Source organism: Gemmatimonadota bacterium (genome assembly GCA_026702745.1).
In the GTDB taxonomy this organism is placed as follows: Bacteria; JAAXHH01; JAAXHH01; order JAAXHH01; family JAAXHH01; genus JAAXHH01.
Window position 1 is genome coordinate 1 of the sequence record JAPPBT010000029.1, and the last position, 54,465, is coordinate 54,465.

Sequence of the window (54,465 nt, forward strand, 5' to 3'; positions counted from 1 at the left end):
GGGTGGTTTAAGGCTCTTTTTGTACTTTCGTGCCGCAAAAAGAAAAGTTTCTAGTCAAGATCTGTTGATCCCCCCGCCCCGGGGTTCCCCGCCCCCCCCCCCCCCCCGAACAGTCACTCCCTGACCGCCGCGAACCCGATGATGGGCGGTGCGGCCATGAATTCGTCCCAGTAATCGTTGTCCCGCTCGGACGGATGCAACTGCGGGTCGACCCAGTGAAAACCGGCAAAGCCGGCTTCATCGAAAGCCCGCCGATAGGTTCCCGGTGAGAGGTAGTAGTTGTTAAATTCGAACCGCGTGCCGTCGTCGTTCATGAACCGGTAGACAATGGGGTCGCCTTCGGACGGCGTCGCCCCGGCCGGCGTTCCTCTGTACTCCTTTTCAAATCCGTACCGGGCGTATGAGACCGTGCCACCGGGCACATTCAGGACGTTGTCGTTGAAACACACGAACCGCCCGCCCGGCTTCAGCGCGCCGTAGGCCGCCTGGACGAAGCGCAGAAGTTCGTTCGCGTCTCGGGCGTAGTTCAGTAGGTACATGGCCACGACGAGATCGACCGGCTCGTCCAGGACCAGGGCCGCCGCGTCCTGGTTCAGGTACCGGCAACCCGTGGGCCGCGCGCGTTCCTCGGCCTCGGCCAGCCGGATCATTTCGGCCGATACGTCGACGCCGAGAACCTCCCCGGCGCCGGCAAGTTTCAGCTTGCGTGTGTAGAACCCCTCGCCGCAGGCCAGGTCGAGCGCTTTCATCCCGCTAATGTCCCCAAGCATTTGGAAAAGCGTGTATTCCTCGATGTACTGACGAAAGGACAGTTGCTTGGAGTCTTTGTAGGCCTCGGCGATGGCGTCGTATTCGGATTCGGCTCGTCGCTTCATATGGGTTCCCCTTTGCTTTACCTCTCACATTATACCTGAACAGAACGGTGTTTCAAGTTCCATTGTCCCATTCGGTAGCGGTTTACACGGTCCGCAGGCCCATGGGCTTCGCCCTCAATTCCGTTGACGAAAAGGCCTCCTCCGCATAGTTTTCCCATTGTCTGCGTTTCCGGCATCTCATCGTAAAAGTATGTCTTGTTTCCCTGCGGAGACCCTTTGAACGTCATCTGCGTCTGCCTGGACACTTTTCGCGCCGACATCATCGGCCCGGGCAGGAAGTACAGCCACGCGCACACGCCCAATCTCGACGCCTTTCACCGCGGCAGCATCCGGTTCAACCGGGCCTTCGGCGAGGGACAGCCCACGCTCCAGGTGCGAAGGGCGCTGTTCACCGGGATGCGCAGTTTCCCGTGGCGGTACAACTTCGACCGGCGCGGCCACTGGCATCACGCCCCGGGCTGGCACAAGATCCCGCCGGAACAGGACACGATCGCGGAAGTGCTGCTGGAACGAGGGTACCTGACGGCCCTCATCGCCGACACGTACCACATGTTCAAGCCCACCATGAACTTCTCCCGGGGGTTCGCTCACCTGGATTTCGTGCGGGGACAGGAATCGGACAACTGGAAGAGCGGCGATCCGAAACTCGTCGAGGCGCAACTTGCCCGGCACGTGAGGCAGCCCGTGGACATGTCGAAGCATGTGGGCCTGGTGAACTACCTGCTGAACCAGCGCCACAGGAAGGACAAGGAAGACTACCAGTGTGCCCGGGTGTTCAACTCGGCCAGTGCGTGGCTTGCCGACAACCATACGGCGGGGCCCTTCTTCCTGTGGGTCGACAGCTTCGATCCCCATGAGCCCTGGGACCCGCCGCCGGAGTACGCCGACCGGTATTTCGAGCACGACGGCCTCGATTTCATCGTGCCCGGTCCCGCATACGCCCGTGACGGATCGGGCGGGGCAGGTGGACCAGGCGGGGCAGGTGGACCAGGTGGGCCATCGGAAGCTGAACTCCGGCGCATCGAGGCGCTGTACCTGGGGGAGGTCACCCTGGTGGACGAGTACGTGGGCCGGTTGCTGAATGCGGTGGCGGACCGGAACCTCCTCGATGAAACCCTGATCGTGATCCTGTCGGACCATGGGACCCAGTTGCTCGACCAGGGGAGCTTCGGCAAGGGGCCGAACGAACTGCATCCCTTCAATACCCAACTCAACCTCATGATGCGCGTACCTGGTGGTCCGACGGACGTGGACGTGGACGCCTTCGTGCAGAACCACGACCTCATGCCCACGCTGCTCGGTCGGCTCGGGGTACGGGCGGACTGGACGGACGGCGAGGACCTTTGGCCGCTGGTCGCGGGTGAGAAGGCTGCCATCCGTGATCGGATCGTGACCGGGTGGGCCTCCTTCATCACGGGTAACGCCGTGGGCCGGGCCAGTGTGCGGGACGACCGCTGGAACTTCTGCACGTCGGTGGGCTACGAGGACGAGAACGGCGATGAACTCTTCGACCTGGAGGACGATCCGGAAGAACGGCGGAATGTCGCAGGACAGCGTCCTGACGTTGTCTCGGAGCGTCGTGGTGACGTGGAAGCGGTCCTGGGTCAGCCCCTTCCCGGCCGGATGGTGGAGATATGCGATCCAGCCCCGGCGCCCATGACGCACTGGCTGGAGCAACGGTTGCGGAGGCGACAGGATTGAACCATGGGTGCGTGCGTCGGGTGTGAGCGTCGCTATCGACGTCGGAACTGATTGCGCCGGCCTTATGGGGATGCGACCTGTGGAGATGTAATTCCTGAGAATGCGATCCGTGGAGGTTCAGATACACATGTACAATTGTACAACTGAAATGCGCACGCCTGGGATCGTGCCTGCGGAGTGGCCATGCGGTTAGCGGACAAAACCGCAATCGTGACGGGTGCGGGAGACGGAATAGGACGGGGGATCGCGCTGGCGCTCGCCCGGGAAGGCGCCGCGGTGGCGGTGTGCGACATCAACGCCCAAACCGTCGCGGAGACCAGTCGCTTGATCGCGGACGCCGGCCGGCCCGTCCTGGCGGAGGCGCTGGATATCACCGATCACGGCCTGGTCCGGTCCTTCGTGGACGACGCGGCGTCCCGGTTCGGCAGGATCGACGTCCTGGTCAACAACGCCGCCATCATGCCCGTAAGCCCCATCGAGGACCAGGACGAGGAGACCATGGCCCGCATCCTCTCCGTCAACCTCCTGGCGCCGGCCGTCTTCAGCAAGTACTGCATTCCGCATATGCGTGCCGCGGGCGGCGGATCGATCATCCACATGGCCAGCGTGACGGGCCATAACGGCCATCCGGGCGTGGCCGTCTACGGGGCGACGAAGGGCGGGCTGATCGCCCTGGCCCGGGGCCAGGCCATGGAACTGGCCGAGGACCGGATCAGGGTCAACACGGTTTCGCCCGGCACGGTGGATTCGCCCATGCTGCACAACTTCGTGAAGGAGAACGCCGGAGACCCGGAGGCGGCGCTCAGGGCTTTCGACCGCCTGCACCCCATCGGCCGGGTCGCTACCATCGGGGAGGTCGCCAACGTCTTCGTTTTCCTGGCGAGCGACGAATCCAGCGACATCACGGCGACGGACATCCGGTGCGACGGCGGCTACGCGGTCCAGGGACGGCAGCCGACGGAATAGCGACAGGTAACAGCGGCAAAGAGAACCAGCGGCAAGGAGAACCTATGTCAGTAGGGGTTTGCGCGTACTCGTTCAACACGGGATATGACGCCTTTGAGCTCATGGACATGGCCGTCGAACACGGCCTCGGCGGCGTGGAGTTTCCTCCCGACGACTGCCTCCCCGATCTGTCCCCGGCCTCGCTGGAGCGGGCCCGTGCCCGGGCCGAGGAGAACGGGTTGTACGTCGTGACGGATGGCGGCCAGGTCGAGGGTGAGATGCTGCGGCGCCTGATTCCCGCGGCCGCGAGCCTCGGCGCCTCCTCGTTGCGCGTCGTCATGAGCGGCGTACTCGGCGGCGACCGCAGGCCGCTGTCGGGCCGGTGGAACGCCCACCTCGCCGGGTGCAGGGATATCCTGCGCGAGGCGCTGCCCCTGGCCGAGGAACACGGGGTGACCATCGCGGTGGAGAACCATTCGGACGCCACGTCCCACGACATGCGCTGGCTTTGCAAGGAACTGGACAGCCCGTACATCGGCATCACACTCGACGTGGGCAACGTGCTGGCGGTCTGCGAGGAGCCTTTTGGATACACGGAACGCATCCTCCCTTTCCTGAAGCATGTCCACCTCAAGGATTACACGATTCATCCCTCCGACGAGGGGTACCGCATCGCACGGTGCTCACTGGGCAGCGGCGTGGTCGACTACCCCGGCCTGCTTTCCCTGATCGACGGATACCGGGGACAGCCCGGCCGGGCTGACTCGGATGGCCGGCGCGGCCAGGCGGACCAGCCCGGCCAGCCAAGATCGGAAGGACAGCGCGGCGGAGTAACGAAAACCATCGAACTGGGCGCCATCTACGCCCGGCACGTGCGCATGCTCATGGATGACTACTGGGCGGAATACCCCGACCGCGACATCAGGGACATGTTGCCGTTTCTGCGGCTGTACTGGTCCCACGTCCGTCCCGTCGGGGAAGACTGGCGCACGCCCAGGGAGAAGGACGAATCCACCAAGGCCCTGAAGGCATACGAGACGCGCGAGTTCGAAGAAAGCGTCGCCTACCTGAAAGAAATCGGGGCCGTACAGGCGGACTCCGGCACATCCTGAACCAGGCGGGTCGATTCATGAGCTTCTCCTATCAAACCGGCGACCCAATTGAAAAGAAAGCGGCCCTGATGAAAATGACGCGTCTGGACCAATCCGACATGCACGGGTCCATCGGGTCAATACCCGACCAGATGGAGGCGGCCTGGGAGGCCATGGCGGGACGCACTTTCCCCGACGCCTTCCGGAACGTCAACCACGTCGTCGTGGCGGGCATGGGCGGATCGGCTCTGGGCGCCCACCTGATACAGGACGTCTTCCGCGACCGGCTGCGCGTGCCGGTCACCACCTTATCCGATTACGCGGCGCCTTCATGGATCGACGAGCGGACCCTCATCGTGCTATCCAGCTACTCCGGGGGCACGGAGGAAGTGATGGCCATGGCGGAACACGGCCTGTCCAGGGGGATACCGATGATCGCCCTGACTACGGGAGGCGACCTGGAAGCGTTCGCCGGGCGCCATGGACTGCCGGCCGTGGTGTTCGGCAGCGAGCTCAACACCTGCGGGCAGCCGCGTATCGGCCTGGGCTACGCGGTCACCTACCTCTTGGCGATGTTCCGTCAACTGGGGTTCGTGGCGCTTGCCGAATCCGAGGTAACGGGCGCGCTCATGCTGCTCCGGGAGACCAACCCGGTTTACGCTGCGCGCGGAGAGGAGAACCCCGCCTATGAGCTGGCCCGGGCTACGGGGGGGAAGTCAATCCTGATCATGGCTTCCGAGCATCTCACGGGCAACGCCCACATCCTGGCCAACCAGTGGAACGAGAACGCCAAGAACCTGGCCGTCTGGTTCGCCATACCGGAGTTGAATCACCATCTGCTCGAAGGGATGACCCACCCCGCGGAGCATCGGGACGGACTCGCCGCCGTGCTGATCCAGTCCGGCCTGTACGATCCGCGCAACCAGCGCCGCCACGAGATCACCCGTACGCTGCTCGAGAAGCAGGGGATTGCGTGTTCCGTCGTAACGCCCAGGGGAGAGACGGCGCTCGAGCAGGCCTGCGACCTGCTCCTGCTCGGTACCTACGCGAGTTTCTACCAGGCAATTATGAACGACGTCGATCCGTCGCCCATACCCTGGGTCGATCAGTTCAAGCGACTGATGGCCACGTGAACCCACCCGCCGGGATGACGGCCCAGTCCCCGGACTACACATCGAGAGACGGTAAGGTATGAGTGAAATTGTCACTTACCTGCGGGGAAAGACACTGCTGATCACCGGCGCCACCGGTTTCCTCGCCAAAGCGGTCGTGGAGAAGGTCCTGCGTTGCGCCCCGGACGTCGGCCGCATCTACCTGGTCGTCCGGGCCCGCCGGAGGAAGGACGGCACCACGCTGACGGCGCGGGAACGGGTGGAGGAGGAGATCTTCCAGTCCGCCGCCTTCGCCCGCCTGCGCGAGACCCACGGCGAACGTTTCGCCGATATCATGCGCGCCAAGGTCCACGCCGTCGAGGGCGATCTTACCCTGGACCACCTCGGACTGGAACCGGACCTGTACCGCCGGCTCGCGGCGGAAGTCGACGTCGTGCTCACCTGCGCGGCTTCCGTGACCTTCGACGAGGAAATCGACGCCGCACTTCAGCTCAACACCCTCGGCGCGCGGCGCATGATGGAATTCGCCAAGTCGTGCGGAGACGCCACGCTGGTCCACGTCTCGACGGCCTACGTCAACGGCCAGACCAAGGGTCGCATTCCCGAAGCCCCGCCCCGTCCGGACTGGTCCATGGTCCAGGAAATGGGGCGAAGCGACGCGCCTTTCGACCTGGAGCGGGAAACACGGGACATACTCGCCAGGGCGGATGAGATCCACGACGAATCCCGGTCGCCGGCTCAGCAGGACCGTTTCAGGAAGATGGCGCTACAGCAGAATCCGAGCCCGACGCAGCGCTGGCTGGACGCCCAGATGGAGACTTTCCGCAAGCGCTGGCTCAAGGAACGGCTCATCGAGGAGGGCATGCGCCGCGGACAGCAGTGGGGGTGGCACGACAGCTATACCCTGACGAAGGCCATGGGCGAGCAGTTGATCGTCAAGCACCGGGGCGACCTGCCCACGGCCATCATCCGGCCGTCCATCGTGGAAAGCGCGCTGGTCGAACCCGAACCGGGATGGATCGAGGGGCTCAAGGTGGCCGACCCGCTCATCGACGCGGTGAGCAAGGGGCGCCTGCCGGATTTCCCCGGCCAGAAAGACATGATCGTGGACATCATCCCGGTGGACATCGTGGCCAACACGACCCTGGCGGCCATGGCGCGCACAGCCCGGGAAGGCGGGATCGGCGTGTACCACGTATCGACGGGCGACCGGAATCCCGTTCTATTCCACCAGGCCTTCGAGCACTCATACGAGTACTTTCAAAAATACCCCCGCCTGAACCGGAACAACGAACCCATACCGATCCAGCGATGGACCTACCCGACCCTCGGCCAGTTCCGGCGCCGGTACAACCTGCGCTACGTCTATCCCCTGAACGCCGCGTTGTGGACGTTAAGCCGCTTCAACCGGATCACCCTGCTGAACAATTTGAAGCGCAGAATCACCGTGATGAAGTCGGCGATCTCGCGCATGCTGTACTACGCCGCGATCTACAGCCCCTACACCTCCCTGCAATGCACTTTCGAGACGGATCGCACAGTCGGGTTGCACGAGAGTCTGGATCCGGAAGACCGGCTGCTCTTCAACGGCGACGTCTCCAGGATCCACTGGAAGACGTATTTCCAGGAAATCCATATTCCCGGCCTGAAACGCCACGTGCTGAAGACCGATGAGCCGAAGCCCGCGGTCACGGAAGAAGAGGAAGTGGCGGAGCGTTCCGGGTTCACCCAGGCAGGAGAGGACGCCCTGCCCCATCTAGATACGCTGACGGACATACTGGCCAAGAGCGCGGATATGTACGGGGACAAGACCGCGCTGCAGATGCCGCGGGACGATGGCTGGACACGCTATTCCTTTAAGGACGTGTTCGCCCTGGCCGGACACATCGGCTGGCAGTGGCGGTCCAGCGGCCTGCATCCGGGCGACCGGGTCTTGCTTTTCTCTGAGAACCGGCCCGAATGGGGTATCGCCTGTTTCGCCGGGATGGTGGCCGGTGCCGTACTCGTGCCCGTGGACCGCCGGTCTACGCCCCAGGAAGTCTGGCGCATCGCCCGGTTTACCGAATCGAGGGCCATCCTCTGCACAGAAAGCGGACACGCATTGCTAACGGCGTCGGCGGATTCCGGCGTCGCGGCGGATCCCGGCGTCGCGGCGGATCCCGGCGTCGCGGCGGATCCCGGCGGCGAACCAGCGGATCCCGGCGGCGACGTCATGTTCTGGAACATCGAAAACTACGGACTGCCGTTCGACGCGCCGCGACAGCCCGCGTCGCCCGTCACCCTGAACGAGGAGCCGCCCCCATGGGCACCGGTAGAACCCGATTCCCCGGCCGCCATCATGTTCACCCGGGGCATGGCGGCCGAATCCCACGGCGTGGTCCTTACCCATCGGAACTTCGTTTCGAACCTGCTGTCCCTCGCCGAGATCCTGCGTGCCTACCGGACCGACCATTTCCTGTCCCTGCTGCCCATGAGCCAGGCCCTGGAGTTCACGGGCGGATTCCTCATGCCTTTCTACGCGGGGGCGACCATTACCTATACCACGTCGGTACGGCCGCGGTCCCTGGTCGGCCTGATGGATGAAACCGGGGTCAACTGCCTGATCGCGGCGCCCCGGCTGTTCGGGCTGTTGCACGGGTCACTGCGACAGACAGCCGAGAAAAACGGCGAAAGCGTCGTTTCCCGAATTCGGCTGCTGGTCAGCGGAGGCGGCACGCTCGATTCGGATCTGTACCACGCCTACCGGGAGATCGGCCTGACGATCCACGAGGGATATGGGCTCACGGAAGCGGCCCCGGTCGTTACCGTTAATCCCATGGACCGAAGCAAGCCCTCTTCCGTCGGCGTGGCCCTGCCGGCCGTAGACGTTGAAATCCAGGCCCCCGACACGGAAGGCAACGGCGAGATCATCGTGCGCGGGAACAACGTCATGCAGGGTTACTACAGGAACCCTACGGCGACGGAGAACCGCCTCCGCGGCGGGTGGCTTCACACGGGGGACATCGGGCGCATTGACCGTGACGGCTATCTGTATATCTCTGAGCGCCTGGGCCAGACCTCTGAATCCGCCAGGTCCGCTGGATCCGCCGGATCCGCCGGATCCGCCATAGCCGCGAGGTCCTCCGGGGCCGCGCCAGGAAGCCCGGAAGGAGCGGCCGGTCGGCGATCGGGACGCGCCGGTAGTGGCCGGGAACACGCCGCGACGGCCTTCTTCGATGTGGACGGCACCATCGTGGACGCGACGATCGTACACTACTACGCTTTCTACAGGACCTGGGGATATTCCTCCCTGCGACGCCTTCTCTGGACCATCGGCTTCCTGCCGAAAGTCCTCTATTACATCGTCCTGGACAAGATCAGCAGGAGCCGTTTCATCCAGTCGTTCTACCGGCAGTACCGGGGCTTCAAACGCGGGGAATGCGTATCGAGGAGTGAACCGCTTTTCGATAAAGTCATGCGTCCGCGCATGTACGCCGGGGCTGTCGATCGCATACGGGCGCACCAGCAACGGGGCGAGCGCGTGGTCCTGGTTACCGGGTCTCTGGATTTCGTCATGGAGCCGCTGGCGGAATACACCAAGGCGGACGACCTCATCGCCCTGTCCATGAAGGAAGACGATGGCCGGCTGACCGGTGAGACGGAAGGGCCGCCCATCGGTGACGAGGCGAAGGCCAGCATCGTCCGGGATTACGCCGAGCGCCGCGGTATCGACCTGGCCCGGTGCTATGCCTATGCCGACAGCAGTTCGGACGAGCCCATGTTGAGCGTGGTGGGGCATGCCGTCGTCGTGAACCCCGGCGGGAAGCTGAAGAAGGCCGCGGATGCCGGCGGATGGGAAGTCGTGAACTGGACCCATGTATGAAAGCCGTACAATACATCAAGAGTGTACCCCGTTACCTGTTCGTCCGGACCCTCGGCCATCGGCGCCCCGGCCCGGCCACCGGCGCGCTGTCGTGCATACGCATGGCGGACGTTGATCCTCCTCCGCTTCCGACACCTGAATGGATGCGCGTCCGGCCGCTGTTGAGCGGTATCTGCGGATCGGACCTTTCCACCATCCGGGCGAAGGGCAGCCCTTATTTCTCACCCCTGATTTCCGCGCCTTTCGTCCTGGGCCACGAAGTGGTGGGCGAGGTCGAGGAGACCGGCTCGGCAGCCGGGAGCGTTTCCCGGGGAGACCGCGTGGTAATCGAACCAGGCCTCTGCTGCGCCGTCCGGGGTATCCACCCGCCTTGTCCGTCCTGCGCCGCAGGCGATTTCGGTCTGTGCGAGAGGGTCATGCACGGCGATATCTCTCCTGGGATTCAGACCGGGTACTGCAGGGACACGGGCGGTGGATGGAGTACGTCCCTGGTGGCCCACCCCTTCCAGGTCCACCGGGTGCCCGATCGGCTTTCCGACGAGGAAGCGGTCCTGGTCGAACCCTTCAGCTGCTGCCTGCACGCCGCGCTGAAGTCTTTTCCCGGTGACGACGAGACCATCCTGGTGATCGGTTGCGGCGCCGTCGGCCTACTCACCATCGCGGCCACACGGGCCCTGGGCGGGAAGTGCCGCATCCTCGCCGCCGCGCGGTATCCCCATCAGCAGACCCTGGCGGCCGCCCTCGGCGCCGACCGCGTCATCGGCCGGGGAGAAGACCTCTACGATACGGTCAGCGAAGTGACGGGGGCGGAGATCCACCGGCCCGAGATCGGACGGCCCGTATTCATCGGCGGCGTGCACCGGACCTACGACTGCGTAGGCTCGTCGCGCACCATCGACGACGCGCTGCGGTTGACCGGCTCCGGCGGCGCCGTCACCGTGGTGGGCATGCCGGGCATTCCTTCCGGGATCGACTGGACGGCGGTGTGGTACAAGGAACTTAAAGTGCAGGGGGCCTACGCTTACGGGACAGAGGAGTACCAGGGCCGATCTGTCCGCACCTTCGACCTGGCCATGGATCTGATTGCATCGGGGAAGCTCGACCTGAAATCCCTTGTGACGGATCTCTACCCCCTGAAGGAATACCGGAAGGCCATCGGCACGGCCCTGGAAGCCGGTCGGCGCGGCGCTGTCAAGGTGGCCTTCGACCTGAGAAACGAATCGGGGTCGTAAGTCCGATGATGGGGGCCGTAAGTCCGATGGGGGCCGCGCCGAAGTTTCAACGGTAACCGCACGAATCGGAGCACACCCGTGCCCTACCTGAAGTTATTGCACGCAGAAGACCCGCAAGTCCATGTCCTGTCACGGGATGTCACTACCCTGGGCCGCTCCGGCGAGGCTGACATCGCCATAGGCGGCGACCGGGGCGTTTCGAAACTTCATGCGCGTATCGAAACGGAGGCGTCGGGCTACGTGATCGCGGACCTGGGCAGCCGGAACGGGACCTATGTCAACGATCATCCGATCGGTAGCGAGCCGGCCCCGTTGCTGCCCGGTGACCGCATCCGGCTCGGCCGATCGGTTTTCGTCTTCGAGGAGGGAGAACCCGAAGATCGCACCGATGATCTACAGGCGCCGGCCTCCCTTTTCCGGGCGGACCGGTTGCCGTACACGATGGCGGGCGGCACACCCGCCGTACGGCCCGAGGATACCGACGGCCGGCTGCTGAAACTCACAGAACTGAGCAAGGAGGTCATGAGGGCCCGCAGCGAGGCCGAGTTGGGAGCACTCGTGACGCGGAACATGCTGGAATGGCTCAAGGCGGACTGCTGCGCGATCGTCCATCCCAAGGAGACCGGGGATGGTTACGACCTCGAGATCCAGACGCTGGCCTCCCGGCCTGGATACGAGGACCGCTCGATTTCGATCAGTACGACGGCGGTGAAACAGGCCCTGGAAAACCGGATGGCCTCGATTACTTCGAACGCCCTGGGTGACGAGCGGTTCAGGGACCGGCAGAGCGTGATCGTCCGCCGGCTGGTGTCCATTTTATGCGTGCCCCTGTGGCATGAAGACCGGGTGTTCGGCCTGCTATACCTGGATTCAGCGGATCCTGCCGTGCAGTTTACCGTGGACCATCTCGGCCTGTCCAGCGCGGTGGCCAACCTGACCGCCATCAAGACCGACAACCTGCGCCTCTTCGACGCCGCCGTGGCCAAGAGCGCACTGGACAAGGAACTGGCCCTGGCCGGCGAGATCCAGGCCGGACTGCTGCCGGGAGAAAGATATGCCTTCCACACGCTGGCCTGCGCGGGCGCCCATGTGTCCTGCGAGGAGATCGGCGGGGACTATTACGACTTCATTCCCTATGGCGAGGACGTCCTGACGGTGACGATTGCCGACGTCACTGGACATGGCCCGTCCAGCGCGCTACTCATGGTCGCCTGCAAGACCATGCTGACCACCCTCATCGACATCGGCGTGCCTCTGGTGGAACGCGTCGGCAGGCTGAACGAGTACATACTCCATCATTCCTCGGTGAGCCAGTTCATCACCTTCTTCCACGCCGATATCGATACCAGGGCGAACACCCTGCGGTACTGCAACGCCGGGCACAATCCGCCCATGCTCCTTTCGCAGGATGGACCGGTTCAGAAGCTGCATTCAGTCGCGCCGCCGCTGGGGATCGCCGACGTTTCCTTTGAGGTGGAATCGGTACGGTTCGAACCCGGGACCAAGCTGGTCATGTATACCGACGGCGTCACCGAGGCGGCCAACGCCGAAGGCGAGCTCTATGAAGAACAACGGCTCGAGTCCCTGCTGACGAAGCACAGGGGCCAGGATGCGGGCGCATTGAAGGACACTGTCATGGCGGCGGTGTTCGGGTTTTCAGCGGAGTCACGACAATGTGACGACGTCACCCTCGCCGTAGTGGAGCATTCCGGCGCGTGATACCGGCGCGTAATGCCCACGCCGCGATGGGTCCGTCAGATCCAGCCGTGATCGATGTTCACCGGCGTGCCGGACTGCTGGTGCGTCCACTGTCCCCCGCTGGCCAGCGGCACTTCCCGTCCGGATACGGAAGACTGCTCCGCGGCGAACAGGATCTCCATGACGTGACGGCCCCATTCTCCGGGCGTGGGCGGTTCGATATCCTTGCGGATCGCCTCGACGAAACCTTTCCACTCGTTGTACATGGGATGAGGCGGGTCGTCGAAGGGCACGTCCTCCCACCGGTTGTCCTTGCCCACCCTGACGTACTTCTCGCCGGACTCGCTGAAGCGCAGTGAACCGTTGGCGCAGATCACCTGGCACTCGTGGTTCGGGCCGCCATCGGCATACCCGACGGCCACCGCCACGCCCGACGTGCCGTTCTTATAGCGGATGAAGGCCGTGGCGGAATCGTCGGCGGCCTGGTAGTGCGCCCTGTTGCCGATGGTGGCGGAGACCGAGACCGCCTGCGAGGCCATGACCCAGGAGAGCCGATCCACCACGTGGACCCCGTTGGTCATCCACATGCCGCCGCCGTGGAACCGGCTGCGGTACTGGGGCCTGCGGCCTCCGTATCCCCAGTTCTTCGACATGTAGCACACCCCCGTAATGGCCGGTCCCAGAGTGCCGGAATCCAGGATCTCCTTGGCCTTGATGCTGGTGCCGTAGAAGTGCTGCGTCAGGCCCACCATGAGCTTGACACCGTTGGCCGCCGCGGCGGCGATCATGTCGTCGCACTGGTCCAGGCTGATGGCCATAGGTTTCTCCACCAGTACGTGCTTGCCCGCGTTGCAGGCGTCCAAGGTCAGGCTATGGTGCAACTGGTGGCCGAGGACGATGGCCACCGCTTCAACCTCGTCGTCCTCAAGCAGCTCTGTATGGGTGGCGTACCCCCTGGGTATGCCGTACTTGTCCATGTATTCTTGGCGCTTCTCCTCGAGCAGATCGGCGACCGCTACAATCTCCACGTCATCGATGTTCGATATAGCATCGCAGTGCGATCGGGCGATGCCGCCCAGTCCAATGATGCCGACGCGCAGGTTAGTCACGGGTGAGGCTCCTTTAGTCGGTTCTGTCGTTATGACTGGCCGTCTGGATCACAATTCGTTTTCCGATATCTGTGCGATCCTCATCAAATGTGCCTGCAATCCACGTTTGAGCGTTACATTCCCATGGACCGGAACCGAAATGCGCGCGACTTCTCCATCTTTGGCATAAATGTGATGGCTGCCACTTATTCGTTTGAGATGCCATCCGTGAGATTCAAGCAACCGGCAAAGGCGCTTCCCGGTAATCGCTTTCACACGGCCACTTCTATGATGCGATCGGTCTCAGAGATTTCGAAGTCACCGACTTCGACGGACAGGCATCCGTCAATCGCCTCAAGGATGTTGCTGCGCAACTCATCCAGCGAATCACCTTGCGACACGCATCCCGGGATGGCCGGGACTTCGGCCCAATATCCACCTTCTTCGGCTCGATGTACAATGACTTTGAGTTTCATTGTTCTCCTCGGGTTCCGTTTGCGGAAATCAAAATGGTGGTCCAGGTCCTCGAAATCGATCACCATGAAAACCTTCACCAAAAACGTCAGACGCCGGTTTCCTGATATCAGGCACGGCGTGGCGGTCTTACTTAACTCACCCTGCGTTGCGTGCCCTCAGTCTGCAATGGTCAAACGATACGATCATAGTATTACGGTAAATCGTCGCCTGCTGGTTGACAACCGTTATTCGCCGTCGACTGTACCAATGACCGCAGGAGCGAACTGTGTGTCAAGGGCATCTTTGACACTACTCCTGTCGTACTCAGCAGGAGGATTTTGACAGGTTGACAACCGGGAAAGAAAATACCAAACTTTTATCACCATAAACATATCACCTGGCATTCTTTGTACTTTTCATCCAATCACACCTGACTTCGTAACCACTCAGATTCGAATACCCAGGGAGCGCACCATGTACCCGATCCGTAAGCACGCCCGCGTGTCCAGGCCGGTCCGGAGCCTGGCCTTTGCCGTCCTCATCCAGTGGATCACCCTTTCAGCCGCCGCCCAGTACACGCCGGTGGGCCCCGACGACGTGGTCGATCTATCGCCGGCTATATCCGGCCGCCACTACCAGTACTGGCCGGGCGGACAGATACACCACCAGCCTATCGTCGTGCCCTATATCGTACACGGAGACCGGCCGTGGGCGTCGGACCTGATCATCCTGGACGAGAACACGGCCACCCAGACGGACACGCCGGCCCACATGATGCCGCCCCAGCACAGCGGTCTGCCGAACGCCCATTACTGGGGTGATCTTACGGTGGAAAAAGTCCCGGCCTGGCAATTAGTGGGCGAGGTATACAAAATCGACGGCCGGTCCATGCTGGACCAGGCTCCGCCGGGCGTGAGTCCCCTGTTCACCATAGATGTGGTCAAGGCCGCCGAGGCGGCGCACAGGCCCATGGGACCGGGCGACGCCGTCCTGTACTGGAGCGGGTACGACGACCGCCACGACCGGCCCGCGCCGGACGACCGCCGCCTGATCGTGGAACCCGTCGCGGGGACGGCGCCTGGATGGCCCGCGCCGGACTACGACGCGGCGGAATACGTGGGCAGCCGGGGAGTCTGGCTCATGGGCATCGACAGTCCGAGCATGGGTGGACTGGGTCCGCCCCGCTACATCGCGTCGGGTCCCGATGGCTTGTACGTAAATCCCCTCGCCCTGGAAAGCCATCTCGGCCATTTCAAGTACGGTGCCGTACACACGGAGGGACTGATCAACCTGGACAGGACGCCCAACGGATCCCTGTACATTGCCCTGCCGGTCAAGCACGAGAACTCACCCACGGTGGAAACGAGGGCGGTGGCCATAACCAATCCGGACCTGGCTGCGCGACTGCTTGAGGCCGTTAAGTCGAAACGGGTGGTCGACCTCTCCGTAACGCTGTCCATGGACCGCCCCGTCTGGTGGCCGGGCCGCGGCGTGGGCCGTCACGTCTTTCCCTATTCGAGGGTGCAGCCGGTGAACTATTTCGATGGTCCATTCGGCCCCTACTGGGTCAACACCCACTTCATGGATGCTCATACAGGAACCCACGTGGATCCGCCCGCGCACTACGGCCCTCCGCCCGGATTCGACACGGGCAGGTATGACGAAACGGTCCGCGCCGCGCTGAGGGAGTTCGAGGCCGAGCACGGTCCGCTGAAGCGCACGGAGTTGACGACGGAAAAGGTCCCGTTGCACCACTTCATGGGGCCCGCCCGGGTCGTCAACGTGCAGCACCGCGTGGGGACGACCTCGTGGGATGACTGGCCGGCCTCACCGGCCATCACGCTGGACGATGTCAGGAGACACGAGGATCTGTACGGGGAGATCGAGGAAGGCGAGGTCGTGCTCTTCCATACGGGACATACGGACACCCACTTCCGCCGCTTCATCCGGGTCGTGGTGGAACAGAGTGTCAAATCGCCCCTGGACGGACAGTCCGAGGGATGGCCGGCGCCGGGTGCGGACGTCATCGCCTATCTGGCCGGCAAAGGCGTGAAGCACGTGGGCATCGATGCACCCGACATGGGATCGGTGGACCCGGTGGAATCCATGAAGACGCACTGGGCGGCGGTGAACCACGACATGATCTTCACGGAGTATCTGATTGGCGTGGGGCAGCTTCCGCCGAAAGGCGCTTTCTTCATCTTCCTGTGCCCGCACCTCGAAAACAACCACGGCGGTCCGGGCCGGGCCATCGCTATACTGCCGTAAGGCGGTGACAGGGTCGCCACCCACCCGCCCGGGCGGCCGTTTTACGAATCGTCCGCATTCCGTCCCACCCCCAGGGCATCCGCGACGCGGTTGATGTAGTTGAACCACGACGCGATCAGGGTGATCTGGAGGATGGCGACGTCGTCGAACCCCACGGACCGCAGTCCTTCGAGATCGGCCTTCCGGATCTGCGTGGCATCCTCGGTGAGCCGGATGGCGAAATCCAGCATCGCCCGGTCCTGGGCGTTCAGCGGAGCCTTATCGTAGTCGTACTTGATCGCTTCGACCAGTTCGCTGTCCAACGTGACCCGACGCAGAAACTCTGCGTGCGAATCAATTCAGTATACACACCGGTTTCTCGACGAGACGATGGTCGAGATCATCTCGTGCTGCCGGCGGCTCAACGGAAGATCCGGCGACAGCAACACCCCGAAGGTGGCGAAGGCGTGATGCAGCGCCTCCGGGATCAGCGAATGGGACGCCACGATGCCGGAAGTGCCGTCGTCGGTGGGATGCACCGGCGTGTCGTACTCCGCGGGATAGAGCGCGCGCTGAGCCTCGAGGGCGGCGAGCAGCCGTTCGTCCCCATCCGACGCGGAGACGGTCTTAATCCATGCCATGGGTTTCTCCTGACGTTCTTTGCTGCGTTGTCTGGTTTCTGAACACGAGAAGGTATACCGGTATTCCCAGGGCCGTCACGCCGACGCCGAGCAGGGCCTGCACGGGACTGTTGCCGAAGAGCAGCACGAGCAGGACCGCGGCGAGGATCAGGAACAGCACCGGAGTGACGGGATACAAGGGAGTCCGGTAGGGAGGCGTCTCGGCCGACCTGCGGCGTACCACGAACAGGCCCGCCACGGTGAGCGCGATGAACAGGACGGCCACGAAGATGAAGTAATCCAGAATCTGGCTGAAGGTTCCCAGCCACACCAGCAGTGAAGCCAGTCCGCCCTGGATGGCGATCGCGCGGTAGGGCGTGCCGAAGGCGGGATGGACGGCACCGGCGAAGCGGAGGAAGACCCCGTCCCTGGCCATGGCAAAATACACCCTCGGCGCCATGAGCAGCAGTCCGGTCAGGCTGCCGACGACGGACAGGATGACCACGGAGGAGAACAGGATACCGCCGCTGCGGCCAAAGAGCACCTCGCCGGCCTGCGCCGCGAAGGTCTCGTTGCTGGTGACCTGGGATACGGGTACGAGGTACATGAAGACGGCGCTGGTGGTGATGTAGGTCAACGCGACGATACCGACGGCCAGCAGCAACGCCCTGGGGAGGGTGCGCGCCGGGTCCTTGATTTCGCCGGCCACCTTGTTCAGGTCCCACCATCCGGCGAAGGCGAAGAAGGCGCCCACGATGCCGCCGGCAAGGGCGCCGAACAGGGGTCCGGAGTCCGCGGGCCGCGCCACGAAGGGCGTGAAGTTCGACCAGTCGCCGAGCCCCAGGCCGAACCCCAGGATGGAGATGACCGCGAGGACGCCGACCTTGAAAACGGTCAGCAGGACGATGATCCAGGCGCCGATGCGCACGCCGTAGATGTTGACGCCGGTCAGGACGGCCAGCACGGCGATGGCCAGCAACTTCATCGCGACCGGATCCAATGGATAGATATGGCCCGCGTAGCTCGCCATCCCGGTCGCCAGGGTCGCCGTGATGCCCGGATCCAGCACCATCAGGGACATCCAGCCGTACATAAAGGCCGTCGGCGTGCCGTAGGCCTCCCGGAGATAGATGTATCCGCCGCCCGCGTGGGGATAACGGGAGGCCAGTTCTCCGAAACACAGCGATCCGCAGAGGGCCATCCCGGCCATCGCCAGCCAGATGACGAGCAGCAGCAGGGGCGATCCCAGCGACTTGGCCATCCCGGCGGGCACCAGGAAGATCCCCACGGCGATCATCCCGCTGATCACCATGGCCGTGGTCGGCCAGATTCCCAGTTGTCGGCGCAGGTTACCCGTGGTCATGAACGCGTTTTCGTCGAGTTGGAAAACAGTACCGGCTGATCACACCAGTTCGGGTTCGTTCTCGATCCGGCTCAGCCAGTAGTGGTTGTCGAACTGGTCGTCACCGGTCAGAAACCGCCAGAAGTGGATCCGGTTGACATGTTCGATGCGTTCTTCGTTCCCATGCCACGGCTGGTTCGTGCTCAGGATATGGCTGACTTCCGGATCGTCGATGTCCTCCGTATTCCAGAGCCTTAGCTGCCTGACCGTGGGGTTGAGGCGCAGCTTGAACATGTACCGCATCTCGTCGGTGCGATTCGGCTGGGCGCAGTGCCACATGCCGTGATGGAGCACGATCACCGTCCCGGCCTTGCAGATCATCGGCACCTGGCCCACGAAGTTGTGGTACCGGGCGATGTCGGATTCGCTGATGCGGCGGTAGTGGCTGCCGGGAAGGATCAGCGTGCCCCCCATCTCCCTGGGCGTGTCGTGGGCGAAGTACATGAACTGGATGTCGAAATGCAGCCGCGTGTCGATGATCGCGTCCGCGTGCCAGTGCTGTCCGAAGTGGTGACCGGCCGCCACGGTGTGCACGGCGTGGTGATCGTACAGTGGATCGGGACCGACGAGGCTGTGGATGATGCCCTCGATCTCCGGAAGCCGGAAAACGCGGCCCACGGCCGCGTCCGGCCAGATGGCGCTCAGGGGCGATCCTGCCTCTTCCCGGGGAATGGCCTGGTTGTCCATTTCCGCTTTCACGGCCTGATTGAGGTCGTCGGGCACCAGTTCGTCGAAACGGAGATATCCTTCCGCGACGAACCGCGCCATTTGCTTCGAATTCAACAGATGGGTGCTGTCAGCCATCGATGACCTCCATTTTTTCGAGTATGTACTCGTACTTGAGATAGGACACCTGGTATTCCGTACCCGGATAGGCCGGGTACTGCTGGGGAAACTGGACGACCCGCCAGCCGTCCCGCATGGCGTCCACTACCGACGCGTAGGGCGGATTCGTGGCGCCGCCCGAGTCCGCGGCATCCCCCGAAGTATGGCGTTCGTCGGCGGCCGAGGTGCCGTCGAATTCGGACCAGGCCACGACGCCGGCATGCAGGTCGGGGGTCCGCAGGTAGAGCACCAGCAGTTTCTGGCGTGTTTCAGGCATTAAGTACCCTTTCCGGTGATGCGTTCTATCGTGTCGGTGGTCGACATGCCGTCCAGCACGGGCACTCTCTCCACGCGGCCGCCGTAGGCTTCCACCACGTCCCAGCCCACCACTTCCTCGTGGCCGTAGTGACCTCCTTTGACCAGGACGTCCGGCTTGAGCAGGTTGAGCAGCGGGATGGGCGTTGGCTCGCTGAAAAGGACCACATGGTCCACGCAGGCCAGGGCGCCGAGCATGTAGGCCCGTTCCGTTTCGCCGTAGATCGGCCGGCCCTTGTCCTTGATCGCCCGGACGGACGCGTCGGTGTTTATGGCCACGATAAGCAGATCGCCGAACGATCGCGCGGTCTGCAGGAGATGGACATGGCCCGGATGGAGCAGGTCGAAGCAACCGTTCGTGAATACGACGGTCGCGCCTCTCCGGCGCGCGCGCTCCACGACCGCTGCAAGTTCATCGCGTTCGAGGAGTTTACCGCGGGATTGCTGATCGTGCATAACCGGTCACAGCGTACGATTTGGCGATAAGAGCGAGTTGTCCTTGATGTAACATCGGGAGAGCGGGGCGTGTCAACCGAAATAACCATGGGACAGACGGGTGGGCGGACGGGTTCAGGCCGCCGGACGGACGGGTTCAGGCCGCCGGACGGACGAGGTCAGGATCTCACGAACCTCATGCCCGGCAATTGCCGTACCGCGCCTTTCAGTTCGAGCGCCAGCAGGACACCGAGCGCCTGGGAAGACGTAAGGGAGAGGGCGGTCGCCAGGTGGTCGATGTGCTTGGGATCCGAGGTGACCTGACCGTACATGGATGCCTCAACGGGCGGCAGTTCGAAATCCGGGCCGGCCGGTTCCGGTTCCGATCGGGTCGGCTCGAAACCCAGCCGGGGCGCCAGCTCGTTGATCACGTCCTCGACCCGCTGGATCAGCTTGGCCGTACCGTCCTTGATCAGCCGGTTCACCCCCTCGCTGCCGGCCGCGTTCAGCGGTCCGGGGACGGCAAAGACCTCGCGGCCCTGGTCCAGGGCGAAGCGCGCGGTGATCAGCGCTCCGCTGCGCTTGCCGGCCTCCACCACGATCGTCCCCAGCGTCGAACCGCTGATGATCCGGTTGCGCTGGGGGAAATGGACGGCGTCCGGACCGGTTCCGAAGGGGTGCTCCGTCAGCACGGCGCCATGTTCCCGGATGGATGCCATCAGCTTGCGGTTCTCCGCGGGGTACGGCCGGTCTAGGCCCGAGCCCAGCACCGCCACCGTACGGCCGTTGCCGCGCAGTGCGGTCCGGTGGGCGAGCGTGTCCACACCCCGCGCCAGGCCGCTCACGACCGTGAACCCGTATGCACTCAGTTCCGCGCTGAAGGCCTCGGCCATCCTGCGGCCGTAGGCGGTGGTAAACCGCGTACCCACGATGGCGATGGACTGTTCGTCCTCCACTTTCCAGCCGCCGGAAACGAAGAGCAGCGGCGGCGGATCGTAGATCTCGCGAAGCCGCTCGGGATAGTCCCGGTCGCGGAAGGTGACGATGCGCGCGTCGTGCCGATCGAGCAGGTGCAGCTGACGGTCGACGAAGGCCTGGTCCCGGTGGCCGCGCACCGCCCGGGCGATCCGCGGTCCCACCCCCTCGGTCTCGGCCAGTTCGTCCAACGTGGCGGACAGGACCGCGGCGGGCGAACCGAACCGGCTCAACAGCGCGTGGAACCGCGACGCCCCTACGCCCGGCACACGCGCAAGGGTCAGCCAGGATGCCAGGTCCGCCAAAGACCGGTCCGTCATAGATAGGTCCGTCATAGATAGGTCCGCCATAGATAGGTCCGCCATAGGCCGGTCCTCAATGGACGGCCATTCAGTGTAGTTTCGGGTTACGGAACTAACCGGTATTTCGTCGGCGTTTATCACCGTCCGGCGCGATTATAAGAGATTAGTCGGGCGAGTCGGATCCGATCTCGTGAAGTATCTGGCGGATTTCCCCGAGGAGTTCGGGGATGCCTTCTCCGGTGGCGGATGAGATCGCCAGCACGGGGTTGTTGCGCTGGCCCGCGTGCTTCGCGCGGACGGGATCCACGACGAGGCCGTCCAGGACGGAACGGTCTACGATCAGGTCCAGCTTGGAGAAGACGACCAGGGCGGGACGGGATAGGAGAATTGGATTGAACTGGCGGAGTTCGTTGACGAGCACTTCGTAGTCGTGCACGGGATCGGGCTGGCTCGTGTCGAGCAGGAAGACGAGGATCCGGGTCCGCTCAATGTGGCGGAGGAACTGGTGTCCGAGTCCCTTGCCTTCGTGGGCGCCCTCGATCAGGCCGGGGATGTCCGCGAGGACGAAGCGGTCGTAGTCTCCCAACTTTACGATACCCAGGTTGGGTTCGAGGGTGGTGAAGGGATAGTCGGCGATCTTGGGCCTCATGGCGGAGAGACGCGACAGCAGGGTGGATTTGCCCGCGTTTGGATGACCGACCAGCCCCACGTCGGCAATCAGCTTCAGCTCGAGTTCGAGCTGGCGTTCCTCGCCCGGATGGCCCTCCTCCCAGCGCCGGGGCGCCCGGTTGGTGGACGTGGCGAAGGCCGAGTTTCCGCGGCCGCCATGGCCTCCCCGGGCGATGACCAGAGTCTGGTCCTCCCCGACCATGTCGGAAATCACCGAGCCGGACTCCCGGTCCTTGACGATGGTCCCGGGGGGGACGCCGATGACCAGGTCCGGGGCATTCCGGCCGTGCATGTCCTTGCCCTGACCGTGGGTGCCGTTCCGGGCCCGGTACAGGTGCTGGTACTGGAAGTCGAGCAGCGTCCGCTTGCCCGGGTCGACCTGCAGGACGACATGGCCCCCGTCGCCGCCGTGTCCGCCGTCCGGCCCGCCCCGCGGCACGTTCTTCTCGCGGCGGAAGCTGCAGCAACCGTTGCCGCCGCGTCCGGCCTTTACGTGGATTCTCGCGAAATCGACGAACATGGGGAATTCCCGAAGATCCGCGTTACCCTATGCCTGCATCCGCTCGATGATGGCGGTGCCGAATTCCGAGCACTTGACTTCCTGCGCGCCGTCCATCAGCCGGGCGAAATCGTACGTCACGATCCTGCTCCCGATGGCCTTTTCGATCCCCTGAATGATCAGGTCGGCCGCTTCGTCCCAGCCGAGATAGCGCAGCATCAGTTCGCCGGAGAGGATGACGGAACCCGGGTTGACCTTGTCCTGGTTGGCGTATTTCGGCGCCGTACCGTGGGTCGCTTCGAACACGGCGTGCCCGGTCTTGTAGTTGATGTTACCGCCCGGTGCGATGCCGATACCGCCCACCTGGGCGGCCAGCGCATCGGAAATGTAATCGCCGTTCAGGTTCATGGTGGCGATGACGTCGAACTCGTCGGGGCGGGTCAGGATCTGCTGCAGGAAGATGTCGGCGATGGCGTCCTTGACGAGGATCTTGCCGTCCGGGACGTCGCCCCCGCATTCGTCCCAGCTGACCAGCCGGTCCGGGTACTCCTCCTTCGCGAGTTCGTAGCCCCATTTCTGGAAAGCGCCTTCCGTGAACTTCTGGATGTTGCCCTTGTGCACCAGGGTGACGCTCTTGCGGTTCCGCGCGATGGCGTACTCTACCGCCGCGCGGATCAACCGCTTGCTGCCGGTCTCGCTCACCGGCTTGATGGCGATGCCCGAATCGGACCGGATTTCCCATCCGAACTGCTCCCTGCAGAAGGCGATCAGCCGGGCGGCCTCGTCGCTGTAGGCCTCCTGTTCCTTCCCGGCGTACACGTCCTCCGTGTTCTCGCGGAAGATCACCATGTCCACCTTTTCGGGATGACGCACCGGACTGGGCACGCCGGTGAACCAGCGTACCGGCCGCAGGCATACGTACAGGTCGAGGATCTGTCGCAGCGCCACGTTCAGGCTGCGGATGCCGCCCCCCACGGGCGTGGTCAGGGGCCCCTTGATGCCCACCAGGTATTCCCGGAAACTGTCTACCGTCTCATCCGGCAGCCAGCTGTCCGTAAGGTTGAAGGCTTTTTCTCCTGCCAGCACCTCGTGCCACGCGATGCGCCGGTCTCCGCCGTACGCCTTGTCGACGGCGGCGTCGAAGACGCGCTGGGCCGTCCTCCAGATATCCGGTCCCGTGCCGTCGCCTTCGATAAAAGGGATGACCGGCTGGTCCGGGACGTTGAGCACGCCCCGGTCATCGATCGTTATGTGCTTTCCACCAGCGGGTGGTTGTGCAGCCATGTCGCTTTCTTCCTCCTCCGTCAGGATTCCCTCAATTGACGTAGATGTTATATGCCCAATTCGTCCAGGCTCTCCTGGTACACTGAGGCGGAAGCACGCAGCGCCGCCCGTTCGTCGTCCGCAAGTTCCAGTTCGATCACTTCCTCGATGCCCTCGCTGCCCAGCTTCACGGGCACCCCTACACAGACATCCCGCAGACCGTACTCGCCTTCCAGCATCACCGAGGCGGGCAGCACGCGGTTCTTGCCCTTCAGGACGGATTCCACCATCTGGACGACGGAGGCCGCCGGGGCGTAGTAGGCACTTCCCGTTTTGAGGTAGTTGACGATCTCCGCGCCGCCGTCGCGGGTCCGCTGCACGATGCGGTCGATGGCATCCCGGGGCAGCAACTCGGTGATGGGTATGCCGGAGACCGTGGTGTACCTGGGAATGGGGACCATGGTGTCGCCGTGCCCGCCGAGAATGATCGCCTGCGTGTCTTCCATGGAGACGCCGAGTTCCATGGCCACGAAGGACCGGTAACGGGCGCAGTCCAGCACGCCGGCCTGTCCGTAGACGCGCTTCCGACCGTACCCCGACACCTTGAGGGCGACATAGGTCATGACGTCCAGCGGGTTGCTGACCATCAGGATCTGGGCATCCGGCGCGTACTTCACGATGCTTTCGGTCACCGACGTGATGATCTCCGCGTTCTTCTTCAGCAGGTCGAGCCGGTCCATGCCCGGCTTGCGGGCCAGTCCGGCGGTGACCACCACGATTGCCGCGTCTTCCAGGGCCGCGAAATCATTGGAGCCTTCTATCGCCGAATCATAGCCCAGCACGGGTCCGGCTTCCATCATGTCCAGTCCCTTGCCCTGCGGGATGCCGTCCACCACGTCGATAAGGGCGATGTCGCCCAGTTCCTTCTGCGCGGCGTACAGCGCAGCGGTCGCCCCCACGTTTCCCGCACCGACAATGCCGATCTTTACCATTTGTTCCTCCATGTATGAACGATGTATCGAGTTTCCTTCGACTTTAACGGGCCGGATCCATATCGATCAACAGTGATGCGTCGATGGGATGGTAATGATCCGCGGTTTCCATCAGGTCCCGCGCTGTGTTGTGCGGGAAGGAGAACACCTCCACGCGCGGGCCCAGTTCCTTGAGCAGCTGAATCAGCGACACGAAATCCCCGTCGCCGCTTGCCAGGATGACGACATCGACCTTCTCGGCAATTCTGATCATGTCGATGGCCATCTCCATGTCCCAGTCGCCTTTCGCCGAGCCGTCGCTGCGCCGGCGGAGGTCCTTCCGCTTCACCTCGTAGCTGAACTGTTCCAGCATGGTGACGAATCCGCTCTGGTCCACCTCCGGGGTCTGGATCACGTAGGCGTAGGCGCGTATCAGCCGGCGATCGTTCACGGCGGCCTGCATGAGCTTCTCGAAATCCACCCGCGCCGCAATCCCGTGCTGTTGCCGGGCGGCATACCACATGTTCTGCACGTCGATGAAGTGGGCTACCCTTTCAGATTCCGCGCCGCCTTCTTCTCTGAACTGTTCGATCCGTCGCTGCATCTCCCTGACGCGGTCTTCCAGGATCCGATTCCGTTTTTCGAGGTCCGCGCCGTACCGGCGGGCTTCGATCAGCGCCGGGTCGGTGTCCTCCATCGGGCGGGCGTCCTCCATCGGACGGGCGTCCTCCATCGGACGGGCGTCCTCCGGTCCGCCGTTCAGGACGGGATCGTCCCGCAGGTAGGGGGACGCCGTCTCCTCCGATACGCCGGACCGGGGTTGAAAGGCCGGAATCCGGTTCAACCGTTCGATGGCCGGCGCGTAAACCGCCTCCCGTTCGTCCAGCAACATGGCAAAGGTCATCCGGCCGCACTCCCGGGTATAGGCGTCGGTCCGGTCACTCAGCAGGGAGTTGATGCCTTCGGGGGACGATCTACCGATCTGTTCGATCTCCCGTGAACTGGTTTGGACCAGGGTCCGGATGACCTGCGCGGCAGTGACTTCCCGCTCGAAGCAGTCCCCGGCGAGTTGGGCGGCGAGCGTGTACATCGGTGCTGTCGCCAGGTCCCGCACATCCTGGACCAGTCCGCAGATGTGCAGCAGCTTGACGATCAACTGACGGTCGAGGGCGAGTTCCAGGACCCGGGCAAGCCCCTTTTCGTCGATCCTGCTGAAAAGATGCCGGTAGTCTGCCAGCGCTGTTTTCGAGTTTTCCATGGTTCCGCCGTGCGTTCGACAGGTTGCCGCGGCGCTTCGCGTGCTTTCGGCAGGTCGCCGCGGAGCTTCGCGGTCGGTCAACCCGCCAGGGACGACAACCCCTCTTCTACCCGGTCCATGCCCTTTTCGATCACGTCCAGGGTGGTTGCGTAGGAAAACCTCAGGCATCCCTCCGATCCGAAGGCGGCGCCCGGCGCCGAGATCACCTGGTACGCCTCCAGCAGGTACATGGCCAGGTCCAGCGATCCTTCGATGGGGCTGCCGTCGGGCCGTCTGCGGCCCGTATATGCCGAAAGGTCGGGGAAGACGTAGAACGCGCCGCCGGGACGGGCGCACGCCACGCTTCCCATGTTCTGCAGCCTTCCCATGATGTAGTTCCGCCGGCGGTCGAACGCCCCGATCATGGGGGGCAGGAAGTCCTCGGGGCCGGTCAGCGCGGCAATGGCCGCGTGCTGGGTGATGGTGCTCGGATGCAACACCGTCTGCCCCTGGAATTTCGAGACCAGCTCCATCACCTCGGCGGGGCCGGCGGCGTAACCCAGGCGCCAGCCGGTCATGGCGTACGCCTTGGAAAGTCCGTTGACCACCAGCGCCTGTTCCTTCATCTGCGGATGGAGGGCCGCGATGCTTACGTGGCGATGGCCGTCATAGAGGATCTTCTCGTACAGTTCGTCCGTGATGACGTATATCCCGGCCTCCATGACCACTTCGGCGATGGCGGCGAGTTCGTCCCGCGAATACACCATGCCCGTGGGATTGGAGGGGGAGTTGAGCAGGAGCGCCTTGGTCTTCGGCGTAATCGCGGATCGCACCTGGCCGGCCGACACTTTGAAAGCATCGCCCGGTCCCGTGTCCAGCACCACCGGAACGGCGCCCGCGAGTTTGACCATCTCGGGATAACTGACCCAGTAGGGCGCCGGGACGAGGACCTCGTCACCTTCGTCACAGATCACGTAGAGCAGGTTGTACAGGGCGTGCTTGCCGCCGGAGGTCGTCGCAATCTGGTTCGGCGCGTATTCGAGCCCGTTGTCCCTGGCCAGCTTGCGGCAGATCGCTTCCTTGAGGTTCAGGATGCCGGTCGCGGGCGTGTACCGGGTGATGTTGTCACGGATCGCGGCCATGCCGGCTTCCTTGATATGGTCTGGCGTGGGGAAGTCCGGCTCGCCCACGGCGAAGTTGAAAACCTCGACGCCATCGCGCTTCATCGCGATGGCCCGCTCGTTGAGTACGGTGGTCGCCGAGGGTGCGATGCGATCCAGTTTTCGTGAGAGGGGACGGATAGAGGGCATGGGAAGGGGGCGGAGGGCGGTGTCTGGCAGTCCTTGGATATCCGGAGGTTTAGCTGATCGATCCGCACTTTTCTGTCAGCGCTTTCAATACGGGAGGCGGGACCTGGTGGCTTACGTCGCCACCGAAACGGAAGACCTCTTTCACGAGCGAAGAACTCACGTACACCGATGGTTCGCCGGGAAAGAACGATACCGTGGTAACCAACGGGGCCAGGCGCCGGTTCATGAGCGCCATCTGGGATTCCGTTTCCAGGTCTCCGGCGGAACGAACGCCGCGGACGATCGCATGGGCGCCGAGTTTTTTGGCGAGGTCGACCGTCAGCCCGTCCGTCGACATCACTTCGACTCCCGACCAGCCGTCCACGGCCTGTCGGAACAGGTCCACGCGATCCTCCACCGAAAACATAGGGTGCTTTTCCATGTTGGTCGCAACGGCCACCACCACGCGGTCGAACACGGTCAGCGCCTGTTTCAGCACATCCAGATGTCCGTTGGTTACAGGATCGAAAGTACCGGGGTAGACCGCAACTTTCATCGCCGGGTTCTCGATGAAGGAGGTGGAAGATCGATGGGCAGGACTTCCGGCCGGTTCACGGTGGCCGCCGCAACGGGCTGATTTGACGAGACGGGCTGAAAGAAAGACAGCGCCGTGTCACCGATTGTTCGGCTGCGCGCCAGGTCGAGACCTTCGCAGGATTCCGGTTGGTCGTCTCCCCGATGCTCCAGGACGAGCAGGCCGCCCGGAGCCAACACATTCCGTTCGCCGGCGGTTCGGACGATTTCCCGTGCTACCGGATCGCCATAGGGCGGATCGGCGAGTATGATGTCCACCGTGCAGGCATGGTCGGCGAGGTGATCGAGACTCCGAATAGCGTCTGTCATCCAGATCCTGCTGCTTCCGCGAAACCCACAGCGGTCGAGATTGTCTCTAATCGTCCGGACGGCACGGCGGTCACGGTCGACGAAAAGGCAGCAGCGCGCACCGCGGCTCAGCGCTTCAATGCCCAGGATTCCTGTGCCGGCGCACACGTCCAGCACCGTACCGTCGACGATTCGCGCCGACAGGATGTCGAACAACGATCCGCGTACGCGGCTGCCGGTGGGACGGATGTCGCCGGTTACGGACTTCAGCCGACGGCCCCTGGCGATTCCCGTGCCGATTCGGAGCATGATTCCCACCTCCGGCCATTACCGTTCGAACCACATCGAAAATAGATTTTCAGGGGGTGCATGTCAACAAAAAAGCCCGTTGAGAAAACCCGGTTTTCCGGCGGTTTTCGGGGATTTCCGGCACCCAGGCGCATGGGTCGTTCCGGCACGTAGGCTCACGGGGTCGGCCGGCACTCGGGCACATGCTTCCGGCCGGGCGCCGCCGGGCGCGGCCAGGCGCAACCAGGCGCAACCAGGCGCAACCAGGCGCGGCCAGGCGCAACCAACCATTCACTTCAGCTCCACCAGAGGTCGTATGCGTCCGAGTTTGGCGGGACCGATCCCTTTCACTTCGAGCAGCTGCTCGACCGCCTCAAAAGGACCGGACCGCGTCCGGTATTCGATGATCGCCTCCGCCAGTTTCGGACCGATCCCCGGCAGTTTCTGAAGTTCAAACGCAGGGGCGGTATTTACCGGCACAAGCAGGTTGCCGGTGGAAGAAGCGGACTTCGTAGAGATCCCGGCGTTCTGGTGCCCCGAGTCCTGCGAGGCAGCCGGGTGTCCCGAATCTGCCCCGATGGTCGAGTGTCCAGCGTCCGACCCGGTGGACGGGAGGCGCGCGTTCGAATCGTCCGCGGTAGCCGTGGCGGATTCCGTCTCGATACCTGCGTTCAGCCGTCCGTGCGCCTGAACCGGATCCAGGTCGGGCAGGAAACCCGAATCGTACTGTTTCACCAGCAGAATTGCGGCGCCGGCCAGCATGCTGACCGCGACGAAGATGACGGCCTGTATTTCCCCTTTAGTCATAATCACCCTCGGAGCAAATCAGTTGAAGACGAACTCGGTCCACAGCCCGCCGCCTCGGCGAAGCCGCTTCTGCTGGGTGACCACGTTCAGTGTATTCGTCAATTCAAGTGTCAAGCCGCCGCGGACGTACCTGCTGAAGCGATAGTCCGTCGTAACCGAGAAACGGTTCTGATTCTGGCCGTTGTTTGCCTGGAAGTCGCCGCCTATCCGGGAGATCAGCGTCCTGTTGGAGTTCCGGGTGAATTGCAGCCGGGCGTTGATGTCCCCGCTCGTTCTCCTCCCGAAGATCCGGACACCGGGCCGGAGTCGGTAGTCTACGGCAATGGTCATCGACCTGGTCTGTAGTTTCTGATCGGTCGCGTTCCGCCCGAACTGGGTCAGTCCGTCCGACGTAGTGAAATTACCTCTCAGCACCAGTCCCGCGTTCAGGTCGAAAACGAATCCGAACAGTGGAGACAAGGTCGTCGTGGTCGTCCGGGTGATGGCGGATTCGCCGGGGTCCGCACCACCCGTCGCAGCGCCCTGCGCAACCGCCAGGTCCTGTTGCTTCAGGTCGGTACTCTTGCTGTTGCGTCGCGAGAACCCGCTGGACAATTCGATCCGACGGAACAGCCGGCCGAATTCGCCCATGCTCCTGGGATTGGGACTCCAGCGCAGGTTCATTTCCGGCCACGTGGTGTTGCGCTGCTTCCGGTTCAGGGTCGTGGATCGGTTATGGGTCGATACCCATGTAGGCCTGATGGAAAAAGTCGCTCCACGGTAATTGATTCCCGTTCCGACGTTGAAGGACGACCGGTTCGCTTCCGATTCCTGGTTGCGCTGGATGCCGCTAACCCCGTCGCCGGTCCCCAGGGTATCGAACGGTACGGAAAAATAGTCCGACAGTCCCATGCGCTCACGCAGGGTCGGGCGGGAGACCGCATTGAAAAAGTTCTGATTGCGGCTGACCGTAAAACTGAGGGTGACCGGCGAGAGATTGTTCAAGACGGTGACAAACCGATCCGCCAGGTTACGCCTGAACCATCCGGAATCTCCCGGTTCCGATCGCCTCGAAGTGCTCCCGAAAACGTTCGATACCATCCTGGCCATGTTGACGTTGGTACGCACGCCCTGCTGGTTGTTGAACGTGATGGTCCGCGCTTCCGGAGAAGCGCCGACAAGTTGAAGCTGTGGATTCCGGTTTTCCGCGTATGAAGTGGTAAAATTGTAGGAAGGCCTGAACCAGGTGGTGATCTCGGGGCGGTAGTCGAGGCCCAGGTTCTGGCGGAAGCTGGTTTCCGGTCCGAATTCGAGGCTGGTAAAGGATACGGTGGAATCGGACTTCATGTCGTTGGAAACGGCAAGGTTGTAGTTCATTCTCAATGACCTGAATGGTTCCATGATCGCCCGGATGTTACGATTCAGATACCGGGTGAATCGTTCGCTCCGGTCCGAGATGACCGAAGGGGTCTCGCTGGTATCTCCGGCCTCGACGGTCCGCCCCGGCCTGTTGAGATAAATCCGCCTGTCGCGGTTTATCTCCGAGAACAACTCCAGTCGAACAGGGAACGGGTTGAACGTCAGTCCTGAAATGAAATCCGGCAGCGGCATCCATCCGAGAATCGGCCACTGGATCCTCTTGCGCGGGGTCAGGTTGTATTGCAGCCTTGCCCGGTAGGCCCCGGTGGTATCGATCCTGGAAACGGAGTGCCGGAAATAGTTGGTCGACGTGTAGTCGAACCGGATGCGTTCCAGGGTCCAGGCGACGAAGGGATTCGTGGAACCGACCCGCTTGGAGATGGAAGTCGAAAAGGACCGGTCGGTGTTCTCCGTGCGCTGTGCTTCGCGCTGTTCGCTGTTCAGCAGGACGATGTCGGAGCCGACCTGCAACCGGGGCAGCCTGAGGTCGTTTCTCCAGCGGAGTCGCACCGGAACGGACAGCCCCCAGTTTTCCGGCAGCATGTTACCCAGGTTCAACAGGGTGGAGAAGTTCATCACGGTGGTCCTGCTCCCCGCTTCTTCACCGCCTATCCGGCGGAAGTGGCTGCCCACGCTTCTGACGGTCCCGAACAGCGAGAACACGTCAGCAAAATCGGCGTCTATTTTCAAGCGGCCGGCCAGGCCCCGGTCGCGCCTGACATCACCGGCCCTCAGTTCGTCCAGCCAGAGCTCGCCACCCTCGAGTTCGGTATCGTAAGGGTTGTAGATCCCGACTGTGATATGGCGGATCCGGGCCAGCGCGGGTGCTCCGAGTACCCTGTATTGCTTGTTCCCTTCCAACTCGGCGATGGCCACTGTACTTCCCGTGCCCGGCGGCCCCTCCTTGAAACGCACGGGACGTTCCTTCCCGTCGCTCAGTATGACCGAATAGGTGGTATCCGCCGTCGTCGCCGTCACCCGCGCGGCTTCAGTTTCGCTTTTCAGAATCGTGAGGTCGTCGAAAACGACCCTGAGATGATTCGCATCGTCCCAGCCCGGGACCACGCGGGTCCTGTATTCGTAATAGTCAAATTCACCGCTGCCGAATCGTATGAAAAACTCGGGCGACCGATCGCCTTCGAAATGATCCGAACCGTGGATGTACAATCTCAGGGAGTTATACAATGTATAGTCCTGGAAGGTAAACAGCGTTCGGTAGGCCTGGGCGCTGTGGTGAGGCTGCAGGTTGGTATAGGTAAGGCTCAGCGACTGCTCCTTGATCTGCAGGCCGGTTACCCGATCGTACTCGATGATCGCGCCGGGCGGCGTAGTGTAGTCCCCCGGGTTGTCGTAGGTGTTCTTCACGGCCACATCAAAAGTCTCCTCGTATTCCGCCAGCTTTTCGTCCGGTACAGGGAAACCGCTGGAATCGGTGATGGCCCCTTGAAAGTCTTCCTGCCACTGGTTGCCCACGATGTTGATGGAGGCGATGCGCATCTGTACCGGTTCGTTGACCATCGTGATCCAGAGCCGGACCGTTTCGATCCGGTCGAACCTCGGCATGCCCACCGAACCGTCGTACGCCCGGTTTGACGTTACGCCCCCGCCCACCATCGCCTCCGTGTCCGCGTTGCCCTGCACACCCGTGTCGTCCGCCGTTGGACTCGCGCCGGTCGAACCGGCGCCGGCCGGATCGGCGCCGGACACTCCGGTGTCCAGCGGAATGCGGTACAGACGCCAGCTGTCCGGGTTCTCCCAGTTGGATCGCTCCTGGTCGCCGCCGGCTACGAACATCGTGTCTTCGTGATCCGGACTCAGATTCACGACGAACTTGAAGAAATCGTTTTGTACATCGAGGAACCCGGAGTAATCGAGGTCTTCGGTATCGGGACGCCGGTTCTGGTCCGGATCGCTGGCATTGACTTCCGGTCCATTGATTTTGCTGTAGTCGACCTGGTCGACGGGCACGTTGCCGCCCTGTGTGCCTTCGAAGGCGAAGTTGTCTCCGTGCGGGTCCGGATTCGTTACTGGGTTGAAACCGGCCTCGTCCTCGTCACGCAGGCCGTCCAGGCCGATGTCTTCTTCTGGTTCCAGGAGGTTGTTTCCGAAACCGTCGCTACGATCATCTTCCGTATCCAGCCGCCCGTCGTCGTTGACGTCCTCGCTGATCACGCCGAGGTCGATGTGCAGTTCGCCACGGTTTCCATTCACCCACAACTCGATGAAACGGCTGCGCGTCTGGTCGACGTAGCTTCCGGACAGCGGATGCATCAACCCGCCCCAACGGTTCATCACGTCATCCGGTCCCATTGGCTGCCCCGGCGCGTTGAAAGTAGAATCCGCGTGTATACCACCCCAGCGCAGGTCGGGTTCCGTGGGATCGAATTCCATGATCAGCACGTGCTGCAGCTGGTCGCGGCCCGTGACCTCGCGCGTTGGATAGATCTGCCGGACGTCGACCTGCTCCAGGGGATTGTACCAGGTCAATCGGCCCCGCTGGCCGTGCGTATGCCGATCGGGCGGACTGGACGGCCGCCAGCCGCTGCGGCGCACGCCCAGGTCGGTTTCCTCCTTGCTCCCTTCGAAATCGTCTATGAACCCGTCGCCCAGGATATTGGGGTTGGGTACGCTCTGGGCCAGTTCGGCCTCGATGATCAGCGAGGACGCCTCGTCCCCGAGGTCCGCGGGGGAGATGAAATCCATGAAGGAAGTCATAAAGTCCGGTTCGAACTCCAGGCGCGCATCGATCCCCCACATCATGTAGCGCCCGGTTTCGCGGCCGATCCGGGATTTCTGTTCCAGCGACTTGTCGGACCGGTACAGCAGGGTGCCCTTAATCCAGGACCGTTCGCTGAACTGATATTCGCCCTGCAGCCCGAGCAGGGTGTTCGACACGGGCTTGAAGAACGGGGCGAACTGAAACTGGACCGTCACGTCGGCATCCGGGGTCAGGGCTTCCTCATTCGTGAAGCGGATCTGTCCGACCTCGTACAGAATGATGTAGTCCGTACCCCGCTGCAGTTGCTGGCCGTTCAACCGGACGATTTCACTTCCCTCGATGATGTTGGTCCGCCCGAGCGCATACTGGGACAACTGGTTCCGGTATTCGACCTCAAGGAAGTACTTGTGCAGCCTGCTGTGCTCCCTGATGATCTGTTCGTTCGAAAGGTTGTATATCCCGGGCGTTTCGTCGGGAAGGCCATCGTCCTGCGTATCCGGATAGGCCAACTGACCGGCGGAGTTCCGGGTCAGCATCGGCGCGAAGGGATACTGGTCGGGAAAGATCAGCTCGCCCCGCTCGAAATTGATCAGCGAGTAGTCGATATCGACACGCCGGTCGGGCTCGGAGTGGGCGTCCACTCCCCTTCGGTCGAGCCCCAGCAGCTGGACGTAAGGTGTTCCGTTCTCGTCGATCTCACTGTGTTCGCCTTCGGATTCGATGCGGTAGATCCTCAGGTCGAAGCTATTCGGATCGATATCCGTCTGGCCCAGGTAGTACACGTTACGCCACTCGTACTGCCAGGTACCCCACTGGGAGGGATCGTCCTGCACATCGGGAGGCCTTTCCTGCTGCCGCTTGAGCAGGCGCAGCAGCGGGACGTCGCCGTCGAGGCGGCCGTACTTTCTGATTTCTCCGTCCAGGTTCACGGTCTCGTAGTACACCGCGAGCATGTCGTCTTCCTGGAGGGGCGTATTCAGCGCGATGTAGCCGAATTGTTCGTTTATGTAGAACTCGTCGGACTCCAGGAACCTGAACTTTCCTTCAATGAATTCACCTTCCTCGGAACCCTGGATGAGCACGCCCTCGGCGTCGTACACCGGGGGCTCCGGGAAAGCGCTGGCATTGACCAGCCTGGCCTGGTTGGTGAGCGTCACCTGCCCCGACACGTAGACCTGGATCAACCGGACCGAGTCCTCCGCCGCGATGTGGGAACCGTTTACGTCCCTGCGCGAGAAGTTCCGGCGGTACCGTTCGTCAATGAAATAGTACGTCCTGCGCCTGAAGTCGAGGTCCCTGATCGACCGGTTGGAACCCTGCGAGCCCGCCTGGAACGTGGCCGACTCCCCTTCCCCTTTCTCCTGGCTGGCGATCGCGGTCAGGTGGAAGCCGCCGAGCTGCCCCGTCGTTTTGATCCCGAACAGTCCGGTGTGCTGTTGCGTGTATCCCGTGAACTCCGTGTTCTTCAGTTCGAGGGAGACGTTGCCCGCCTCGAAGCTCTTCAATATGCCGTTCCCTTCCCGTCCGTCGTCGAAGACATCCTGGTAGCGGATGGCGAGGTTGTTGTCGAGATCTGTGAACGCTTCGCTGTTCTGCCTGATGTTCACCTCGATCTTCTCGCCGATGTTCCCCGTAACGGTAAACTCCTGGTTTTGCTTCATGGAAACGTTTGGCGTGCGGGAAAACCGGTTGGTCGCCGTGCTCGCGCTGCCTTCGGTCCATTCGCTGGCCATGTCCATCTCTATGCGCTGGTTTCCGAGAATTCGGATTACGGGCGATCCGCCGCCAAGAAAAGTAGGCAGGTTCACCGGCACATCAAGGGTCAGCAGGCCTTCCTGGCTGAGACGCGTTTGGGTGTCGAAGACGTAGGACAGCACGGACGTCCGCCACATTCTTCTGAATTGCGCCGTGCTGCGCAGCCGGTAGTACTGGTCGAAGGACAGGACCAGCGGCACGCGCCGGCCGAGTCCGCGTTCCTCGTCGATGTAAGCCAGCAGCTGGAGATCGGGATAGACGACGGTCCGGCCGTCAAAGAGCCACGGCGCGTCGGAGAGCGTAAGGAGCGGCGGTTTGCTTTGCCCGCGGGCGATTTCGTCAACCTCTTCGAACGTTACGAAGTACAGCCGTGCGCTTTCGAGCCGGATCGTCGGGCCTTCCACTTGCGCCTGCGCGGCGAAGGTCCACGCGGTCACCAGCACGAGGCTGAGGAAAATCGTGAAATTGCGTTTCATAGATTAACGAAAATATACCTGGGGAGCGACGCTCGCAATACCTGTTGGTACGTCTGAAGGACGACTGAAGGTCACCTTGCGTTCCATGAAGGGAAGCCGAGTTCCATGCCGGGAAGCCCGCCGGCAAAAGACTTGACACGGCCCGGAGCCGTGATTAGCGTAACCTTGCACACCGCATTCGCGCGAGCGCTGTTTGTACGAGCGCGTTCGTGCGGCCGGCCGCCTTCGGCCCCGATGCTGAAAATGAAACCTGGAGTTTGCTTCCCATGGAACAACAAGCCACCGAGTTGACCACGGGCGGATGGGTCTTTCTCATCCTCGCTTGGACCGTGATCACAGGCCTGACCGCCGTTTGTTTTTACCGGGTAAGGAAGTTGGATTAGACCCGGCGGGCTTCGCGGTTTCCGGCGGGCTTCGCGGTTTCCCCTCCGTGATTCCCGGTTTACAGGCAGCCGCCTGGCTGCCCTTCACACTACGTCAAAGATCAACACTGAACCCCCGGTGTCGATTCCTCGCCTACACTCCGTTTTACGTCTCATAGCGACAGCGAGTCTTCCCGATCCTGAACGTGCGCCCCGCTTGACATTCGGGCGTTTTTGCCTTATCCTGTAACGGTTTTCCCGACTACGATTGACGCCTGCAAAGGACCGCAATGCGGATCATCGTCAAATGTTTCGCGGGATGCAAGGACGCGGTAGGCGCGGCGTCGGTCGAGGTGAATCTCCCGGCGGGGACCACCGTGGGCGAGGCCTTTGCGGAACTTGTCGATTCCTATCCCGGCCTGGCGAGTTATGACCGGAGCGTTATGCTGGCCGTGAACCGCGAATACGCCGACCGGCAGTCCGTGCTGGCAGATGGTGACGAACTGGCGTGCATTCCGCCCGTGAGCGGCGGCGCTGAGAGCTATCCGCGGCGCTGAACATGAGCGGCGGCGCCGTTGCTCCATAAAGAGGTATAGTCAAGCGCGTGTACAAGATTACGAGCGAATACATAAAGCCGGACGCCCTCTTTGAATGGTCCCTCAAGCCCCACCACGGTGCGGTGGTCACCTTCGCCGGAACCGTGCGGAACCACTCGGACGGCCGGCGGACCCTGCGCCTGGAATACGAGGCCTACGCCGAGATGGCCGAAGCCAAGATGCGGGAAGTGGGCGAGGAAATCCGCGAGAAATGGGGCATCGAAGACGTCGCCATGATTCATCGCGTCGGTACGCTCGAAATCGGGGAGATCAGCATCCTCATCTCCGTGGCGACCCCCCACCGTAAAAACGCATTCGAGGCCTGTTCCTACGCGATCGACCGCGTCAAGCAGATCGTGCCCGTCTGGAAGAAGGAGATCCGTGCAGACGGGGAGCGGGAATGGGTGGAACGCAATACCTGAAAACCGGTCCCCAGTCATGATCAACCTGGACCACGGGGCGGCGCCACCGGTTGACCCCCGTGTCATCGAAGTGATGGAGCCCTGCCTCCGCGAATACGTCGGCAATCCGTCAAGCCTTCACCGGGCCGGTGTGCAGGCGCGTAACGCACTGGAACTGGCGCGCGGCCGGGTAGCGGGACTGATTGGCGCTAATCCCGGCGAGATCATATTCACAGCGAGCGGCACCGAAGCGGACAACCTGGCCGTCAAGGGGATTGCCCAGGCAAGATCAAGTCGCGGGCGGCATATCGTCGTTTCAAGTATTGAGCATCACGCCGTGCTGTATGCCGCGAAAGCCATGGAACGGCAGGGATACACCGTCACGGTAGTTTCTGCCGACGGGGACGGCGTCGTGCGGCCCGACCAGGTCGCGCGGGCCATGCGAGACGACACCGTTCTCGTTTCCGTCATGCGCGCCAACGATGAGACCGGCACGATCCAGCCCGTGCGCGAAATCGCCGGGATCGCCCACCGGAACGGCGCGGCTTTCCACACCGATGCCGTGGCTGCCATGGGGCGCCTGCCCGTTGACGTACACGATCTGGATGTGGATGCCCTGTCCCTTTCCGCCAGATCCCTGAACGGCCCGCCAGGCGCCGGTGCCCTCTACGTGAAGTCCGGCACCCGGCTGCGTCCCCAGGTGGAAGGAGGCGTCCAGGAAGACGGACGCCGCGGCGGACACGAAAACATCCCTGCGATCGTGGGTTTCGGCAGGGCGGCGGAATTGGCGGTGGATGAATTGCCTGCCCGGATCGACCGTTTGAAGCGGCTGGATAAGTCGCTGTTGCGCGGTTTGCGGGACCGCCTGCCGGATGCCGTCATCAATGGACATCCCGCGCTGCGCCTGCCGGGTCATATCAACCTTTGGATACCGGAGGCCGATGGCGAGTCCGCGGTCCTGATGCTCGATGCCCGGGGCTTCGCCGTTTCCGTCGGTTCCTCTTGCGCCGCCCACGCGGCCAAGCCCTCGCACGTGCTGCTGGCCCTGGGACGGACGGCGACCGAAGCCCGGTGCTCGCTGCTGATTACCGCCGGTCCGGACACAGCGGAATCCGAGGTCGGTGAGGCACTGGACGCACTCGCCGAGGTCGTCGGAGAACTGCGCGCCATCGCCGGCGTGACGGCCTAGATCCAGGGCGCCACCGCGCGGACGACCGACGCCACCGCACGGACGACCGAAGCCACCGCGCGGACGACAGACGCGGTCATTTCAGGGAGGCACGACGAACCGTGATCCAGCCGTCCATGACCCTCGACACCTTCGGTCTGCTCTGTCCCGTGCCGATCATGAAGACCGCGTCGGCCATCCGGGAGATCGCAGTGGGGGAAGTGCTGGAAGTGCTGGCCGATGATCCCCAGATCCTTGAGGACATGCCGGCCTGGTGCGCGAGTAACGGGCACGCGTTGCTCGACACCATCGAGGATGGAGAAGAGTACAAGCTGTTCGTAAAGAAGGTAAAGTGATTGCCCCGGCGGACCGCCTGATGTAGATTGCGCATCGAGAATCGACCACCGGTTGGTTGACGTTCGACCATTGGATAGTTACCGTTCGACCTTCGAGTGGTTGACGGTTGGAATGTAGCGGTTGCGCGGCGCAGTGCTGCGGCACATCGCCACCGAGCAGGAGCAGAAGATGGCCCATGAAGTGACCATGCGGGACGTGGTGGACCAGTTGAAACAGATCATGTACCCGGGATTCGACCGTGACATCGTCTCTTTCGGCCTGGTGAAGAACGTGCAGGCCTCCAACGGGCACGTGGCCTTCAGCCTGGCCTTTTCCACGCAGGACGAATCCACCCGGCGCCAGATCACCATGACGGCCAAAGAAGCCGTGGAGCGCATGCCCGGGGTGCAGGACGTGCAGATCACCGGACCGCCGCCCGGACAGTCGGCCACGGCCCAGGGACCAGCGGGCGGCCCGGCGGGACAGCACGGTCAGCACGGTCAGCCGGGCAAGATCGAACTGCCGGGGGTGAAGACCATTGTGGCGGTGGCCAGCGGCAAGGGCGGCGTGGGCAAGTCCACGGTCTCGGTTAACCTGTCGGTGGCTCTGGCCGACGACGGCGCGAGCGTGGGCCTGCTAGACGCCGATATTTACGGACCCAGCATCCCGACCATGATGGGCGTCAAGGACCAGCCCGGCGTGGTGGGACAGAAGATCCTGCCCATGATCGCCCACGATATCAAGATGATGTCCTTCGGATTCCTGATCCCGGAAGACCAGTCGGTCACCTGGCGGGGTCCCATGGTCCACCAGGCCGTGCAGCAGCTTCTGAGCGACGTCCTGTGGGGAGAGCTGGACTGCCTCGTCATCGACATGCCCCCGGGCACGGGGGACGCGCACCTGACACTGACCCAATCCGTGGCGCTGACCGGCGGCCTCGTGGTGACGACGCCGCAGGACGTGGCCCTGATCGACGCGCGGCGCGGCGTGGCCATGTTCCAGCAGGTGAACGTGCCCATACTCGGCATCGTCGAAAACATGAGTTATTTCAACTGTCCCCATTGCGGCGAGCGCACGGATATCTTCACGACGGGCGGAGGCAGACGGGCCAGCGAGGCGCTGGGCGTGCCCTTCGTCGGCGCATTGCCCATCGATGCGGCGGTCTGTCTGGCAGGCGACCAGGGCACCCCCATCGTCCGTCGGGATCCGGACTCGCAGCAGACGGACGCCTACCGCAAGGTGGCGGATACGCTCCGGGCGACGATCGGGGTATGAGGGAGGCTCAAACCATGTCCAAACCCGTGAAAGCAGTCGGATTGCTGTCCGGCGGACTGGACAGCACGATCGCGGCCGCCATGCTGATGCGGCAGGGCATCGAAATACAGGGACTCACGTTCTACACCGGCTTCTGCGTGGTGGAACACAACCGCAGGTCCAAGACTCGGAAGCGCAAGAAACCGGTGCGCAACGAGGCCCTGCAGGCCGGCGCCAAGCTCGACCTGCCCGTCGAGATGATCGACATCTCCGGTCCGGACTACCTGAAAGTCCTGACCGATCCCAAATACGGTTACGGAAAAACCGTGAATCCATGTATCGACTGCCGCATCTTCATGTTCCGGCGGGCCCGCCAGTACATGGACGAGATCGGCGCCCAGTTCATGTTCACCGGCGAGGTCCTCGGCCAGCGGCCCATGTCCCAGCGCCGCCAGCCCATGAACGTCATCGACCGTGACGCCGAACTGGACGGCCTGTTGCTGCGGCCTCTCTCCGCAAAGCGCCTCCCGCCCACCGTACCGGAACAGGAAGGCTGGGTGGACAGGGAAAAGCTTGGCGACATCCAGGGACGTTCCCGCCAGAAGCAGATGGAAATGGCCGAGGAGTACGGCATCGAGGACTATCCTTCACCCGCGGGAGGCTGCTGCTACCTGACCGATGCGAATTTCGGCCGGCGCATCCTCGACTTCTTCGAATTCGAGGGCAAGGAAAACCTCACCATGGACGACGTGATGCTCCTCAAGATCGGCCGACATTTCCGCGTCAAGCCCGACGTCAAGGTCGTGATGGGGCGGGAAGAAGGGGAAAACAAGTTCCTGGAGCGCTACACACCGGGCCGGTGGAGACTGGAAACGAAGGACGTCACGGGTCCGACCACCCTGGTCGAAGGCCAACCCACCGACGACGACCTGCGTCAGATCGCAGGCATGACCGTGCGGTACGCGGGTTCAAAGGCCGATGCCGGCACCCCGGTCACCTGCCGCTACGAAGATGCCGAACGCATCCTCGAACCGTCCCCGGTCGAGGAATCCGTGCTGGAGACGTGGCGGATTTAGGGGCGGTTGGAGTGCGGTCCTGAGCACTCATCAGCGCGCGAATCCCCCTTACACTTTAACCCACTGTCTGATCGAAGCACGATAATTGGCGCATGTGCGCTAGATCGTGAATATGGATCTCGACCATTGTATATAACGCAACAGGCTAAGTGTTTCAATTTTTGGTGGGGGTTTTGATATTTGTGCGTGTGGTTTCATCTTGACCTTTGGGATCATGTAGCTACATTGAGGCTACAAGGAGATCGTTTACTATGAATTCTGATACAGTTGTTCGAGCACGAATAGACAAAGACACCAAAGCTCGAGCTATGACAGCGCTTCAGGCTATGGGCTTGTCTATGTCCGACGCGATTCGATTGCTTTTGGTACGCGTAGCGAACGAGAAACGGTTGCCTTTTCCAATACAGGTACCACGTCCTGCAACCACCAAGGCAATGAAAGAACTGGAAGAGGGTAAGGGTCAGAGATTCGAAAATGCCGAAGGTTTGTACCAAGACCTCGATATCTGAAATGCTGATCCCGGTACGTTGTATTTGCACCTGGTCAGGACAGGTTCCCACGCTGATCTTTTTGAGTAATAATCTCTCAGGTTCTGCACAGCCCGGTAACAAACCACTTTGACTGATCTCCCCGTAATAGAACGCGTATCCAACAATCTGGCCGAGGTCAACGCATCCATCATCTGGCTCCATGGACTGGGTGCGGATGGAAACGATTTTGCGCCGATTGTTCCGCAACTGGACCTGCCGTCGGCTTACGCGGTCCGTTTCTTGTTCCCTTCAGCGCCATCCATCCCGGTGACGATCAATCAGGGGATGGTGATGCCCGCGTGGTACGACATCATGGAACTGGGCGAAAACCGGCGTCTCGACGAAGACGGGTTGCGCGCTTCCGCCGGTAGGGTGCATGCGTTGTTGCATCAGGAGATCGATCGGGGCGTACCGAGCGAACGGATCCTGCTGGCGGGCTTCTCCCAGGGCGGCGCGGTCTGCCTCGAAGCCGGGCTGTCGTTTCAGGACCGGATCGGCGGCATCATTGCCCTGTCCACCTACTTTCCCACGGCCGCCAGCGTCGTCGTGCGTACGGCTCAGTCCGGGCTTCCCGTACTGGTCTGCCACGGATCAGTGGATCCGATGCTGAATGAATCCCTGGGACGCGCCGCCGCCGAATCCCTCAGGCGACTGGGCATGGAACCCGAATACCACGCGTATCCCATGGCCCACCAGGTGTGTACGCAGGAAATCGTCCAGATCGGTCAATGGATCCGTGCCGTACTGGGGAACTAAGGGAAGTGTTTTGGAGAGGCGTACCGGAAAGCCTCTGAGTTTAATTCGCCGGTTCAAGCCCCCATCAAGCCTTCAGCAGTCCCGCCGCGTTATCTTTCACAATCCCCACGACCGCATCATCTTGAAGATCGGTGAGTACCCGCGCCACGGATGCCGCCGGCATGAATACCGGGGCGTGGGAGCCAAAAAGCAGCTTGCTCCCGATTCCCGCGTCTACGAGCATCTTCACGCTGTCCACCCCATCCACCTGGGAAGTATCCGCGTAAAGACCGGCCAGATCACGGACTTGCGCCGCGAAGCCCTTCAAAGTAGCCGCGCTCGCTCCGCCCATAACCAGTTTCAAATCGGGATGGCGCTTCGCCGCTTCCACCACGTCTCTTGTCGGTACGTCGGGAACCTGCGCCATCGAGTGATGTCGCCGCGGGTCGTCAATGCGGATCTGGACCATCACTACCAGGCTCGTTCGGCCCGCCTCTTCGAACAGCACATCCGCCCCGGCCAGGTCATACCCTCCATAACCCGGCAGCAGCTTGATCATGCGGACGGCACGATGTTCCAACGCCGTCTCCAACGCTGCAGGCCAGGTAGGCAGCGTCGGATCGATGACCGGTACGGGGCTGATGTCGTCGTACTCATCTGCGGCTTCATAGATCACCGAATTGCATAGATGCGGGTTGGCGCTCCACGCGGCTGCGAGGGGAGCTATGAAAACCCGCTCCACGCCGTATGCGCGTAATGAAGACCGTACCGAAGCGACGTCGTACGGCACGTTTACCAGGGCAGGCCATGGACCGGTCCAGGCGTTGATGTCAACGATCATGACGGATCTCCGGAATCTTCGCGCAACTTCAATATCCGCAACGCGTTATCCCACAGGATCGCGCATTTGTCGTCGTCCGATATGTCCGCCCCCAGGACCTTGTTCATCGTGACGCCGAAGTGCCGGATGGGCGCGTCTGAGCCGTAGACGACCCGATGAGCGCCAAGCCTGCGGACGGCCGCTTCGACCATGCCGCTTTCCGGATCGCCGCCCGAGGTATCAACCACGATGTTCGGCACGTCGGCGATCGCCTCGATGCCCCGGTGACCCACGCCGTTGAGATGGGCCATGATGATCCTCGCCCGGGGATGGCGGCGGGCAAGGTCGGCCACGTCGAAGGGCGTGGACTCGCCGGGCAGGTTGCCGGTGGTCTTCAACCAGGCGTGTTGCAGCACCGGGACGTCTAATGACACGGCGGCTTCCATAATCGGGTCGAGCCCGGGGTCCGTTGCCCGGCGGGCGACCCAGAGCTTGACCCCGTTCATGGCCTGACTCCCGACGCACCGTTCGATCTCGGCGACAGCCTCGTCCGAAAAGGCGGGCGTTACGTAGCAGAACGGCAGGATCGCGTCGGGTTGCGCGTCCCGCATTCGCAACACGTAGTCGTTGGCCTGCCGGCACTGGTCGGGCGTGGGTTCATAGGGCGTGGTTTCATGCAGCGAAAACACGCACATCCTGGTCACGCCGGAACGGCGGGCGGTCGCGATCAGCCTTTCCGCGTCCTCGACAGGCGAGGAAACCCCATAGGTGCCGAAGCAGTTCAGGGGATGTACGTGGATATCCAGCACCGGACCACCGGGCAGGAGTTTCTGACGCAGGGAGGCGAGGGCCATGGCAATTAGGCAACGAGGTGTATTGCGTGACGGGGCACGGTGCCCGGAACAGAGCCGGGCACGGACGGGTCGTTACTACAGGCAGAGAGAAGCCGTTACAGCCGGTAGAAGGAGACAGCGTTGTCGTGAAACAGCTTGCGCCTTTCGGCATCCGAGAATCCGCTGGTCGCCCAGGACAGGGTCTCGACCCAGCGCGGGTACTCCGTGGCCTGGAAGGCGACGGGCCAGTCCCCGCCGTACATGACCCGGTCGATGCCGAAACACGCGATCACGTGGTCGATGTAGGGCTTCAGGTCCTCGGGCTTCCACCGCGCCATGTCCGCCTCGGTGACTAGGCCCGATACTTTGCAGTAGACATTGGGCATTTCGGCCAGGGTCCTCAGCTCTTCCTTCCAAGGGTCGAAGACCTGGTTTTTAATGTCGGGCTTGCCGATATGGTCCAGGATGAAGGAGACTTCGGGGCACTGCCGGACGAATTTTATCACATTCGCCAGCTGTGGGTGGAAGATGCAGATATCGAAGGACAGCCCGTGGGACGGCAGAAGGCGGACCCCTTCGATGAACCCGGGCTGCAGGCAAAAGCCGGCGTCCTCGGACTGCAGCAGGCGCCGGATGCCCTTGACCAGGGGTAAACGGGCCAGCGCCTCGAGGTCGGCCTCGGCCGCGGCGCCCCTTTCGAGCAGCGCGTTGGCCACGATCCCGCGGATCCGACCGTCCTGCCGGGCAAGACCGGATACCCATTCCGCTTCCTGAACGTGCAGGCCGGCGTCGCATTCGCATTGCACGAAGACCATCTGCTCCACCTGAACATCCCCACAGGCCTGCCGGTATTCATCCAACAGGTACTGCTGATTCAGCAGTGGGATATCGTCCAGCCAGCTGTACCTCAGGTGATTCGGGTCCCAGAGATGTACGTGGGTGTCGACAATGGGAAAGTCCACCATGACAATGTCCTCGGCTTTGTCTACGGTAACGGCGACTCAAGAAGAATCAGGGCGATATGAAGACTGGATGATCAAGAGACCATACTACCCGGGAGCGTGTTTCCCGTCAACGGTAATCCCTGCTTTTATGCTTGAACTGTACCCCATCCGCATGTACAATGCTGGATCGTTTCAAAATCGTTCCCAATGCCTATCAGGTAAGTCCGAGTTGGCCGACATTGAGTCGCCCCGACCGACTGCGTGTATACCTGGACGCAGCCCACTATCGGATCCCACTTCATGTCCGCCGAAACCGCCACCGAAAACACCCGTCCACTCGGTCGCCTGTCGCCCCTGAAGCTGGCCGCCGTGCCCACCTTTGCCGGCATGCTGAAGTACGTCGGTCCCGGCATCGTCTGGGCCGGACTGGCCCAGGGCAGCGGCGAGCTCATCTGGTGGCCCTACCTGACCGCCAAGTACGGCGCGGCCTTCATCGGCCTGCTCATCCCGGCCGCCCTGATGCAGTACTGGGTCAACGTGGAGATCGCCCGGTATACGATCATGACGGGCGAGACGGCCTTGACCGGCTTCAGCCGCATCGGGAAGTGGTACGTGTCGGCCATCTGGGTCGGGGTGTTCCTCGAGAACATCTGGTTCGGCGCCTACGCGTCGGCGGGCGGCGGCGCCCTGGCGGAGCTAACGGGGTTCCCCTACGGATGGACGGTCCGCGGCCAGTCGCTCTTCTGGGCCTACCTGACCATCGGGATCTACCTGGTCGCCCTGTTCATGGGCCGGGTGGTCTACCTGATCGTGGAACGGCTCACCATAGCCGTGGTCGTCATCACGATGGTGGGGATCGCCTTTGCCGTCTTCCAGCGGCCGGTTCTGGACGTGGCGGGCGAGTTCTTCGGCGTCCTGCTGACGCCTGGCTACCACAGGCCCGCGAACTGGGACCCGGCGGACCTGTCCACGGTGCTCACCGCCATCGTCTTCGCCGGCGCCGGCGGGTTCGGTCAGCTCTTCCTCTCCTACTGGATGCGGGACAAGGGCGTGGGCATGTCGGCCTATATCGGGCGTGTAACCAGCCCCCTGCGCACCGCGCCGGAGGCCATCTCGGCCACGGGGTACGCCTTCGAGGACAACGAGGCCAACCGGACGAATTACGGGAAGTTCATGCGGTACCTGAAGCTCGAATCCGGCCTAGGCGTGGCGCTGAACCTGGTTACAACCATCATCATGTGCTGGCTGGCGTGGGCCCTGCTCAAGCCGCAGGGCATCGTTCCCGAGGGTTGGGAAATCGCCGTGGTGCAGTCGGCCTTCTTCGAGGTCAGCTGGGGCGCCATCGGCAAGGTCGTATTCCTGATCGTCGCCGCGGCGTTTCTGTGCGATGCCTGGCTGCAGTCCACCGACGGGTTCGCCCGCATGCAGGCCGATTTTATCTACGCCAACGTGAAGCGGGCGCGGCGGTACCATTTCCGGACGCTGTACTACGGATTCGTCGTGGTGTTCACCGTGCTTACGACCATCACGCTGCCCCTCGCGCAGCCGGGGGATCTGCTCATCATACGGGGCGTCATCGCCTTCATGGCCATGGGACTCTTCTGTCCAGGACTGATCTACCTGAACTACGTCCTCGTTCCCCGGGCCTTCCCCGCGTGGGTCAAACCCCATCCCCTCACGCGCGTAATCATGGTCGCCATCACCGCGACCTACATCTCCATCGGGCTCTGGTACATCTTCGTGCGGTTGGCCTGATTATCGTTACCCAGACCCTGACCAGATGGACGACCAGTGGGCCGGTATATGATCGTTGCTTACGTCCACGTCATACCAGTTCAGCATCATGTTGTGCCACTCCGGTTTTGCCACCGCCAAGCCATACACTGAGGTATCCGGGTTGCGTTCCCTGATCGCGGTGGCGGCCAGGGACAGCGTCTTCCCGGTCGCGATGAAGTCATCCACGATGATGACCGTCTCGGCATCCACAACGGCCGATTGGTAGGCCGCATCTTCCAGCAGCAGTTTACGAAACTCGGGATCCAGTCCCCCTCTCCCTGTAGACAGATGGGGTTCTTTCGACAGCAGGCCCGGCTGGTACCCGCAGTCACCCGCGCAACGATCCGCAAGCAAAGCGATCACGCCATCGGGATCCGCGACTTTCTCCGTGGAGCGAAGCGCCGGCGCAAAGACCGTCCGTCCAGGGTCCAGTCCAAGACCGCATAACAGGATAGGGGCCACGTGCGCCATGAGCCTTGCCGCGCCTTCAGTCGTAGCGTCGTCGGGATCGAATTTGAACCTTGTAAACCGGGCGGTCCATGGGTCCTCGGGGCGGTCTTCGAGGCGGTATCCCACTGTGAAAGCGGCCGCCAGGCCGTCGTCGAAAGTCAGCGTGTCATATCGAAGGAGATGGTGAAAAACAACGGGAAGGACGGACATTGCAACGCTCTGGAGGGTAGATCAGTCTTTCTGCTTGGAAGTGGATTCCAGGATCCGGAGGATGTTTTCCGCTGGTTCGAATCCATTGATCTCGGCGGCGAGAGAATGATCGGGGCAGGTACGGCGGTAGCGGTTCAGCCAGATCGCCTTCATCCCGCTTCCGGTGGCGCCCAGGATATCATTTTCCCACGAATCCCCGATCATCGTGACCGTCCGCACGCCAAGTTGACTCAAAGCGTATTGGAATATCTGCGGATCCGGTTTGGCTGCGCCCACCTCCTCGGATATGGCCAGGGCGTCGAGCGGCAGGAGGTCGAAGTATTCCAGCTTGTCCCGCTGGTGCCGCGAACTGCCATTGGTGACGACGCCGATCTTCATCCGACCCCGCAGGGAATCGAGCAGCGCCTCGACGCCCGGAACCAGGCGCGTGTTGTCCTGTAACGCGCGCAGGTAGGCCTCCGCCGCCTCGGCTGCCGCGTCCGTTTCCAATCCATAATGGCGGCAGATCCCGCGCATGTGCTCGCGACCGGCTTCCTCTTCCGACAGACTGCCATCAAGCATGCGCCGGTAGTTGGCCCTCAATTCCCCGTCGTGGACGAGTTCCAGTTCCTCCAGCGGAACCGCCTTTAACTGCGGCACGATCTCCTGCACCGTGCGCAGCCCGTGACGGCGTGCGTACTGGAGATCCACCAGGGTGTCATCCAGATCGAAGAGGACGGCCGCACTCATGTCAGGCTTTCATGGCAACCGGTTAGGCGCCGGGGCGACGCCCCACGGAAGACCCGCCGGGGCAAGGTCCTTCGGGAGAAGACCCATCGGTATACACCATCGGAGATTCTCAACCCCCTACACCACTGCCGGCGCCATGCGCGCCGTTCTTTCCTCGGCGATACGTACTCCGGCCTCGATGATTTCCAGGGATTCGTCGATCTGGGCTTCGGTGATGGTGATCGGCGGCATGAACCGCAGTACCTGGGAACCCGACAGCTCCATGAAGCGCAGGCTGAGCGGATCTTTGTCAAGCATCCTGGGCACGATGGGCAGCCAGAGACCGTTTTCGTAGCAGTACTCCGTCACCAGGGCGGCGCCTTCGAAATTGGGCTCCCGGCTCTGCTTGTCCGTCACCAGTTCGAGCCCCAGGCACAGGCCCAGCCCCCGGGCCTCGCCCACGATCTCGTAGGTTTCCTCCATCACCTTGAGCCGGTCCATGAAGTAGTTGCCCACGACCCGGGCGTTTTCCACCAGGTTCTCACGATCGACGATCTCGATATTGGCCAGTCCGGTCTCGCAGAGCAGCGGGTCTCCGGCGTGGGATGAGAAGGGCATGAATCCCTTCGCCACCGCGGCGTCCGCGATCTCCTCGCTGGTCATCACCGCACAGAGGGGCACGGCGCCTCCAAGCCCCTTGGAGCAGGTCACGATGTCGGGCACGAAATCGAAGTGCTCGAAGGCGAACCACTTGCCCGTACGTCCGAAGCACGTCAGGGCTTCATCCGCCACGGTCAGGATGTCCCGTTCCTTGCAGATTTCCACGATCCGCTGGATCCACTCTTTCGAAGGCACGATCTGTCCCGCCGCGCTCATGAGCGGTTCGAAGAAGAAGGCCGCGGGCCGACCGGAGGTGGACGAGTCGATCACGTTCTCCGCCGCGTCCGCGCATCCCAGGTTGCAACAGGCATCGTCCCGGCAGAACTGGCAGCGGTATTCGTAGGGCGTAGGGATGAACGAAGCGCCCGTGGGCATGGGACCGTATCCTTCCCGAAGCATGCCGCCCCGGCCGGTGATGGACGCGCTGCCGTAGGATTGGCCGTGGTAGCCGCGCATCAGGGCGATCACCTCGAAGCGGTCCGTGTACTTCCGCACGAGGCGCAGGGCCATTTCATTGGATTCAGATCCCGTGCAGGCGAAGAAGGACTTCTGCAGCGGGTCCGGCGCGATCTCGGCCATCTTCTTGGCCAGCAGCACCTCCGACGGCGCGATGAAGGTCGTACCCACCTGGATGATCTTATGGGCCTGGTCGCAGAGGGCCTTCACGTAATCCGGGTGGGAATGGCCCAGCGTTACGCATAATTGCCCCGATTGAAAATCGATGAAACGCCGGCCTTCCACGTCCCACATGTAGAGCCCGTCACCGCGTTCGGGAACCAGCGGCGCGGTGCGCATCGGATGACGCAGAAGGTACTGGTTGCCGAGTTCGAGCCAGCCCTTGTTCGTGGTGGGTAGCGACGCCATGATCCGTCTCCTGAAGTTGCTTAAGCTTTGATGGTGACCAGCGTGGTTTTAAGGGGGAAAGAGGTAAGGCCATGCTAAACCGGCACCACCGGCCTGTCAATACAATTCGCCGGTGCCACACGCCCGTGCCGAACGGCCGTGCGGGTCGGCCGTGCCGCTGCGAGGAGCCTGAGATAGTTTTTGCCTTGTTGCCGGCCCGGTTCTATCTTCAATCCGAGCAACATAGCGTGTTTGCATGCGATGTAATTGCAGGGGTACGTTGATACATGGGCAGGGTCGAATCATGGTCATAAAGCCGGATCACTCGAAACACTACAAATGGGGTAACGACTGCGATGGATGGCACCTGCTGAACACGGCATCTTTGAGCGTAATCAAAGAAAGGGTGCCCAAAGGCGGCGTGGAGGAGATGCACTTTCACCGAAAAGCGCAACAGCTGTTCTATGTACTACAGGGTGTTGCCACTATTCAACTGGGGGAGGAGACCTACAGGGTACCTCGAGGAGAGGCCATGCATGTTCCCCCGAAAACGCCGCATCGACTGGAAAACACCGGCGAGGAAGAACTCATTTTCCTCGTCATTTCCCAACCACATAGCCATACGGACAAGATCACACTATGAAAACCTATCGAGTAGGAATCATAGGGCTGGGCCGCATGGGCAGTACGATCGACGACGAGGGACATACGCCCCTGCCTTATTCTATCGCGTCGGCCTGCAGGGCGAGCGAACGGCTGGAGATCGCCGCGGGCTGCGACCTGCGCGCCGAGCGCAGGGAGGACTTCGCCAGGCGCTGGGGCGTCAGCGCGCTGTTCGAGGATTTCCGGGACATGGTCCGGGAGGAGGGCCCCGACATCGTTGCCGTGTGTACCACCGCATCGGGTCTGCAGAAACCGGCCCGGGAAGCGCCCGATTCGTCTTTCCGCGGAGATTCCCATGCCGAGCTGGCCGTCGCGCTGGCGGAAATGGGCGTGCCCATGCTCTACGTGGAGAAGGCCATGGCCAGTTCCATGGCGGCGGCCGACGATATCCTCGACGCCGTGTTGAAGAACGGAACGGTGTTTAATACGGGCGTGCTGCGCAGGTTCGACAACCGGTACGGCGTGGTGCGCGACGCGGTCCTGCGGGGCGACGTGGGCGAACCCAGGACGGCCGTCCACTACGCGCGGTCATCCCTGATGCACGGGCATATCCATTCCATCGACACGCTCTCCTGGCTGATCGGCGATCCCGTCATCAGGTCCGTGCGCGGCGAGATCGATCCCCGGGACTACGTCATAGAAGGCGATCACATCCCCTACGATCCGATCGCGACGTACGAACTCGAATTCGAGAACGGTGTCCGCGCATGGTCGATCCCCGCGGCGGGATGGGAGTACGAGATCATCGGGACCGAGGGAACCATCCGTTCGCTGAACAACGGGGCCGGCGCCTCCTTGCGGCGGGCGCCGCTCGATGGACGGGATGACCGCAAAGGCCGAAGCGCCTGGGAGGAGGTGCCGTTCGAATTCGTCACACCGAAGAGCACCGTCGTTTCCTGCCTCGAGGATCTCGTCCGCGCGCACGAGACGGGTGATCAAAGCCTCGGCCACGTCGAGATCGCCCACCACATCACGGAAGCCTGCATCACCGTCGCCGAAAGCCACCGGCGCGGGGGCGCCTGGGTGGATCTTCCGCTGGCCAACCGGGATCTTTACATCTGGCACGTCTGAATGCCTGATCGGCAGTAGTAGCCTATGCGCTCGGCCAGTGTGATCTGATGATCTTTGATTACTCCTTTGGGGGTAGTTCGTCGTTTGGCGCGGAAGCGTTGAATCTCAAGTATTCCCTGACCTCATCGACCTTTGTCTCCACCCGGTCCAACGACGCCCGCAAATCCTTGATTTCCGCTTTGATTTCAGTCCTAAAGCTACTCATTTCGTTTCTCAAGCTACCCACTTCACTCCTTAACTCATCCCTTATGTCATTTAATGAAACGTGTAAATACGTTAATACTGAGATAAGGGTGATTACCGATGTAAAGACCGCGCCGTGGCGCTCCCACCAACCTGACTCGGACATTCCATTCCCTCCCAATATAGTTCGCTGTGTGCCCGCGATGACCGTGGTTCCTGGTACTTATTGACGGCTTTTGGAATCGTTGGCGGTTACAAGGTCCGCGATCGTAGTCCGGATCACTCGGATGTCTTCTTTGATGTCTTCAAGCGTCGTAATGATACCACTTTCAATTCCCTCTCTCTTCCCCATCCAAAGGCACAGTTTTCCTACAGTGCCGATAACAGCGATCAATAGTACGGCAGCAACCGCAGGCAGCCACGAAGGTAACGATTCCATTTTCTATTCCTTTTTGGGTCGTACTTTTGATGTATACCTGAGTATAGGCTCATGAGATAAACAACTTGATGAGGATCGCAACGGTCATGACCAACTGGCCGATCACTACCGTCTCGATACGGGACAGGCGCTTGTCTATCTGTTCGATGATGCGTTCCAGGCGTCCGATCCGGACTTCGTGGTTTGTGCTTTCAGTAGACATGATTTCAGCCTACCTCCTTGCGTCTTGCCTGCCCTTTACCTAGAAAAGCTGCCATATCTTGATCAGGAAGATGACTGTCAGGATGTAATTCGCGGCGTACACGATTAAGCAAACGGTTTGCCAGGATCTCGATGTCATTGTTTCCTCCCCGAAAATGGTCCTTTATACGTATTAGCCAAGAAACTCTCGCTAATTCTCGAAGGAAAAAAACTTTTATGATGGCAAGATGGGTTTTGAGCATCAACCAGGCGCGACTCAAGACAGCGTTGAGGGTCCTGAATCCGGTCGTTCGCTCCGGGGATGGCTGGATTCGACCTGCACCAGCCGGTCTTCCTGCAACACGTACCCGCTTAGCTGTCCGCCATAGATACATCCCGAATCCAGGCCGATCACGTAGGGCGAGCCGTCGCCCCGGCGCTTGATCACGAGGCCGCCGGGTGCGTCGTGGCCGAATATGACCAGTTTGCCGGATGGATCGTACGCGTCGTGCCAACGGGGTCCCACGATGCCGTCCACGGGCGGCCAGGTCCGGATGACGAGGAACTCCTCCGTGGTCGTGCCGTGAAAGCCTTTTTCGGGATTGATGCCCGCGTGGACCAGCAGGAATGCGTGTTCGTCGATCCAGAGTGGAAGGGATTCCAGCCAGGGGATCAGGGTGTCGGCGCAAGGGGCGAGGGCTTCCAGGGTCTGAAGGGTATTGGGACTCCGCGTGGGAACCGCGGCGCCGGACAGGTGCCGGCGAAGACGGTCCGCAAGACGGTAGTCGTGGTTGCCGAGGACCATCCTTGCGCCCGTATCCTTGATCAGCTTCCATACGTCGACGGGGTCGGGTCCCCTGCTGAAGGCGTCGCCGGTCAGGTACAGGAGGTCCGTATCCCGCTGGAATGCCAGTTTGGAAAGCAGTTGTTCGAACTCACGGGCGCAGCCGTGAATGTCGCCGATGAACAGGGTTCGCAATGGTATTCAGAGCTCCGGGATGAACGATAGACTGGTACGGACTGATGGCATCGACAGCCTTTTTGACACCTGTGGTAAAACATGGAAGACTGTAGATCTCGTCACCCTGAATAGTAACCGGACGGCTCTGGGAGGGTCAAGGGAATGAACCGCACGGTAACGATTGTACACCGTCCGCGTTTCTTCAGGGGATCGGACCATTGAGTTCCTTCCTTGAATACAGAAAAGCCCCGTACCTGCAACGGGGCTTTCCTTTTAAAAGTGCCGATCGCCCTTTTCAGTGGCCGATGGCTCCTACTCGGGTCGACCGGGAAGACGTAACGAGATGACCGACAATAATGCAGGGCGGAATGCAGTTGATATGCCCTGTCGGGATAATTCCGGGGGCCATTCCGAAACGTGGTCTGATGGGGTGCCCGGGAAGGCACCCCATCTCGCCGCAGGACTCTGTCAGCGCCCTGTCTACGGGACCCGGATTATCCCGGATTCCAAACTGGGCGGCTTCCGTCCCTATCCGCCAGAGCCGGCCTTCTCCGTAAACGTCACCTGGGCGCGCTTTGACGCCGAGAAGGTTTCGCTAAACGTCACGAAAGACATTCCGACTGCTTTTGCGTTGCCTTGAGATGAATTGGTTGCGGAGTCAGTGGCGTTACCTGCAGAAATCGTCAACGATATTGTACCACCAGTTCCCGTCGTCACCGTAGCGGGACCAACAATTGCCAGTACATCGGTATTGGAGCTTGCAACGCCGACCTGAATCGCCGCAGCGTCACCAACATTCCGCCACACCAATTGACCCAAGGTCGGACTACCGGCGGTGGCATCAAGCACTCTGTGTTGCACAGCGACTGTAATGACGATATCGGACGCCGTGTTATCGGTGGTATCGGCCGTAGCTGTAATGACCGTATCGTCAGCGGTGCCATCGTCATTTGCGTCGTTATCTAAATAACGCATAAATGGCGCATTGGCGGTACTGACGATAAGGCGTCTTTCAGGCTCTTCGACAGTGAACACGTTGATCGTGATCTCGTTGCTCTTTACGTCGCCGATACTCGCCGTGATCTTGGCCGTTCCGGCTGCATGCGTCTTGATCGTGGGCATTGCATTGTTCTTGGCGTCCACGGTCGCAACGCTTGTATTGGAACTCGACCAGTCAAACGTCACGCCTGAAACCTCGTTACCGCTGTTGGTGGTCTTGTCATCGCCGCTAGCTGCATCATAGGCCGTTGCCGCGATCTCAACAGGGGTACCCTTGTTAACGGTTTCGGCGAAGGTCTCGTCGGTCGTCATGATCACGATACCCTTGACCACGTTATGAACATGGAGGGGAATCTCGATCTTGATGCCACGGTCAGCGGCCTTCACGATAAACTTCGTGCTTCCCCTTCTGACACCAGTAACCGTCCAGGTGCCCGGCGAGACTTCATCCACCATACCAAGAACGGGATCATCTAACTCGGCCGAAAACATTACGGGAACAACACTTCCGTCCTGTGCAGCCGCAACGGCGCTGAAAGTCAACGTGCCATCAACCAACACTGCGGCATCCCTGATTTCCTCGCCGTTTCCTTCCGTTCCGGAGAAACTCTGATTGGCAAAGAACTTACGAGCATCTTTCTTCGCTTCAGTACCTTCGAAAACGACGACATGGTGAACGGCAGCCAGAATGTTTCCAGGAAGATCACCCGGAACTCCGGATTCACCCGGAGGGCCCATCGGACCCGTGTCACCGGTGTCACCCTTTTCACCAGGAGGGCCTTGCTCGCCCGGTGCACCATCAGCGCCAGGTTCACCCGGATCGCCCTTGTCGC

49 protein-coding genes are annotated in these 54,465 nt (G+C 62.1%); 19 read left to right on the top strand and 30 right to left on the bottom strand.

Features of this window, described 5'->3' with window-relative positions; translation table 11 throughout:
- Positions 1-113: 113 nt before the first annotated feature.
- Entirely contained in the window at positions 114-875 is a 762-nt protein-coding gene (locus OXH56_05305) for a class I SAM-dependent methyltransferase (GenBank protein ID MCY3554720.1), read from the bottom strand.
- A 216-nt stretch (positions 876-1,091) separates the two neighbouring features.
- On the opposite strand from OXH56_05305, the gene OXH56_05310 reads away from it, so the two are divergent.
- The 7 genes from OXH56_05310 (at position 1,092) to OXH56_05340 (ending at position 12,537) form a co-directional block, all read left to right on the top strand.
- A complete protein-coding gene (locus OXH56_05310; protein MCY3554721.1) occupies positions 1,092-2,576 on the top strand; it encodes a sulfatase in 1,485 nt (494 codons plus the stop codon).
- A gap of 183 nt (positions 2,577-2,759) precedes the next feature.
- Positions 2,760-3,542 carry an SDR family NAD(P)-dependent oxidoreductase gene (locus OXH56_05315; GenBank protein ID MCY3554722.1) on the top strand — a complete coding sequence of 261 codons (783 nt, stop codon included), beginning with the start codon at positions 2,760-2,762 and terminating at the stop codon, positions 3,540-3,542.
- Positions 3,543-3,586: 44 nt separating this feature from the next.
- Positions 3,587-4,633, top strand: coding sequence for a sugar phosphate isomerase/epimerase (locus tag OXH56_05320; protein MCY3554723.1), 1,047 nt, complete (start codon positions 3,587-3,589; stop codon positions 4,631-4,633).
- Positions 4,634-4,701: 68 nt separating this feature from the next.
- Positions 4,702-5,745 (top strand): hypothetical protein, encoded by a 1,044-nt coding sequence (locus OXH56_05325; GenBank protein MCY3554724.1) that lies wholly within the window; start codon positions 4,702-4,704, stop codon positions 5,743-5,745.
- A gap of 58 nt (positions 5,746-5,803) precedes the next feature.
- Positions 5,804-9,586 (top strand): HAD-IB family hydrolase, encoded by a 3,783-nt coding sequence (locus tag OXH56_05330; protein MCY3554725.1) that lies wholly within the window; start codon positions 5,804-5,806, stop codon positions 9,584-9,586.
- Positions 9,583-10,818: a zinc-binding dehydrogenase gene (locus OXH56_05335; protein ID MCY3554726.1), complete on the top strand. Its 1,236-nt coding sequence runs from the start codon at positions 9,583-9,585 to the stop codon at positions 10,816-10,818. Before OXH56_05330 ends, OXH56_05335 begins: the two co-directional genes overlap by 4 nt.
- A 78-nt stretch (positions 10,819-10,896) precedes the next feature.
- Positions 10,897-12,537, top strand: a complete 1,641-nt coding sequence (locus OXH56_05340) for a SpoIIE family protein phosphatase (protein ID MCY3554727.1) — start codon at positions 10,897-10,899, stop codon at positions 12,535-12,537.
- Between the two features lie 35 nt (positions 12,538-12,572).
- On the opposite strand, the gene OXH56_05345 is transcribed toward OXH56_05340, so the two are convergent.
- From OXH56_05345 to OXH56_05355, 3 genes are read right to left on the bottom strand one after another with little or no spacing between them, the layout of a single operon-like run.
- Entirely contained in the window at positions 12,573-13,625 is a 1,053-nt protein-coding gene (locus OXH56_05345; GenBank protein MCY3554728.1) for a Gfo/Idh/MocA family oxidoreductase, read from the bottom strand.
- A 48-nt stretch (positions 13,626-13,673) separates the two neighbouring features.
- Entirely contained in the window at positions 13,674-13,880 is a 207-nt protein-coding gene (locus tag OXH56_05350; protein ID MCY3554729.1) for a type II toxin-antitoxin system HicA family toxin, read from the bottom strand.
- Positions 13,877-14,080 carry a type II toxin-antitoxin system HicB family antitoxin gene (locus OXH56_05355; GenBank protein ID MCY3554730.1) on the bottom strand — a complete coding sequence of 68 codons (204 nt, stop codon included), beginning with the start codon at positions 14,078-14,080 and terminating at the stop codon, positions 13,877-13,879. Before OXH56_05355 ends, OXH56_05350 begins: the two co-directional genes overlap by 4 nt.
- Before the next feature lie 454 nt (positions 14,081-14,534).
- On the opposite strand from OXH56_05355, the gene OXH56_05360 reads away from it, so the two are divergent.
- Positions 14,535-16,328: a cyclase family protein gene (locus OXH56_05360; protein MCY3554731.1), complete on the top strand. Its 1,794-nt coding sequence runs from the start codon at positions 14,535-14,537 to the stop codon at positions 16,326-16,328.
- A 41-nt stretch (positions 16,329-16,369) separates the two neighbouring features.
- Here the strand turns inward: OXH56_05360 and OXH56_05365 are convergent, their stop codons facing one another.
- The 16 genes from OXH56_05365 to sprA form a co-directional block, all read right to left on the bottom strand.
- On the bottom strand, positions 16,370-16,630 hold the full coding sequence (locus tag OXH56_05365; GenBank protein ID MCY3554732.1) for a peroxidase: 261 nt from the start codon (positions 16,628-16,630) through the stop codon (positions 16,370-16,372).
- Positions 16,631-16,666: 36 nt separating this feature from the next.
- Positions 16,667-16,948: a hypothetical protein gene (locus tag OXH56_05370; GenBank protein ID MCY3554733.1), complete on the bottom strand. Its 282-nt coding sequence runs from the start codon at positions 16,946-16,948 to the stop codon at positions 16,667-16,669.
- Positions 16,935-18,290 (bottom strand): amino acid permease, encoded by a 1,356-nt coding sequence (locus OXH56_05375; GenBank protein ID MCY3554734.1) that lies wholly within the window; start codon positions 18,288-18,290, stop codon positions 16,935-16,937. The genes OXH56_05370 and OXH56_05375 overlap by 14 nt, the downstream gene beginning before the upstream one ends.
- A 39-nt stretch (positions 18,291-18,329) precedes the next feature.
- Positions 18,330-19,133 carry a phytanoyl-CoA dioxygenase family protein gene (locus OXH56_05380; GenBank protein MCY3554735.1) on the bottom strand — a complete coding sequence of 268 codons (804 nt, stop codon included), beginning with the start codon at positions 19,131-19,133 and terminating at the stop codon, positions 18,330-18,332.
- Entirely contained in the window at positions 19,126-19,431 is a 306-nt protein-coding gene (locus tag OXH56_05385; GenBank protein MCY3554736.1) for a hypothetical protein, read from the bottom strand. The genes OXH56_05380 and OXH56_05385 overlap by 8 nt, the downstream gene beginning before the upstream one ends.
- Entirely contained in the window at positions 19,431-19,925 is a 495-nt protein-coding gene (gene rfaE2 / locus OXH56_05390; GenBank protein MCY3554737.1) for a D-glycero-beta-D-manno-heptose 1-phosphate adenylyltransferase, read from the bottom strand. Before rfaE2 ends, OXH56_05385 begins: the two co-directional genes overlap by 1 nt.
- Positions 19,926-20,083: 158 nt before the next feature.
- On the bottom strand, positions 20,084-21,214 hold the full coding sequence (gene dprA / locus OXH56_05395) for a DNA-processing protein DprA (protein ID MCY3554738.1): 1,131 nt from the start codon (positions 21,212-21,214) through the stop codon (positions 20,084-20,086).
- Positions 21,215-21,344: 130 nt separating this feature from the next.
- Positions 21,345-22,370: a GTPase ObgE gene (gene obgE, locus OXH56_05400; protein ID MCY3554739.1), complete on the bottom strand. Its 1,026-nt coding sequence runs from the start codon at positions 22,368-22,370 to the stop codon at positions 21,345-21,347.
- 27 nt (positions 22,371-22,397) lie between these two features.
- Positions 22,398-23,633, bottom strand: coding sequence for an NADP-dependent isocitrate dehydrogenase (icd, locus tag OXH56_05405; protein MCY3554740.1), 1,236 nt, complete (start codon positions 23,631-23,633; stop codon positions 22,398-22,400).
- 47 nt (positions 23,634-23,680) lie between these two features.
- Positions 23,681-24,604 (bottom strand): malate dehydrogenase, encoded by a 924-nt coding sequence (gene mdh / locus OXH56_05410; protein ID MCY3554741.1) that lies wholly within the window; start codon positions 24,602-24,604, stop codon positions 23,681-23,683.
- Between the two features lie 43 nt (positions 24,605-24,647).
- Positions 24,648-25,841: an NYN domain-containing protein gene (locus OXH56_05415; protein MCY3554742.1), complete on the bottom strand. Its 1,194-nt coding sequence runs from the start codon at positions 25,839-25,841 to the stop codon at positions 24,648-24,650.
- 77 nt (positions 25,842-25,918) lie between these two features.
- Positions 25,919-27,130 (bottom strand): pyridoxal phosphate-dependent aminotransferase, encoded by a 1,212-nt coding sequence (locus OXH56_05420; protein ID MCY3554743.1) that lies wholly within the window; start codon positions 27,128-27,130, stop codon positions 25,919-25,921.
- A 49-nt stretch (positions 27,131-27,179) separates the two neighbouring features.
- Complete coding sequence (gene coaD, locus OXH56_05425; GenBank protein ID MCY3554744.1) at positions 27,180-27,665, bottom strand: pantetheine-phosphate adenylyltransferase; 486 nt, start codon at positions 27,663-27,665, stop codon at positions 27,180-27,182.
- Entirely contained in the window at positions 27,662-28,300 is a 639-nt protein-coding gene (gene rsmD / locus OXH56_05430; GenBank protein ID MCY3554745.1) for a 16S rRNA (guanine(966)-N(2))-methyltransferase RsmD, read from the bottom strand. Before rsmD ends, coaD begins: the two co-directional genes overlap by 4 nt.
- 270 nt (positions 28,301-28,570) lie before the next feature.
- Positions 28,571-29,086 carry a ComEA family DNA-binding protein gene (locus OXH56_05435; protein MCY3554746.1) on the bottom strand — a complete coding sequence of 172 codons (516 nt, stop codon included), beginning with the start codon at positions 29,084-29,086 and terminating at the stop codon, positions 28,571-28,573.
- A gap of 18 nt (positions 29,087-29,104) precedes the next feature.
- Positions 29,105-35,434 (bottom strand): cell surface protein SprA, encoded by a 6,330-nt coding sequence (gene sprA, locus OXH56_05440; GenBank protein MCY3554747.1) that lies wholly within the window; start codon positions 35,432-35,434, stop codon positions 29,105-29,107.
- 652 nt (positions 35,435-36,086) lie between these two features.
- Between sprA and OXH56_05445 the strand changes: the two genes are divergently transcribed.
- The 8 genes from OXH56_05445 (at position 36,087) to OXH56_05480 (ending at position 41,913) form a co-directional block, all read left to right on the top strand.
- Positions 36,087-36,353, top strand: a complete 267-nt coding sequence (locus tag OXH56_05445) for a MoaD/ThiS family protein (protein MCY3554748.1) — start codon at positions 36,087-36,089, stop codon at positions 36,351-36,353.
- Between the two features lie 47 nt (positions 36,354-36,400).
- On the top strand, positions 36,401-36,814 hold the full coding sequence (locus OXH56_05450) for a molybdenum cofactor biosynthesis protein MoaE (GenBank protein ID MCY3554749.1): 414 nt from the start codon (positions 36,401-36,403) through the stop codon (positions 36,812-36,814).
- 16 nt (positions 36,815-36,830) lie between these two features.
- Positions 36,831-37,982 (top strand): cysteine desulfurase family protein, encoded by a 1,152-nt coding sequence (locus OXH56_05455; GenBank protein MCY3554750.1) that lies wholly within the window; start codon positions 36,831-36,833, stop codon positions 37,980-37,982.
- Positions 37,983-38,083: 101 nt separating this feature from the next.
- Entirely contained in the window at positions 38,084-38,317 is a 234-nt protein-coding gene (locus tag OXH56_05460) for a sulfurtransferase TusA family protein (GenBank protein ID MCY3554751.1), read from the top strand.
- Between the two features lie 121 nt (positions 38,318-38,438).
- Positions 38,439-39,572, top strand: coding sequence for an Mrp/NBP35 family ATP-binding protein (locus OXH56_05465; GenBank protein MCY3554752.1), 1,134 nt, complete (start codon positions 38,439-38,441; stop codon positions 39,570-39,572).
- A gap of 14 nt (positions 39,573-39,586) precedes the next feature.
- On the top strand, positions 39,587-40,627 hold the full coding sequence (locus tag OXH56_05470; GenBank protein MCY3554753.1) for a 7-cyano-7-deazaguanine synthase: 1,041 nt from the start codon (positions 39,587-39,589) through the stop codon (positions 40,625-40,627).
- A 251-nt stretch (positions 40,628-40,878) separates the two neighbouring features.
- Complete coding sequence (locus OXH56_05475) at positions 40,879-41,136, top strand: type II toxin-antitoxin system RelB/DinJ family antitoxin (GenBank protein MCY3554754.1); 258 nt, start codon at positions 40,879-40,881, stop codon at positions 41,134-41,136.
- A 108-nt stretch (positions 41,137-41,244) separates the two neighbouring features.
- The gene (locus tag OXH56_05480; GenBank protein MCY3554755.1) at positions 41,245-41,913 is read left to right on the top strand and encodes a carboxylesterase; all 669 of its coding nucleotides are present in this window, start codon (positions 41,245-41,247) and stop codon (positions 41,911-41,913) included.
- A 64-nt stretch (positions 41,914-41,977) separates the two neighbouring features.
- Here OXH56_05480 and OXH56_05485 read toward each other — a convergent pair whose 3' ends face one another.
- The 3 genes from OXH56_05485 to OXH56_05495 form a co-directional block, all read right to left on the bottom strand.
- Positions 41,978-42,733, bottom strand: a complete 756-nt coding sequence (locus OXH56_05485) for an amidohydrolase family protein (GenBank protein MCY3554756.1) — start codon at positions 42,731-42,733, stop codon at positions 41,978-41,980.
- Entirely contained in the window at positions 42,730-43,566 is an 837-nt protein-coding gene (locus tag OXH56_05490) for an amidohydrolase family protein (GenBank protein ID MCY3554757.1), read from the bottom strand. The genes OXH56_05485 and OXH56_05490 overlap by 4 nt, the downstream gene beginning before the upstream one ends.
- A 95-nt stretch (positions 43,567-43,661) precedes the next feature.
- Positions 43,662-44,510, bottom strand: coding sequence for an amidohydrolase family protein (locus OXH56_05495; protein MCY3554758.1), 849 nt, complete (start codon positions 44,508-44,510; stop codon positions 43,662-43,664).
- Between the two features lie 279 nt (positions 44,511-44,789).
- Between OXH56_05495 and OXH56_05500 the strand changes: the two genes are divergently transcribed.
- Positions 44,790-46,244, top strand: coding sequence for an Nramp family divalent metal transporter (locus OXH56_05500; GenBank protein ID MCY3554759.1), 1,455 nt, complete (start codon positions 44,790-44,792; stop codon positions 46,242-46,244).
- A gap of 6 nt (positions 46,245-46,250) precedes the next feature.
- On the opposite strand, the gene OXH56_05505 is transcribed toward OXH56_05500, so the two are convergent.
- The 3 genes from OXH56_05505 to OXH56_05515 all read right to left on the bottom strand — a co-directional run bounded on the left by OXH56_05505 (position 46,251) and on the right by OXH56_05515 (position 49,157).
- A complete protein-coding gene (locus OXH56_05505; protein ID MCY3554760.1) occupies positions 46,251-46,925 on the bottom strand; it encodes a phosphoribosyltransferase in 675 nt (224 codons plus the stop codon).
- Between the two features lie 21 nt (positions 46,926-46,946).
- Positions 46,947-47,654 carry an HAD family hydrolase gene (locus OXH56_05510; protein MCY3554761.1) on the bottom strand — a complete coding sequence of 236 codons (708 nt, stop codon included), beginning with the start codon at positions 47,652-47,654 and terminating at the stop codon, positions 46,947-46,949.
- 117 nt (positions 47,655-47,771) lie between these two features.
- A complete protein-coding gene (locus OXH56_05515) occupies positions 47,772-49,157 on the bottom strand; it encodes an aspartate aminotransferase family protein (protein MCY3554762.1) in 1,386 nt (461 codons plus the stop codon).
- Positions 49,158-49,440: 283 nt separating this feature from the next.
- On the opposite strand from OXH56_05515, the gene OXH56_05520 reads away from it, so the two are divergent.
- A complete protein-coding gene (locus tag OXH56_05520; GenBank protein MCY3554763.1) occupies positions 49,441-49,779 on the top strand; it encodes a cupin domain-containing protein in 339 nt (112 codons plus the stop codon).
- Complete coding sequence (locus tag OXH56_05525) at positions 49,776-50,870, top strand: Gfo/Idh/MocA family oxidoreductase (GenBank protein MCY3554764.1); 1,095 nt, start codon at positions 49,776-49,778, stop codon at positions 50,868-50,870. Before OXH56_05520 ends, OXH56_05525 begins: the two co-directional genes overlap by 4 nt.
- Positions 50,871-51,276: 406 nt before the next feature.
- Here the strand turns inward: OXH56_05525 and OXH56_05530 are convergent, their stop codons facing one another.
- The 4 genes from OXH56_05530 to OXH56_05545 all read right to left on the bottom strand — a co-directional run.
- Positions 51,277-51,492: a hypothetical protein gene (locus OXH56_05530; protein ID MCY3554765.1), complete on the bottom strand. Its 216-nt coding sequence runs from the start codon at positions 51,490-51,492 to the stop codon at positions 51,277-51,279.
- Between the two features lie 49 nt (positions 51,493-51,541).
- Complete coding sequence (locus tag OXH56_05535; GenBank protein MCY3554766.1) at positions 51,542-51,694, bottom strand: hypothetical protein; 153 nt, start codon at positions 51,692-51,694, stop codon at positions 51,542-51,544.
- A 255-nt stretch (positions 51,695-51,949) separates the two neighbouring features.
- Positions 51,950-52,651, bottom strand: coding sequence for a metallophosphoesterase (locus tag OXH56_05540; GenBank protein MCY3554767.1), 702 nt, complete (start codon positions 52,649-52,651; stop codon positions 51,950-51,952).
- A 510-nt stretch (positions 52,652-53,161) separates the two neighbouring features.
- Positions 53,162-54,465, bottom strand: a 1,304-nt coding sequence (locus tag OXH56_05545) for a hypothetical protein (GenBank protein ID MCY3554768.1), incomplete at its 5' end; no start/stop codon positions are given.

Bases quoted from the DNA above. Each gene is read 5' to 3' on its own strand.
- OXH56_05305 (MCY3554720.1), bottom strand. From the start codon at position 875: ATGAAGCGACGAGCCGAATCCGAATACGACGCCATCGCCGAGGCCTAC.
- OXH56_05315 (MCY3554722.1), top strand. From the start codon at position 2,760: ATGCGGTTAGCGGACAAAACCGCAATCGTGACGGGTGCGGGAGACGGA.
- OXH56_05320 (MCY3554723.1), top strand. From the start codon at position 3,587: ATGTCAGTAGGGGTTTGCGCGTACTCGTTCAACACGGGATATGACGCC.
- OXH56_05325 (MCY3554724.1), top strand. From the start codon at position 4,702: ATGAAAATGACGCGTCTGGACCAATCCGACATGCACGGGTCCATCGGG.
- OXH56_05330 (MCY3554725.1), top strand. From the start codon at position 5,804: ATGAGTGAAATTGTCACTTACCTGCGGGGAAAGACACTGCTGATCACC.
- OXH56_05335 (MCY3554726.1), top strand. From the start codon at position 9,583: ATGAAAGCCGTACAATACATCAAGAGTGTACCCCGTTACCTGTTCGTC.
- OXH56_05355 (MCY3554730.1), bottom strand. From the start codon at position 14,080: ATGAAACTCAAAGTCATTGTACATCGAGCCGAAGAAGGTGGATATTGG.
- OXH56_05360 (MCY3554731.1), top strand. From the start codon at position 14,535: ATGTACCCGATCCGTAAGCACGCCCGCGTGTCCAGGCCGGTCCGGAGC.
- OXH56_05370 (MCY3554733.1), bottom strand. From the start codon at position 16,948: ATGGCATGGATTAAGACCGTCTCCGCGTCGGATGGGGACGAACGGCTG.
- OXH56_05375 (MCY3554734.1), bottom strand. From the start codon at position 18,290: ATGACCACGGGTAACCTGCGCCGACAACTGGGAATCTGGCCGACCACG.
- OXH56_05380 (MCY3554735.1), bottom strand. From the start codon at position 19,133: ATGGCTGACAGCACCCATCTGTTGAATTCGAAGCAAATGGCGCGGTTC.
- OXH56_05385 (MCY3554736.1), bottom strand. From the start codon at position 19,431: ATGCCTGAAACACGCCAGAAACTGCTGGTGCTCTACCTGCGGACCCCC.
- rfaE2 (MCY3554737.1), bottom strand. From the start codon at position 19,925: ATGCACGATCAGCAATCCCGCGGTAAACTCCTCGAACGCGATGAACTT.
- dprA (MCY3554738.1), bottom strand. From the start codon at position 21,214: ATGACGGACCTATCTATGACGGACCGGTCTTTGGCGGACCTGGCATCC.
- obgE (MCY3554739.1), bottom strand. From the start codon at position 22,370: ATGTTCGTCGATTTCGCGAGAATCCACGTAAAGGCCGGACGCGGCGGC.
- icd (MCY3554740.1), bottom strand. From the start codon at position 23,633: ATGGCTGCACAACCACCCGCTGGTGGAAAGCACATAACGATCGATGAC.
- mdh (MCY3554741.1), bottom strand. From the start codon at position 24,604: ATGGTAAAGATCGGCATTGTCGGTGCGGGAAACGTGGGGGCGACCGCT.
- OXH56_05415 (MCY3554742.1), bottom strand. From the start codon at position 25,841: ATGGAAAACTCGAAAACAGCGCTGGCAGACTACCGGCATCTTTTCAGC.
- OXH56_05420 (MCY3554743.1), bottom strand. From the start codon at position 27,130: ATGCCCTCTATCCGTCCCCTCTCACGAAAACTGGATCGCATCGCACCC.
- coaD (MCY3554744.1), bottom strand. From the start codon at position 27,665: ATGAAAGTTGCGGTCTACCCCGGTACTTTCGATCCTGTAACCAACGGA.
- rsmD (MCY3554745.1), bottom strand. From the start codon at position 28,300: ATGCTCCGAATCGGCACGGGAATCGCCAGGGGCCGTCGGCTGAAGTCC.
- OXH56_05435 (MCY3554746.1), bottom strand. From the start codon at position 29,086: ATGACTAAAGGGGAAATACAGGCCGTCATCTTCGTCGCGGTCAGCATG.
- sprA (MCY3554747.1), bottom strand. From the start codon at position 35,434: ATGAAACGCAATTTCACGATTTTCCTCAGCCTCGTGCTGGTGACCGCG.
- OXH56_05445 (MCY3554748.1), top strand. From the start codon at position 36,087: ATGCGGATCATCGTCAAATGTTTCGCGGGATGCAAGGACGCGGTAGGC.
- OXH56_05455 (MCY3554750.1), top strand. From the start codon at position 36,831: ATGATCAACCTGGACCACGGGGCGGCGCCACCGGTTGACCCCCGTGTC.
- OXH56_05470 (MCY3554753.1), top strand. From the start codon at position 39,587: ATGTCCAAACCCGTGAAAGCAGTCGGATTGCTGTCCGGCGGACTGGAC.
- OXH56_05475 (MCY3554754.1), top strand. From the start codon at position 40,879: ATGAATTCTGATACAGTTGTTCGAGCACGAATAGACAAAGACACCAAA.
- OXH56_05485 (MCY3554756.1), bottom strand. From the start codon at position 42,733: ATGATCGTTGACATCAACGCCTGGACCGGTCCATGGCCTGCCCTGGTA.
- OXH56_05490 (MCY3554757.1), bottom strand. From the start codon at position 43,566: ATGGCCCTCGCCTCCCTGCGTCAGAAACTCCTGCCCGGTGGTCCGGTG.
- OXH56_05495 (MCY3554758.1), bottom strand. From the start codon at position 44,510: ATGGTGGACTTTCCCATTGTCGACACCCACGTACATCTCTGGGACCCG.
- OXH56_05500 (MCY3554759.1), top strand. From the start codon at position 44,790: ATGTCCGCCGAAACCGCCACCGAAAACACCCGTCCACTCGGTCGCCTG.
- OXH56_05505 (MCY3554760.1), bottom strand. From the start codon at position 46,925: ATGTCCGTCCTTCCCGTTGTTTTTCACCATCTCCTTCGATATGACACG.
- OXH56_05510 (MCY3554761.1), bottom strand. From the start codon at position 47,654: ATGAGTGCGGCCGTCCTCTTCGATCTGGATGACACCCTGGTGGATCTC.
- OXH56_05515 (MCY3554762.1), bottom strand. From the start codon at position 49,157: ATGGCGTCGCTACCCACCACGAACAAGGGCTGGCTCGAACTCGGCAAC.
- OXH56_05520 (MCY3554763.1), top strand. From the start codon at position 49,441: ATGGTCATAAAGCCGGATCACTCGAAACACTACAAATGGGGTAACGAC.
- OXH56_05525 (MCY3554764.1), top strand. From the start codon at position 49,776: ATGAAAACCTATCGAGTAGGAATCATAGGGCTGGGCCGCATGGGCAGT.
- OXH56_05530 (MCY3554765.1), bottom strand. From the start codon at position 51,492: ATGGAATCGTTACCTTCGTGGCTGCCTGCGGTTGCTGCCGTACTATTG.
- OXH56_05535 (MCY3554766.1), bottom strand. From the start codon at position 51,694: ATGTCTACTGAAAGCACAAACCACGAAGTCCGGATCGGACGCCTGGAA.